Annotated in this window: 49 protein-coding genes (2 of these 49 cut by a window edge); 22 read left to right on the top strand and 27 right to left on the bottom strand. The window is 61.3% G+C overall.

The features are described 5' to 3' along the window. A protein-coding gene (locus P3C29_RS08805) for a methyl-accepting chemotaxis protein (RefSeq protein ID WP_275964325.1) crosses the window boundary here: on the top strand, nt 1–1,478 show its 3' portion. 106 nt of this gene lie to the left of the window's left edge; only the last 1,478 of its 1,584 coding nucleotides appear in the window; the start codon falls outside the window, past its left edge; its stop codon occupies nt 1,476–1,478. Nucleotides 1,479–1,603: 125 nt separating this feature from the next. Then, entirely contained in the window at nt 1,604–1,807 is a 204-nt protein-coding gene (locus P3C29_RS08810; RefSeq protein ID WP_201123480.1) for a hypothetical protein, read from the top strand. A gap of 5 nt (nt 1,808–1,812) precedes the next feature. Here the strand turns inward: P3C29_RS08810 and P3C29_RS08815 are convergent, their stop codons facing one another. From P3C29_RS08815 to P3C29_RS08825, 3 genes are all read right to left on the bottom strand, one after another. Continuing rightward, the gene (locus P3C29_RS08815; RefSeq protein WP_010173147.1) at nt 1,813–2,049 is read right to left on the bottom strand and encodes a DUF2789 domain-containing protein; all 237 of its coding nucleotides are present in this window, start codon (nt 2,047–2,049) and stop codon (nt 1,813–1,815) included. Between the two features lie 83 nt (nt 2,050–2,132). After that, nucleotides 2,133–2,363: a hypothetical protein gene (locus P3C29_RS08820; protein WP_201123482.1), complete on the bottom strand. Its 231-nt coding sequence runs from the start codon at nt 2,361–2,363 to the stop codon at nt 2,133–2,135. A gap of 143 nt (nt 2,364–2,506) precedes the next feature. After that, on the bottom strand, nt 2,507–2,710 hold the full coding sequence (locus tag P3C29_RS08825) for a hypothetical protein (protein WP_081480109.1): 204 nt from the start codon (nt 2,708–2,710) through the stop codon (nt 2,507–2,509). 466 nt (nt 2,711–3,176) lie between these two features. Between P3C29_RS08825 and P3C29_RS08830 the strand changes: the two genes are divergently transcribed. Then, on the top strand, nt 3,177–3,626 hold the full coding sequence (locus P3C29_RS08830; RefSeq protein WP_275964367.1) for a hypothetical protein: 450 nt from the start codon (nt 3,177–3,179) through the stop codon (nt 3,624–3,626). 120 nt (nt 3,627–3,746) lie between these two features. Further along, entirely contained in the window at nt 3,747–4,763 is a 1,017-nt protein-coding gene (locus P3C29_RS08835; RefSeq protein WP_275964326.1) for an ABC transporter substrate-binding protein, read from the top strand. Nucleotides 4,764–4,848: 85 nt separating this feature from the next. On the opposite strand, the gene P3C29_RS08840 is transcribed toward P3C29_RS08835, so the two are convergent. Further along, nucleotides 4,849–6,975, bottom strand: coding sequence for a TonB-dependent receptor (locus P3C29_RS08840; RefSeq protein WP_275964327.1), 2,127 nt, complete (start codon nt 6,973–6,975; stop codon nt 4,849–4,851). Between the two features lie 95 nt (nt 6,976–7,070). Beyond that, a complete protein-coding gene (locus P3C29_RS08845) occupies nt 7,071–7,460 on the bottom strand; it encodes a DUF2946 domain-containing protein (RefSeq protein ID WP_275964328.1) in 390 nt (129 codons plus the stop codon). Nucleotides 7,461–7,553: 93 nt separating this feature from the next. On the opposite strand from P3C29_RS08845, the gene P3C29_RS08850 reads away from it, so the two are divergent. Continuing rightward, complete coding sequence (locus tag P3C29_RS08850; RefSeq protein ID WP_169388104.1) at nt 7,554–7,991, top strand: DUF3995 domain-containing protein; 438 nt, start codon at nt 7,554–7,556, stop codon at nt 7,989–7,991. 354 nt (nt 7,992–8,345) lie between these two features. Here P3C29_RS08850 and P3C29_RS08855 read toward each other — a convergent pair whose 3' ends face one another. Continuing rightward, nucleotides 8,346–8,771, bottom strand: coding sequence for an Imm50 family immunity protein (locus tag P3C29_RS08855; RefSeq protein ID WP_201123490.1), 426 nt, complete (start codon nt 8,769–8,771; stop codon nt 8,346–8,348). Beyond that, nucleotides 8,768–13,432 carry an RHS repeat-associated core domain-containing protein gene (locus tag P3C29_RS08860; protein ID WP_275964368.1) on the bottom strand — a complete coding sequence of 1,555 codons (4,665 nt, stop codon included), beginning with the start codon at nt 13,430–13,432 and terminating at the stop codon, nt 8,768–8,770. Before P3C29_RS08860 ends, P3C29_RS08855 begins: the two co-directional genes overlap by 4 nt. Before the next feature lie 338 nt (nt 13,433–13,770). Between P3C29_RS08860 and P3C29_RS08865 the strand changes: the two genes are divergently transcribed. From P3C29_RS08865 to P3C29_RS08895, 7 genes are all read left to right on the top strand, one after another. Then, entirely contained in the window at nt 13,771–15,201 is a 1,431-nt protein-coding gene (locus P3C29_RS08865; RefSeq protein ID WP_275964329.1) for an amidase family protein, read from the top strand. A gap of 212 nt (nt 15,202–15,413) precedes the next feature. Beyond that, entirely contained in the window at nt 15,414–16,172 is a 759-nt protein-coding gene (locus P3C29_RS08870; protein ID WP_010173104.1) for a DeoR/GlpR family DNA-binding transcription regulator, read from the top strand. Beyond that, nucleotides 16,150–17,430, top strand: a complete 1,281-nt coding sequence (locus P3C29_RS08875) for a M20 family metallo-hydrolase (RefSeq protein WP_275964330.1) — start codon at nt 16,150–16,152, stop codon at nt 17,428–17,430. The genes P3C29_RS08870 and P3C29_RS08875 overlap by 23 nt, the downstream gene beginning before the upstream one ends. An 8-nt stretch (nt 17,431–17,438) precedes the next feature. Next, nucleotides 17,439–18,395 carry an aminoglycoside phosphotransferase family protein gene (locus P3C29_RS08880; protein ID WP_201123496.1) on the top strand — a complete coding sequence of 319 codons (957 nt, stop codon included), beginning with the start codon at nt 17,439–17,441 and terminating at the stop codon, nt 18,393–18,395. After that, a complete protein-coding gene (locus P3C29_RS08885; protein ID WP_010173097.1) occupies nt 18,392–19,327 on the top strand; it encodes a choline kinase family protein in 936 nt (311 codons plus the stop codon). The genes P3C29_RS08880 and P3C29_RS08885 overlap by 4 nt, the downstream gene beginning before the upstream one ends. Nucleotides 19,328–19,459: 132 nt before the next feature. Continuing rightward, nucleotides 19,460–19,714: a hypothetical protein gene (locus P3C29_RS08890; RefSeq protein WP_010173095.1), complete on the top strand. Its 255-nt coding sequence runs from the start codon at nt 19,460–19,462 to the stop codon at nt 19,712–19,714. Next, nucleotides 19,711–21,243, top strand: coding sequence for a sodium:solute symporter family protein (locus tag P3C29_RS08895; RefSeq protein WP_275964331.1), 1,533 nt, complete (start codon nt 19,711–19,713; stop codon nt 21,241–21,243). Before P3C29_RS08890 ends, P3C29_RS08895 begins: the two co-directional genes overlap by 4 nt. A gap of 122 nt (nt 21,244–21,365) precedes the next feature. Here the strand turns inward: P3C29_RS08895 and P3C29_RS08900 are convergent, their stop codons facing one another. Continuing rightward, nucleotides 21,366–23,210 (bottom strand): sigma-54-dependent Fis family transcriptional regulator, encoded by a 1,845-nt coding sequence (locus tag P3C29_RS08900; protein WP_275964332.1) that lies wholly within the window; start codon nt 23,208–23,210, stop codon nt 21,366–21,368. A 236-nt stretch (nt 23,211–23,446) separates the two neighbouring features. Here P3C29_RS08900 and P3C29_RS08905 point away from each other — a divergent pair, with 236 nt between their 5' ends. From P3C29_RS08905 to P3C29_RS08930, 6 genes are read left to right on the top strand one after another with little or no spacing between them, the layout of a single operon-like run. Beyond that, nucleotides 23,447–24,541, top strand: a complete 1,095-nt coding sequence (locus tag P3C29_RS08905; protein ID WP_010173089.1) for an ABC transporter ATP-binding protein — start codon at nt 23,447–23,449, stop codon at nt 24,539–24,541. Then, nucleotides 24,541–25,638, top strand: a complete 1,098-nt coding sequence (locus P3C29_RS08910; protein ID WP_169388111.1) for an ABC transporter ATP-binding protein — start codon at nt 24,541–24,543, stop codon at nt 25,636–25,638. Before P3C29_RS08905 ends, P3C29_RS08910 begins: the two co-directional genes overlap by 1 nt. Beyond that, nucleotides 25,635–26,501, top strand: a complete 867-nt coding sequence (locus tag P3C29_RS08915) for a sugar ABC transporter permease (RefSeq protein WP_010173085.1) — start codon at nt 25,635–25,637, stop codon at nt 26,499–26,501. Before P3C29_RS08910 ends, P3C29_RS08915 begins: the two co-directional genes overlap by 4 nt. Before the next feature lie 10 nt (nt 26,502–26,511). Further along, on the top strand, nt 26,512–27,312 hold the full coding sequence (locus tag P3C29_RS08920; RefSeq protein ID WP_275964333.1) for a carbohydrate ABC transporter permease: 801 nt from the start codon (nt 26,512–26,514) through the stop codon (nt 27,310–27,312). Between the two features lie 10 nt (nt 27,313–27,322). Then, nucleotides 27,323–27,595: a DUF2160 domain-containing protein gene (locus P3C29_RS08925; protein WP_010173082.1), complete on the top strand. Its 273-nt coding sequence runs from the start codon at nt 27,323–27,325 to the stop codon at nt 27,593–27,595. A gap of 35 nt (nt 27,596–27,630) precedes the next feature. Then, the gene (locus P3C29_RS08930) at nt 27,631–29,373 is read left to right on the top strand and encodes an ABC transporter substrate-binding protein (RefSeq protein ID WP_003218534.1); all 1,743 of its coding nucleotides are present in this window, start codon (nt 27,631–27,633) and stop codon (nt 29,371–29,373) included. A 171-nt stretch (nt 29,374–29,544) separates the two neighbouring features. Here the strand turns inward: P3C29_RS08930 and P3C29_RS08935 are convergent, their stop codons facing one another. The 7 genes from P3C29_RS08935 to P3C29_RS08965 form a co-directional block, all read right to left on the bottom strand. Then, nucleotides 29,545–31,185: a BatD family protein gene (locus tag P3C29_RS08935; protein WP_010173080.1), complete on the bottom strand. Its 1,641-nt coding sequence runs from the start codon at nt 31,183–31,185 to the stop codon at nt 29,545–29,547. After that, nucleotides 31,182–32,924: a tetratricopeptide repeat protein gene (locus P3C29_RS08940; protein ID WP_201123511.1), complete on the bottom strand. Its 1,743-nt coding sequence runs from the start codon at nt 32,922–32,924 to the stop codon at nt 31,182–31,184. The genes P3C29_RS08935 and P3C29_RS08940 overlap by 4 nt, the downstream gene beginning before the upstream one ends. Continuing rightward, nucleotides 32,921–34,009: a VWA domain-containing protein gene (locus tag P3C29_RS08945; RefSeq protein WP_010173076.1), complete on the bottom strand. Its 1,089-nt coding sequence runs from the start codon at nt 34,007–34,009 to the stop codon at nt 32,921–32,923. The genes P3C29_RS08940 and P3C29_RS08945 overlap by 4 nt, the downstream gene beginning before the upstream one ends. Beyond that, complete coding sequence (locus P3C29_RS08950) at nt 34,002–34,496, bottom strand: DUF4381 domain-containing protein (protein WP_010173073.1); 495 nt, start codon at nt 34,494–34,496, stop codon at nt 34,002–34,004. The genes P3C29_RS08945 and P3C29_RS08950 overlap by 8 nt, the downstream gene beginning before the upstream one ends. Continuing rightward, on the bottom strand, nt 34,493–35,425 hold the full coding sequence (locus P3C29_RS08955; protein ID WP_003218540.1) for a DUF58 domain-containing protein: 933 nt from the start codon (nt 35,423–35,425) through the stop codon (nt 34,493–34,495). The genes P3C29_RS08950 and P3C29_RS08955 overlap by 4 nt, the downstream gene beginning before the upstream one ends. A gap of 5 nt (nt 35,426–35,430) precedes the next feature. Next, nucleotides 35,431–36,390 (bottom strand): MoxR family ATPase, encoded by a 960-nt coding sequence (locus tag P3C29_RS08960; protein ID WP_003218556.1) that lies wholly within the window; start codon nt 36,388–36,390, stop codon nt 35,431–35,433. Between the two features lie 312 nt (nt 36,391–36,702). Continuing rightward, nucleotides 36,703–37,059, bottom strand: coding sequence for a hypothetical protein (locus P3C29_RS08965; RefSeq protein WP_169388113.1), 357 nt, complete (start codon nt 37,057–37,059; stop codon nt 36,703–36,705). Between the two features lie 468 nt (nt 37,060–37,527). Here P3C29_RS08965 and P3C29_RS08970 point away from each other — a divergent pair, with 468 nt between their 5' ends. Continuing rightward, entirely contained in the window at nt 37,528–42,387 is a 4,860-nt protein-coding gene (locus tag P3C29_RS08970; RefSeq protein ID WP_201123515.1) for an NAD-glutamate dehydrogenase, read from the top strand. An 82-nt stretch (nt 42,388–42,469) separates the two neighbouring features. On the opposite strand, the gene P3C29_RS08975 is transcribed toward P3C29_RS08970, so the two are convergent. The 3 genes from P3C29_RS08975 to P3C29_RS08985 all read right to left on the bottom strand — a co-directional run bounded on the left by P3C29_RS08975 (nt 42,470) and on the right by P3C29_RS08985 (nt 45,347). Continuing rightward, entirely contained in the window at nt 42,470–43,156 is a 687-nt protein-coding gene (locus P3C29_RS08975) for a GntR family transcriptional regulator (protein WP_201123518.1), read from the bottom strand. 17 nt (nt 43,157–43,173) lie between these two features. Further along, nucleotides 43,174–43,878 (bottom strand): FadR/GntR family transcriptional regulator, encoded by a 705-nt coding sequence (locus P3C29_RS08980; protein ID WP_169388116.1) that lies wholly within the window; start codon nt 43,876–43,878, stop codon nt 43,174–43,176. Nucleotides 43,879–44,036: 158 nt separating this feature from the next. Continuing rightward, on the bottom strand, nt 44,037–45,347 hold the full coding sequence (locus P3C29_RS08985; protein ID WP_201123520.1) for a C4-dicarboxylate transporter DctA: 1,311 nt from the start codon (nt 45,345–45,347) through the stop codon (nt 44,037–44,039). A gap of 232 nt (nt 45,348–45,579) precedes the next feature. Between P3C29_RS08985 and P3C29_RS08990 the strand changes: the two genes are divergently transcribed. Beyond that, on the top strand, nt 45,580–46,209 hold the full coding sequence (locus tag P3C29_RS08990; RefSeq protein WP_275964334.1) for a DNA-3-methyladenine glycosylase I: 630 nt from the start codon (nt 45,580–45,582) through the stop codon (nt 46,207–46,209). A gap of 73 nt (nt 46,210–46,282) precedes the next feature. Here P3C29_RS08990 and P3C29_RS08995 read toward each other — a convergent pair whose 3' ends face one another. Continuing rightward, nucleotides 46,283–46,684: a cupin domain-containing protein gene (locus P3C29_RS08995; RefSeq protein ID WP_275964335.1), complete on the bottom strand. Its 402-nt coding sequence runs from the start codon at nt 46,682–46,684 to the stop codon at nt 46,283–46,285. 84 nt (nt 46,685–46,768) lie between these two features. Next, on the bottom strand, nt 46,769–48,202 hold the full coding sequence (locus tag P3C29_RS09000) for a PLP-dependent aminotransferase family protein (protein WP_275964336.1): 1,434 nt from the start codon (nt 48,200–48,202) through the stop codon (nt 46,769–46,771). 162 nt (nt 48,203–48,364) lie between these two features. Between P3C29_RS09000 and P3C29_RS09005 the strand changes: the two genes are divergently transcribed. Beyond that, nucleotides 48,365–48,808 carry a carboxymuconolactone decarboxylase family protein gene (locus P3C29_RS09005; protein ID WP_275964337.1) on the top strand — a complete coding sequence of 148 codons (444 nt, stop codon included), beginning with the start codon at nt 48,365–48,367 and terminating at the stop codon, nt 48,806–48,808. On the opposite strand, the gene P3C29_RS09010 is transcribed toward P3C29_RS09005, so the two are convergent. From P3C29_RS09010 to P3C29_RS09040, 7 genes are all read right to left on the bottom strand, one after another. Further along, a complete protein-coding gene (locus P3C29_RS09010) occupies nt 48,809–49,576 on the bottom strand; it encodes an SDR family oxidoreductase (RefSeq protein WP_010173034.1) in 768 nt (255 codons plus the stop codon). 19 nt (nt 49,577–49,595) lie between these two features. Beyond that, the gene (locus P3C29_RS09015) at nt 49,596–50,663 is read right to left on the bottom strand and encodes a phosphotransferase family protein (RefSeq protein ID WP_275964338.1); all 1,068 of its coding nucleotides are present in this window, start codon (nt 50,661–50,663) and stop codon (nt 49,596–49,598) included. A gap of 130 nt (nt 50,664–50,793) precedes the next feature. Continuing rightward, complete coding sequence (locus tag P3C29_RS09020) at nt 50,794–52,650, bottom strand: pilus assembly protein TadG-related protein (protein ID WP_275964339.1); 1,857 nt, start codon at nt 52,648–52,650, stop codon at nt 50,794–50,796. Nucleotides 52,651–52,740: 90 nt separating this feature from the next. Then, the gene (locus tag P3C29_RS09025) at nt 52,741–53,691 is read right to left on the bottom strand and encodes a 2-hydroxyacid dehydrogenase (protein WP_201123532.1); all 951 of its coding nucleotides are present in this window, start codon (nt 53,689–53,691) and stop codon (nt 52,741–52,743) included. A 132-nt stretch (nt 53,692–53,823) separates the two neighbouring features. Next, nucleotides 53,824–54,360: a cysteine hydrolase family protein gene (locus P3C29_RS09030; protein ID WP_275964340.1), complete on the bottom strand. Its 537-nt coding sequence runs from the start codon at nt 54,358–54,360 to the stop codon at nt 53,824–53,826. A gap of 220 nt (nt 54,361–54,580) precedes the next feature. After that, a complete protein-coding gene (locus tag P3C29_RS09035; protein WP_275964341.1) occupies nt 54,581–55,177 on the bottom strand; it encodes a TetR/AcrR family transcriptional regulator in 597 nt (198 codons plus the stop codon). A gap of 52 nt (nt 55,178–55,229) precedes the next feature. Further along, nucleotides 55,230–55,613 carry a tautomerase family protein gene (locus P3C29_RS09040; protein WP_169388123.1) on the bottom strand — a complete coding sequence of 128 codons (384 nt, stop codon included), beginning with the start codon at nt 55,611–55,613 and terminating at the stop codon, nt 55,230–55,232. A 252-nt stretch (nt 55,614–55,865) separates the two neighbouring features. Here P3C29_RS09040 and P3C29_RS09045 point away from each other — a divergent pair, with 252 nt between their 5' ends. Beyond that, nucleotides 55,866–57,140: the 5' portion of a serine/threonine transporter gene (locus P3C29_RS09045; protein WP_169388124.1), read on the top strand. 3 nt of this gene lie beyond the right edge of the window; the window shows 1,275 of its 1,278 coding nt (coding positions 1–1,275); the start codon lies at nt 55,866–55,868; the stop codon falls past the right edge of the window.

The following is a 57,140-nucleotide window of genomic DNA, read 5'->3' on the forward strand; positions in this document are numbered from 1 at the left end:
TTGCCCAACTCTCGATTTACCTGTGCGTGCCGGTGGCCCTGTTGCTGATCTGGCTGCCCCGCCTGAAACATCGCACCCCCAGCGCTGCACCGTCCGAAGCCACCGATGGAATCGGCGAGCTGACCCGCGACCTGTCCTACACCACCAGTCATAACGCGCTGTCTGCGGCGGGCGTGGCCTATTCGGTCAAGCAACTGGCGGCCAGGCTGCAATCGCAATTGGGCGCGGCCAGGCAGATTGTCAGCAGTGCCGAAGTGATGATTGGCACCGAGAAGGTCACCTCGGCGCTAAGTCGCCAGGCGCTCGGCGCGGCCAGCCAGGCTCATCAGCGCAGCACCGAAGGGCGCGAAGTGCTGGCGCAATCCATCACCCGCATGCATCAGCTCAGCCAGCGCGCCAACGACAGCCGCCAGTTGATCGAGGCCTTGAGCCAGCGCAGCGAAGAAATCCAGCGCGTTACCCTGGTGATCCAGTCGATCGCCAGCCAGACCAACCTGTTGGCGCTGAACGCGGCGATTGAAGCCGCCCGGGCCGGTGAGCATGGTCGCGGCTTTGCGGTGGTCGCCGACGAAGTACGCGGCCTGGCCGGGCGAACCGCCACCGCGACGGATGAAGTCGGGGTGATGGTGGCGGATATCCAGCAGCGTACCGCCCAGGTGGTGGAGCAGATCCGGCAATTGTCGGCGGATTTGCAATCCGGTGTCGAACAGGTGGAGCACGCCGGCGAGCAACTGGACAGCATTGCTACCCTGGCAGCGGATGTGGAAGGCCAGGTCAATGAAATCGCCCAGGGCACCGACACCAACCGCGCCCAACTCGACAGCCTGTTCCATGCGGTGGAGCAGATGCGCAGCGATTTGACCGTCAGCGACCAGCAGACCCAACAACTGGCCGCCGCTGCGGTGCAAATGGAAGGGCAGGCCGAAACCATCAGCGAGCGCCTCGCCGAGGTCGGCCTGGACGACTACCACCAACGCATCTACGACCTCGCCCGCGAAGGCGCGAGCCGGATCGCCGCGCAGTTTGAAGCCGACGTGCTGCAAAACCGCATCAGCCTGGACGACCTGTTCGACCGCAGTTACACCCCGATTCCCAACACCCGGCCAAGCAAGTACCACACCCGTTTCGACAGCTACACCGACCAGGTGCTGCCGGCGATCCAGGAGGCCTTGTTGCCTCGGCACGAGGGCCTGGTGTTTGCAATTGCCTGCACGCCACAGGGTTATGTACCGACCCACAACAAGGCGTTTTCCCAGACATTGACCGGCGATGCCCAGGTGGACGCGCTACAGAACCGCACCAAACGCAAATTTGAAGACCGCACCGGGATCCGCTGTGGCAGCCACCAGCAGGCAGTGTTGCTGCAAACCTACACCCGCGATACCGGCGAGTTGATGCACGACCTTTCGGTGCCGATCACGGTGAATGGCAGGCACTGGGGTGGTTTGCGGCTGGGCTATAAACCCGAGGGACGTTAACCCAGCGGGTCGATTGTTGCAGGTTATGCAAGGGAGCTATTCCGGGGATAGCTTTTTCCAACTGGAGGAAAACCGTAGCATGGCGAACATTGTTAGCCAGCTAACTAATTCTCTGGAGGCTCCCCATGCAAACCAAAGTCGATGTCGCCGTGATGATTGGCAGTGGCGTACCGCCAACCCTGCGTGCGCTGGGGCGCAAGGCCTGTTGGGTGGTACTGCTTAACGGCGAGCAGCGTGGCACAGCCTTCGCCAGTCGCGATGAAGCTGAGGAGTGCAGGGCTGCCTGGGAGGCGCTGCTGCGCCTGGAACAGTCAGACAGCCTGCATTGAGGGAATCAGCGTGGCTGGTGCAGGCGCTGGTTCAGTTCGTCGACCGCGATGGCCCACACCGCGTCTTCACGCAGTTCATCTTTCAGGAACTGGGCTTGTTGCGGTGACCAGAAGTCCGCATCGATCAGCTTTACGTCATTGGCCAGGGTATGTTCGCCGATGAAGGCGTCAATCGCCTCGGGGGACGATTCCAGTCCAAGTTGTTCAAACAGGTCTTCGAGGGTGTAAGTCGGCGCTTCCATATCGTTCTCCATGCAGGCTGATCATCGTATGCATGGGAGGGTTGTAGCGGGGCAGAGTTCGATCGGATTGTCGCGCCGGGTAATCAGGAGGTCAGTGCGCCTGAGTCGACGGCGGCTTTAAGCGCTTTGGCGGCTTCCTTTGCTGCTGTGTGGGCGGCGTCTACGGTTTTGAACCAGCGGTCCTTTTCTACCTGATGGATCGTCACGGTGGTCAGGGGCGCCTTGGCCCGCATCACGATCACGGCTTGAAATTCACCGTCTACTTCCCTAGCTTCGCCATGGATGAAAAATTCGCCTATATCAAATTCCGTCACGTATAGCCTTCCCTTGGAGGTAATTGCGCTGATGAAACCTGAACCGCAAGGGGACAAATCTCAATGGACGGACCAGTATGGCAGTTGTTACGCGCGGGCGGCGCAGTAAAGTCAACCAGATGACGAAACGACAGCGCCGAGGTTCAGCCGTGGGGCGCTTGCAGGATGGCTTCAAGTTGTTTGGCCAGTTCGCACGCCTGGCGATGGCCGCTGCGAAAACCTTTGATCCGCCCGCTGGGCACTTCAAGGATATGAAAGAAGTTTCTTCCGGCGGGTACTACGCGATAGAGAACCGAATGCAGGCAACTGCCCTGGGTGTATAGGGAGTAGAATTGGCCGTCATCCATATAAGATGAACCTGTGTTCGAGGGTGTGGCAATCGGTTGAGGTCGTTGCATAATCAGCTCCTGTCGATCGATCCTGCGGACCCGCTTGCAATATTTCGGGTGGTTTTGACCCGTGTTGCTGTTTTAGTATTGTTGTCAGCATCCGGCGTCCGGTTCCATCCAAAGCATTAGTTTCTGTGTTGGATGTCGGAAAACTGCATTTTTTTAAGGGTTATTGTCTGAAGTAGGGCGGCCAGTATTCTCCGGCCATTAAACCTGTGATTTCCTGCAACGCTCGGCGACCTTGCGTAAGGTACGTCGGGCACGCCTGTACTAGTCTTATGGCTTTGCAGCGTGGGCCTTCTTCAGTTTTTTCAGTGGATTTGTCGTGTGATCGTGCCGTTTCGGCCGTTTTTTTGTGCTGCCCGCCTGGCGGTCAGCACCTTTTTGATGTGGGGGCGTTTCCTTGGCAGTCAGTAATCTGGATATGCACGCGTTGTTCGTGCTGGGTGATTTGCGCGCAAAGTTGGTCAAGCAGTTTCAGTCCCGTTTCGTCTACATCACTGAGCAGACACCTGAAGGTGTCTACATCGCCGAGATCGATACCGAAACGGCGCTGGTGGTGGATGACAAGCCGCGACTGGAACTCAAGGTCGGTGATCATTTCCGGGCCGCTGTATTGCCCAGTCGCGAAGGCGGCAAGTTCGAACTGAAGTTTCGCGATATCAAGTTGACGGTGTATGGACTGGGCGACTACGCCTTTGTTTCCTCGGCCGAAGGCCAGGGCATCGTGTTCAAGGAAGGCCACAGCGTGATGTTGGTATTCGCCGCCAATGAGCAACTGGTAGAGGGCCTGACCAAGACCCTGAAGGCCGTCACCGGCAAGGCCGCCAAATGGCGCAAGGGTGAACTCGTGACCTTCAAGGCCAGCGAGTAACGCCGTTACATGCCGTGTTCCCCGGAACCTCTACTACAGTTGAGTTGACTTAAGTATTCAGAGGCTTCGCGGTGTTACAGCAAAGCCGTTCGCTATTGCTGTAGGCATGAGGTGCAAAGCATGAAAGGAATTCGAGCACTGTTGGCCGCGTCACTGACGACCCTGAGTCTGTCGGTGGTGTCGCTGCCGGTATCGGCCGCCCAGGCGCCGATTCATTTTGCGGACCTGAACTGGGAAAGTGGCAGCCTGATCACCGAGGTGCTGCGGGTGATTGTCGAAAAGGGCTATGACTTGCCCACCGACACGTTGCCCGGCACCACCATTACCCTGGAAACCGCCCTGGCGAAAAACGATATCCAGGTGATCGGTGAAGAATGGGCCGGCCGCAGTCCGGTGTGGGTCAAGGCCGAGGCTGAGGGCAAAGTGGTGGGCCTGGGAGATATCGTCAAGGGTGCCACCGAAGGCTGGTGGGTGCCGGAATACGTGGTCAAGGGCGACCCCGCCAAAGGCATCAAGCCCCTGGCGCCGGAACTGCGCAGCGTGAAAGACCTGGCGCGCTACAAGGACGTGTTCAAGGACCCCGAAGCACCGGGCAAGGGCCGTTTCCTCAACAGCCCGATTGGCTGGACCTCGGAAGTGGTCAACAAGCAAAAACTCAAGGCGTATGGGCTTGACGACAGCTACGTGAATTTCCGCAGTGGCTCGGGTGCCGCGCTGGACGCCGAGATTGCCTCGTCGATCCGCCGGGGCAAGCCGGTGCTGTTCTATTACTGGTCACCCACCCCGCTGATGGGGCGCTACAAGCTGATCCAGCTCGAAGAGCCACCGTTTGACGCCGAGGCCTGGAAGACGCTGACCGATGCAGACAATCCTGACCCGAAACCCACGCGTTCCCTGGCCTCCAAGCTGAGCATCGGTGTGTCCACGCCGTTCCAGAAGGAGCATCCGCAGATCGCTGAGTTCTTTGGCAAGGTCGACTTTCCTATCGAGCCGTTGAACAAGGCGCTGGCCGAGATGAGCGAGAAGCACAGCTCGCCACGTGAAGTCGCCCAGGCGTTCCTCAAGGATCATCCGCAGATCTGGAAGGCATGGTTGACTGAGGATGTGGCGCAGAAGGTGGAGACTAGCCTGAAATAGAAGATACCTGTAGGAGCCCGGCTTGCCGGCGATGGCGCCCTTGAGGCTGCCATCGCCGGCAAGCCGGGCTCCTACAGGGTTTGTGTCAGAACTTCGTCTGCACCGCCAGCTCAAACGTCCTCGGCGACCCGAGGTAATACGCCGGCGACACATGGGCAAATTCGGCATACACCTCATTGGTCAGGTTGCGTACCCGACCCGTCACAGAGGTGTGCTGATCCACCTTGTAAGTCAAAAACGTGCCGAACAAGGTATACGCCGGCACCGTCAGGGTGTTGGCGTTATCGGCATACACCGACGCCACATACCGCGCATCCACGCCACCTTGCCAATCTTCGGCAAAGTCATAGGTCAGCCACAGATTACCCACCTGCCTGGGCACGTTGGTCGGCGTGTTGCCGTTGCGCGACACCACGGCCCCACTGGCGATTTTCTCATTGAAGTCCTCGTACTCGGCATCGACCCAGGCGTAGTTACCCTCCACCAATAATTTGGGCGTAACCCGCAACGAACTGGCCAACTCGATACCCTTGGACGACTGCGCGCCCACGGGAATGCTGTTGGTCGGGTCCTGCGGGTCGGTCACGGCGAAGTCCTTGCGCTCAATTTTATAGGCGGCGACGGTGGCCGAGCCACGACCGTCCAGGTAGTCGAACTTGCTGCCCACTTCCCACTGCTTGCCGGTAGACACGTCGAACACCTGGGTGGTGGTGCTCGGCTGTTCGGCGGCGGTGCTGTATTGCACGTAGACATTGGCTTGCGGAATGAACTGATACGTCAGGCCAATACGCCCGGTGACCGGCTCCCAGCTGCGCTTGACGTGCCGCGGATTGCTGGCGGTGATGTCTCGGTGATTGGTGACCTCAAGGTCGATCGCGTCATAGCGCAGGCCGGTGAGCAGTGACAGTTTGTCCGTCAGCCCCAGGCGGTTTTCGACGAACAATGCCTGGGTGGTGACGGCGTTGGTCTTGTCCGGATCGAAGCCGGGCCTGGTGCCGGGGATGTCATAGAAGTGCCCCGGATCGTAGTTGTTCGGATCCACCGTACTTTTACCCGCCACGTTAAGTGGGTTGTTGGTGGTGCTGTTGACCTTGTACTCAAAGCCACCCGACCACGTGGTGCTCAAGCCGAAGAATGTGTCGTCATGGCGCAGCTCGAACTGGTTGCCGTTCTGCTCGCCCTGATGGCGTACCTGATAGGCCGTGGAGCGATTCACCGCGCTGTTGTCGGCGTTGTACTGGTAGGTTTCCAGGTTGCGATAGTCGCGCTGGCTGTCGAGGTGATAGAGGGTGTTTTTCAGGGTAGTGCTGTCGTTGATCCGGTAGTCGATGATCGACCGGACCCAGATCGTGCGTTGCTCATAACGGCCGTCGGCCACGTTGTAGTTGTTGAAGCGGTTGTGCTTGTCGATCTTCAACTCGCCTGACTTCGGGTTGAGCACCGGCGTGCCCCAATAGGGGCTGTCTTCGTGCTCGTCCTGGTATTCCAGCGCCAGGGTGTGGGACAGGTTCGGCGTGAAATCACTCAACAGGGAAAATGCAACGCTCCAGGCATCGCGCTGTTGACGATCGATATAGGTGTGGTTGGTGTTGCGGCTCACGTCCAGGCGTGCGTAATGCTGCACCTCGGCACCCGGTTCGGTCAGCGCATGGTTGAGGCCGAAGGCCATCCCGGCGGTGTCGTAGCTGCCATACGTCAGTTGCCCTTCGGCGGCCTGTTCTTCGCGGGTGGCCAGTTTGGTCACGTAGTTCAGCGAACCGCCGACGGAACCGGCGCCGTTGATCAGCGAGGAGGGGCCGCCCACCAGTTCGACCCGATCATAGATCCACGCATCCACCGGCCGCGCCAGGCCGCCCGACACGGCGACGCCATTGAACATCTGGGTAATCTGGCTGCTGGTAAAACCCCGATAGGAAATAAATCCGCCAAACCCCGGCGGCGCGCTGGCGTTGACCCCGGGCAAGGTATTGGCCGCGTCCCGGAACGTCTTGGCGCCTCGACGTTCGATGTCGTTGCGATTGGCAATGGCGATGGACGCCGGGGTTTCCCGCACGCTCAGCCCGAGGCGCGAGGCCATGCCACTGGATTGGTCCAGAGCCAGGCCGGGCTCGCCGGTTTGTTCGCCATCAATGGTGGTCGGTGCCAGCTCAATCGCCCAGGTGCTGACAGGGAGGCAGCCGAACAGGCCCGCCAAAAGAGGTAGATGTTTCATGGTTGAATCCTGAAAAACATGGCTTGAAAACAACGCACAGCCACCCGTACTCCCGAGGGAGACGGCAACACGTGCCAATCAAAAAAGCGCAGGTATCAGGCGAAGGCGGGTGGGGCGCGCGGATTAGCCGCAGGCCAGGTGAAGCGGGCAGGAATGTCGGCGCTGGCAACGATGGCCGGCGGCGGCGCATGGGGTTGTGGCAGGACGACTACGTTGAGGCTGGAGCTGAGCGCCGGGCCCATGCCGCCGGTTGAGCACAGCGGGCAACCGAAGGCTTTCGAGAGCGTGGGCAGGGATTCATCGGTGGACGTGTAAGGCGCTGGCGCCTGGGTGCGCGGGTCCACCGTACAGAACTGGCCGCCGATGCCGTTGAGCTGCATCCCGACCATTTGCCCGTGGCCAATGCTGCAGGCGAACACATTGAACAGGACGCAGCAATAGAGCATCCAGGCAATGAGCGAGCGGTCGGTACGGGCGAGTTTCATGGGGCGGCACTTTACCATCAGCCGCCGACGAATTGCCTGCAAAAAATCTCAAGAGGTCTATCCTCTTTCGGACTTTTCCAAGGATATCCAGCCATGAGCTTTTTAGTCGCGCGATGGATCGTCGGGGTGTTTGGCTTTATCAGCCTGGTGCATTTGTACTGGGCGGCCGGTGGCAAATTGGGGGTTGCCGCGGCGATTCCGCAGCTGCCGGGTGAATTCGCCAGTGGGCCACGGCCGGCGTTCAAGCCTTCGGCGCTGGGCACGTTGCTGGTGGGCGTGGGATTGGTGGCGATTGCGGTGCTGGTGTGTTTGCGGGCCGGGCTGTATTTCGAGCCGGTGTCCAACCATGCCTTGCAATGGGGGATCAGTGCGGTGGCGCTGGTGATGTTTGCCCGGGCGATTGGGGATTCGGAGCTGGTGGGGTTTTTCAAGAAGGTCGGTGGGTCGCGGTTTGCGCGGCTGGATACGTTTTTTTACTCGCCGCTGTGTCTGGTGTTGGGGGCGGGGTTGTTGGTGGTGGCGTGGAGTTGAGGGGAGCGATTGCCGGAATAGAGTGAGGCTTGCGCTGTATAAACTACAAGCCCTCTTGGTGATAGAACGTAAGGTGGCCCTCAAAAATCAAGGGCTTAGGAAGTAGTTTGTGGGCATAAGCTCGGTAAATCGTCCCCATCCAGATTTTTAGTTTTGAATAACGAGTTAAGTAAATCAATTTGTGTTTTGTCTTTTTCTTGGAGAGTCAGTGAAAACTCACGTCAATTCACCTGCAAATCGTGATTCTCTGAATATATATTGGTTTTTTTATGATCACATTTTCTTCAGTTAAGGGGGGCGAGTATTTGTTCTCAGGAAATGTGGCCGATCTTTACGTAAATTGGATAATCCAAATTAGGTGTGCTTGGGATTAGCTAAAAATTTATCATCCTCAGGGCCGTTTATGTAAACCGAAGGACCATTCAGAGATATGAATTGTGCTTTGAATTCGATTGAGGATTTTTTTGCGGCGGCTTGGAATATAAGAATTCCGTTTTCTTCCGCGATAGTTGCGGAAAAAATTTCTTTGGTTGGGATGTTGGTGATTTTCAAATCGCTGATGTTCGAGCAGGTAAGCCCGAGTCTGCAAGTGTTGAACCCTTTGTTTTGCCATTTCTCTGGTAAGTTATCTGGGAATTCCGGTATGTCAAATCCCAGCCCTAGCGAGGGCTGGTCGTTCTCTATTTGTAATGAAAAAAGAGAAATTCGGCCAATTTCGATTGGGTGACTAAAAAGCTTACAGAAAAATATGCTTTCATCTAATTCATTCCAATATTTCATTTTTTCTCCTTGAAAAAGTAATGTTCCTTCGCGCCTGGTACGTTACCGTTCCTTGGTTTTTCTATGGGCCGTAAGTTGAAATGTGCGCCTTGGTCACCTGTTCCGCCTTTGCTGCCGAATCGGTGCCCGGCAGAATGGTCTTGAATCAGTACTTCAGAACCATCGCTCTTTGTATATTTATATACCCTGGTCTTTATCGGTTTGCCCGCGTCATTCAAAATACTTTCACCATTTTTGTCTGTCATTTTTACTATTTCATATTGTTTTACAGCTCCAGTCCTTGGGTCCACTACCATATCTGGGTCTTGGCGCATCGGTATCTTGGCAGCTCTTTTTGCTTGTCTGAAAGCTCCTTTGCGAGAGACCTCAGGAGCGTCGGGTTCAACCGGAACACCGCAGTTCGGGTTACTTCGTCCTCCGGGTGGGCAATTGGCGCTCAATCCTAACGGATCCACCCACCCCGTAGGGTTGGGCACGTACTGGTATCCGTTCAGCCCGCCCGCCAGTTTCACCGGATCTGGCGTTAGATAGCGGCCAACATCCGGATTGTAGTAGCGATGGCGGTTGTAGTGCAGCCCGCTTTCCGGGTCGAAGTATTGGCCCTGGAAGCGCAGTGGGTTGGTGACGGTATTGACGTCCAGTTTCGCGATTTGGCCGTAGGCGCGGTAGTGCGCGGACCAGACGGTTTCGCCGTCGGGTGCTGTGAGTTCTTGTGGGGTGCCGAGGTGGTCGAGTTGGTAGTGGAAGGGTTTTACGTCTTCCGGGCCGTAGCCTTTCAGCAGCGCTAACGGTCGGAAGCTGTTGGTTTCGTAGAGGTAGCTTTGGTGGTGATCGGCGCTGTGCTCGGCGACCAACATGTCGCCTTGCCAGAAAAACTCGGTGGTCTGGCTGTTGACGACTTTGGCGACGCGCCGCCCAAACGGATCGTAGCGATAGCTGGCCTGGCTGCCGTCGGGTTGGGTGACGCTGGTCAGGCGGTGTTGGCAGTCGTAGCGGTATTCGGTGACCAACTGCTGGGCACGGCCCCGGCGTTCGCGCAGGAGGTTGCCGAAGGCGTCATAGTCGTAATGGCGATCGCCTTGCATCAGCAGGCGGTTGCCTTTGATCACACTCGGCCCTACGCGGTCCTGCATCAGCAGGTTGCCGGCGGGGTCGTGGAAGAAGCGTTCCTGCAGGTCGTGCGAGTGGTTGGCGCGGGTCAGGCGGTCGAGTGGGTCGTAGTGGTAGTCGTGCTGGCCTTTGCGGGTATCGAGGATGCGGGTCAGGTTGCCGCGTTGGTCGTAGTCGTATTGGCGGCGTTGGTGGCGTTGTTCCTGTTGGGTGATGGCGTGGGCGTGCAGGCGGCCCTGGTCGTCGTAGTGGTAGTGGCTGAGGAGTTGTCCCTGCTGGCGCTGGTGCTCTCGGCCGGATTTGAACAGGTGTGAGGTGAGCGGGTTGCCATTCAGTTCGATGGTGGCGAGGTCGCCGCCTTTGTCGTGGTGGAAGGCCAGGCGGTTGTTGTCGGGCAGTCGCAGGTAGTTGAGTTGGCCGCATTCGTCGTAGCGGTAGCGCAAGGTGCCCCAGCCTTGATGTTCGGCGGTGAGGCGGTTTTGCAGGTCGTATTCGTAGTGGAGCGGCCAATTACCGTCGTCGACGCTGAGGAGATTGCCGAGGCGATCGTAGGTGTAATCGACAATGCTGCGGTCGGGCAGGGTTTTTCTTACCAGGCGACCGGCGCTGTCTCGCTGATAACCGGTAACCAGCTGACTGCCATCGTCGCCGTACTCGGTCTTTTCCAGCAGATGCCCGGCGAGGTCATAAACATAGGCGGTGCGGCGCCCATCAAAGCCGGTTTCCTGCTGGATAAATCCATTGGCGTGATAGTCGAGCCGATAGGTTTCCCCGACTTCGTTTTCAATCTCGGTCAGTAGCAACCGGACATTGTCGTAACGGTATTTGAGCTGTGTGCCGTCGGGATTAATCCGACGGCTGATCAGGTGCAGGCCGTCGGCATACTCGTAGCGAGTAACCCGCCCCAGTTCGTCGCGCTCGGCGGTGATTTTTCCGTACGGGTTGTAGCTGAATTCGCGAGAGGCACCGCCGGGCTGAGTCACCTTCAGCAAGCGTCCTACGGCGTCCCACTGATACTGGGTCAGCGCACCGTGCTCATCCTCGCAAACCACCTGTCGTCCGAGGTCGTCATAGCGATAGCGTCGCACGCCGCCATTCGCCAATTTCTCTTCGGTGAGCTGGCCACGCTCGTTCCAGATAAATCGCTGACTGCTGTTGTCCGGGTGCCAGACGCCGGAGAGTTTTCCGTGTTTGGTGTAGGTGTATTCGGTGTAGTTGCCGTCCGGATCAGTCTTGCGGGTGATATCGCCTTGATCGTTACGCTGGTATTTCCAGACCGCCTCACCACGGCGCACAACCCTTACGAAACCGTTGTCATGCTCGTAGGATGTGGGTGCATCGTCCCCGGGAAACAGCGCAATCAACCGACCGGCTTCGTCGTACTGATACGCCGTCACCGCCCCGAGTGGATCCTGCTCGACGGTCAGCCGACCTTTTTCATCGTAGGATTTGAAGTGCTCGGCGCCGTCCGGATCAATCCGTTGCACCAGTCGTGCGCGCTGGTCGTGGACGTAGACTTCGTGGCTGCCATCGGCGTTGTGCACGGTGACGCTGCCGTTGTCGTCCCAGGCGTACCGCGTGTCCATCTGGGAAAAACTGGCCCAGTGGCGGATACACCTTGCAGATTTACCGGACCGTTCCCACTCCCAGAAGAAACTCGCCCCACCGGCCAGTTGCCGCTCCAGGATCACCTGCTGATCGTCGTACCGATAACGCTCGCTTTCGCCGACAGCGTTGGTCGCCTCAACCAACCCCCACGCTTCGTCGTACCGGTAGGAAACAACGTTCTGCTCGGTAACCCAGTCCAGYTCCCGCTGCACCTGATAGTCGACGGCAACGATATGTCCACGGTCATACCGCAGCAGCAATCCTTGACCAACGCCGTTATCAATCCGCTGAATCCGCCCGGAGTAGYCTCGGGAAATACGCAGCCGGTTGTCATACGCGTCGCTGATCGACGTCAGCACACCGTCGCGGAAGTGATAGAAAAGGGAGGTTTGAGCCAGTACCCACTCATCAGGCAAAGCGCCCAGATAAATCGCCGCTTCCGCCAGGCTATTGGTGATGGCTGGCCGCGTAGCAGAGGGAAGGGGAAAGGTCGTACTGCGGTTTTCATGGTCGGTCCAGATCACCGACTCGCCGCTAACCACCAACCGCTGAGCCAGCGCATGACTCCAGCCAAGCCCCAACCCGCAATCCACTTCCACCGCACTGCTGCGATACAACCGCGTCCAGGCAAAGGGCAACACCCCATCCAACGAGCCGTCGGTGAGGGTCAGCAACTCCTCACCAGTAACCATCGACACCGGGCAGCCATTGGTTGCGGTCTTGTCTGCGGGAGCGGCCGCATCACCGCCGGGGTTCTTGGCAGAGGAGGGCACATCGTCGACAGGGTCTTGCCTGACCAACGCGGTCGTCGGCTGCCTCTTATCCCTGGCCAGCGGCATCGGATTTGGCACTTCATGCTGTCCGGCTTTCAACGGCACCGCCGCCGCCTTGGCCGTTACCGCCTGGCTCGCCAGCAACATCGGCTTGACCGCCTCGGCATGCCCATCCATCCGCAGGGTACCGCCCAACTTGGCCATCTGCTCCAGCCAGTCCCGCGCTCGGCCGGACCTGACCTTTCCCAGCACCTGCGCCCCCAAGCGCACCGCCACACCCATCCCGCCGGTGGCCCACAGCAACAACAGGTTGAGCAGCACCTCGAGCGTTATTTCTCCCAGCAGCTCGTTCATATCCGGCGGCGGAAGCAATTGCGCCCAACTGAACATCGCCGACAAATAGATGAACAACAGAGGTTCGTCACTCAGTATCAAAAGACCGTTGGCAATGGCCTCATTGCTAAGCTTCAACAGCTCTTCAAGTTCGCCTTGGGAGATGTAGTGCAGCAACTTTTCGCTATTGGGCTTGATGTCCGCCAGCAAGTCGTACAGGTTGGGAATTCCGTCCCAAAGGCTGTACAGCGTGTTCGCAATCCCTCGCACAAACGCTGCGTCCATCAACTTGCGACGGTCGAGGGGGCTGGCATTTGAATAATGGTTCCACTGCGCTTCGAACGTGTTCGTCCATTCGCTGCGCAAGCTGCTTTCCAGCGAGCTGATTACCGACTGATAGGAGGCGTAGAGCGCCTTGACGTGATCGTTGGAAACATTGGGATAAAAGCTGACCTGATACTGCTGGTCGCGGGTGCAGTCGGTGACTTCGAGAATGCCGCTGGGGCCGATGGTTTTATGGACAGGAGGACCGATCGGACTGCCGTCCTCGGCGATGGCCTGGAGCATGACCGGCGTGTTGCCGATCGGCACAAACCGCCTGCTCTCAAACAGATGCACCAAGGTGAGTGCGCCGTTCGATTTGCACATTGCAACCGTGGTACTTGGGGCTTTCGAGGAAACAGGTGCGATCAGCGCCACCTCATCCCCGACCTTGAACACTTGCTCGACTTCCAGTGCCGAAAAGCTCCAGAAGCTCTCAGCCCAATCGTCAAAGGTGTTAAGGCACTGCCTGAAGTTACGAAAGACCGCTTCGACGTCCTTCGTCTCCACATCCATGGGAGCCAGGGCCAATCTGCCAATGGCGGGATTCAAGAGGCAGCCCATTCGGGCATGGCATTAATCGGAAAAAGCATCGGCGTTCCCTCGCGCTGTGTGATCAGGCGAGGGACTTTGCAGCGGTTTGTGAGAGAAAGAAGTCAGAGCTATCCACTGCTACTGATAGGACGTTTCGCCAAATCCCCGGCTAAAGCGGCCCGTTTTCGTAAGCCAAATCTCCGACAAAAATAAAACCCACAAAACCCACATACACAACAAATCCAACTTGACAGCCGCCATTCCCTTGGCGTCTATTGACGTACCCGCTGGACCATTTCGCAGATGTCCCAGGATGCTCAATGAAGACTGATACCTCACTGACCGATATGCCCAGCGTCCTGCACGCAGCCGAAAGCATCCGCCAAGGCACACTCACCCCCGTGCAACTGGTGGAGCAAAGCCTCGAATCCATCAAAACCCACAATTCCACACTGAATGCGTTTGGCGACGTCTACACCGAGGCCGCGCTTGAGCAGGCGCATGCCATGACGGTGGCCGCCGAGGCCGGGCAGATAAAAGGCCCGCTCCACGGCATCCCCTTCGGCATCAAAGACCTGTTCTCCACCGCCAACCTGCGCACCACCCGCGGCTCGCTCACTGGGCTGGACAACGTCCCCACACAAGACGCGCCGATCATCCGCCGTCTCAAAGACGCCGGCGCGATCCTCCTCGGCAAGACCGCCACCACTGAATTCGGCTGGACCGGCGCCAGCACCTCCCGCGTCTTCGGCAATGGCCGCAACCCGTGGAACCCGCAACTCACCAGCGGCGGTTCCAGCTCCGGCTCGGCCATTGCGGTGGCGGCGCGGATGGTGCCGGCCACGCTGGGCTCCGACGGCGGCGGCTCGGTGCGTATCCCGGGCGCCTTCTGCGGTGCATTCGCCCTTAAAGGCTCCCTGGGGCGAATCCCCACCTGGCCGTGGTCCGCCACTGAGATGCTCAGCCACGCCGGCCCGATCACCCGCACCGTGCGCGACAGCGCGTTGTTGTTCGATATCCTCTCCGGCCCCGACCCGCTGGACCACCAGGCCTTGCCCGCGCCCACCGAATCCTACCTGGCGCGCTGCGACCGGCCGTTGGGCCCGTTGCGCGTGGCGTACTGCCCGACCTTGTTCGAAACGCCGGTGGACCCGGTCATCGCCGCCACCGTCGAAGCGGCGGTGCATTACCTCGCGGAAGAGCTGCCGGTCACCGTTACCACCCTGACCCTGGACTGGCAAGATCCGCTCTCCACCTTCGAAACCCTGTGGGTCGGCGGGCGCGGGATTGCCTACGGTAAATCCCTGGCCGATCGCCTCGACCAACTGGACCCCGGCTTCGCCGCGCTGATCAAGCGTTCCGCCGATTACGATCTGGCGGCTTACCTCAAGGCCGTGCAGCAACGTGCACTGTTCGCCAATCAGGTACACGCCTTGTTTAACGACTACGACGTGTTGCTGATGCCGACGATGCCGATCCTGCCGTTCGCCGCCGACCGCGTGGCCCCCGAGGGCTGGCCAGGCGAGGAGGGCGCAGTGCCATGGGCGCGCTGGACGCCGTTTACCTACCCGTTCAATATCACCGGCAACCCCGCGGCCAGCCTGCCCTGTGGCTTCAGCCCGAGCGGTTTGCCGATTGGCTTGCAGGTGATCGGCCCACGGTTTGCCGACGCCCAGGTGCTGCAGTTCTGCGCAGCCGTGGAAGCCATCGCCCCTTGGGATCAGCACCTTCCCCCGATGCTGATGCCCTGATTGATTGCACCCGGAGTGGGCTCGCCAGAAGTCCGCCCGTGATAAACGCTTTGTGTTGTCCTGCCCTTTCACACCCTGATGAGTGAGAGGTACCCGTGACCCTGTCCATGGCCGTATTACGCTCTATGCTCCCTGCTGGACTGGCTCGCGCCGCGTCTCGCCGTGGGCCGCGCAATACCGGCCGCCTGAACCTGCCCTGGAATACCTCTTTTATGCTGAATCAGCCACGTCTCGACGAAATCATGCTCCTGCTCACCCAACACCAGCGCGTCAAGGCCTCGGACCTGGCGCAGGCGTTGTTCGTCTCCGAAGAAACCATCCGCCGCGACTTCAAGTACCTGGAAGAAGCCGGCAAGCTGCGGCGCATCCACGGTGGCGCGATATTGCCTCGGCTCAACGAAGAACAGCCGCTGCAAGTGCGCAGCCGCATCAAGCCCCAGGCCAAGACACGCATTGCAGTGTGTGCGGCGAAGCTGGTGAGCGAAGGCATGGTGCTGTTTCTCGACACCGGTACCTCGACCCTGGCCCTGGCCCAGCAACTGATCGGGTTCAGCCAGTTGCGCATCATCACCAACTCCCTGGACATCGCCCGCCTGATCACCGAGCAAAGCGCCAATCAGGTGCTGGTGGTGCCCGGCGATGTACGCCGCAACGACAACGCGCTGATTGGCGCCCACACCCTGGAATTCGTCCGACAGTTCCATTACGACATTGCCTTCATGGGCATCGGCGCCGTCGACCTGGAACTGGGGTTCATGGACTACCAGGAGCCCGAGGCGCTGCTGCGCCGGGAACTGACCAAACACAGCCTGCGCAGCGTGATCCTGGCCGACGACGCCAAGTTCGGCCACCGCACGTTCATCAATACGCTGCCATTCAGCGCCATCACGACCCTGGTCACCAATCGTGCGCCGTCCGACGATTTTGCGACCCGCCTGGAGCAAGCCCATGTCGACATCCTTTACCCCTGAGTTGCTGGCGCCCAGTGACCAGGACCTTGAAACCTTCGAGGCGCTGTTCCGCGACTCTTCAGCCATCGGCGCGACCCGGGCCGGCGGGCTGCACCGCCTGGCAGCCTCGGCCGAGGATGGCGCCGTGCGCGACCTGTTCGCCGCCTGGCTGACCGAGCGCGGCTTTGAAGTGCGGGTGGATGCGGTGGGTAATCTGTTCGGGTTGATCACCTTTAACCCAGACGCCCCCTACGTGCTGTGCGGCTCGCACCTGGACAGCCAGCCCAGTGCCGGGCGTTTCGATGGTGTCTACGGCGTGCTGGCCGGCGCGGTCGCGGTGGCCAGCCTGGCCCGCCAACTGCGTGAACGTGGCGAAGTGCCGGCGTGCAATCTGGCGGTGGTGAACTGGACCAACGAGGAGGGCGCACGCTTCCAGCCCAGCCTGATCGGCAGCAGCGTATTCACCGGCGACCTTGCCCTGCAAGACGCCTGGGCGTGCCGCGATGGCGACGGCATCAGCCTCAAGCATGCGCTGCAACAGATTGGTTATCTGGGGGAGGGCCGGGTCGAACTGGACGTGGCCGGTTATGTGGAAATCCACGTTGAGCAAGGTGACGGCCTTGAGCGCGACGGCCTGGCCATCGGCGTCGTGCGTGACACTTGGGCCGCCCTCAAACAAAGGATTCGGTTCATCGGCGAACAGAACCACACTGGCCCCACGCCCATGGCCGCGCGCAAGGACGCCTTGCTGGCCGCCGCCCATGCGATCACCGCCGTGCGGGCTGAGGCCGACCTGCACGGCACGCAACTGCACAGCTCGGTGGGGCGCCTGGAGATCTACCCCAACTCTCCGAACGTGGTGCCCTCCAGCGTGACACTGCACGTCGAGTACCGTTCGCCAGACACCGAGTTGCTGGCCGCCGCCGGCGCGCGCCTGGACGCCACGCTCAAGGCCACCGCCGCTGCCACGGCGACGGACTACACCATCGAAAGCCGCGCCCTGCGTGAGCCGACTCACCTGCACCACGGCTTTTCCGAGTTGGCCTACAGCGTCGGCCAGCAACTGGGCTTGCCCATCGGCAACAGCGTCACCGTTTCAGGCCACGACGCCATCAGCCTGAGCCGGCATTACCCGGTGTGCCTGCTGTTTATTCCGAGCAGCAATGGCGTGTCCCATAACGAAGCGGAGTTCACCAGCGAGAAGGACATGCGCAACGGTTTGCACATGCTGACCGCGTTGCTGCACCGCGCCTGTTCCACCCCCAACGCCTACCGCTGAGGTCTGCCATGTCGAGTCGTTTGCAAGCTAAGTCGCGGCTGCTGGGCGCCCTTGAGGCCGCCGGCCTGTCCGCCCATGTGGTGGTCGAAGAGGGCACCGCCGGGATTGCCTCGCCGGTGCGGCTGGCCACCGAATGGACCGGTTATACCGTCACCGCGCCGTGGGGCCAGTGTTACGCCAAGGTCTTGCATGACGACATGCGCGCGCTGATCGACATCGAACGCACCGCCCGCGCCACCCAACTGGCGGCCGATTGCGACGTGACGCCGGGTGTGCGCCTGGTGGATGCAGCGGCGGGGGTGTTGCTGCTGGATGCGTTGCCCGCCAGTGAATGGCGCTGGGCCCGCCTCGACGAATTGATGCAGCCCCAGCGCTTGCAGGCGCTCTGGGCACTGAAGAAACAACTGCACGCCGGCACTTCCCCGGGTTTCACCCGCTCGCCGCTGCAAGACATCCAGCACGTGCGCGAGTTGTGCGTGCGCTACAGCGTGGCCTTGCCCCTCGACCACGCCTGGATCAGTACCTGCATTGACCTGGCCTGGACTTCCCTGCAACTGAACACCAGCGCGTCGGTGCCGCTGCACGGCGACGGCGTGGCCAGCAACGTGATGATTGGCCCGGAGGGCGCCTTGCAACTGATCGACTTCGACTACGGCGGCTGCGGTGACCCCTGGTACGACGTGGCCATCAGCCTTAACGAGTTGTATGTCTTCGAAAGCGACTGGCGTGAAGGCATCACTGCCTGGGCCGGCCAATGCCGCGAAAGCGACTACGCCCGCTGCCGTTTGTACGCCCTGATCAACGATTGGTACTGGACCCTTTGGGGCCTGTGGGTCGGCGCCACCTCGGCGCGGCCGCTGGAGTTCTCCAAAGTCGGGCAGTGGACGTTGCTGCGCTGCCGCCAGAGCCTGCAAGACCCACGGTTTGAAAGTTGGCTACGTCAGGTACAGGAGGGGCAGGCATGAAAGCGTTAGGTGAGGCGTGTACGCCACAAGAGTGTCAGCTGGAAGCGGCGGTTCGCGGGGTCGCCAGTTGGGGCGGCAGCGGAATTCGTTATGAGCCGGTCAGCGGCGGGATTTCCAACACAAACTGGCGGGTGGAAGTGGCCGGCATCGATACGGCTTATTTCTTCAAGGTGCCCGGTGTGGGCACCGAAATGTTTATCGACCGCCGCACCGCCCACGACGCCAGCCTCAAGGCGGCGCAAACCGGCTACGGCGCGCCGGTGTTTGCCTTCCTTGAGGAATTCGGCGTGGAAGTCTTCGAGTTCATGGAAGGTTGGCGCGCCTCGTCCAACCACGATTTTCTTGACCGCGACGTGCGCCACAACGCGTTGCACGCCCTCAAGGCCTTCAACGACCAGCCGCCGCTGGTGCAGACCAAAACCGTGTTCGACATGATCGCCGAGCACCAGCGCCAGGTGGAGCAACTCAACGGCTGCAAACCCGCCGACGACGCCTGGCTGCGCCGCCAATGCGATCGCGCGCGGGGTGTGCTGCAAGCTTCCGGTATCGACCTGGCGCCGTGCATGAACGACACCCTGGCGGGTAATTTCATGCTCAACGACCGTCGGCAGATTCGCCTGGTGGACTTCGAATACGCCTCCAACAACGACCGGCATTACGAGCTGGCGCTGTGGTTCGGCGAGATGTTTTTTACCGACGAGATGGAGCTGGCCCTGATCGAAGACTACTTCGGCCAAGTCACCCCGCAGAACCTGGCGCGCATCAAGTTGCACAAGGCCCTGGCGGACATCAAATGGTCGACCTGGGCGATGGTGCAGCACGCGGTGTCGCAGCTGGATTTCGACTTCTACAAATACGGCACGTGGAAGCACATGCGCGCCCGCAGCATCATCAACGATTCGCAATGGGAAACCTGGCTAAGACAGGCTTGAGCCTGCGCCATAACAATAACGACGACACCTCGAGTTCCGCCTTTGGCGCTGGTTTGCGCTGACGTTTCACTGCTTGATTTTTTGTTTGATCACATAACAAACCGATCCAGAAATTCAAGGAGCACCCGACTCATGAAATCCGATACCGCACCACCCGGACGCCTGAAGAGCCAACTCTTCGGCGTGTACTTCTTCCTGTTGCTGATGCTCGCTTTATTCCCGCCGTTCTATTTGAGCGTGAGCGGCAGTACCGCATTGGTACTGGGCATTCCGTTGCCGATCTTCTACTGGATCGCCATCGCGGTTCTCGCCGGCCTGGGCCTGTGGGCGCTGTATGTCGCCGAGCTGAAAGCCGGTGAAATTCCCGAAGAGGGGGATGCGCCATGATCAGCACCACCAGCGATGCCCACCTCTTTATCACCTTCGGCGTGATCGGCCTGTTCCTGGCCGGGATGATTGCCGTGCTGTACGCCACCAACCGCGAGAGCACGAGCTTTTCCGATTACGCCGTAGGCGGGCGTTCCTACGGGCCGTGGTACATCGCCATGTGTTACACCAACTCGTGGTGGCCGGGCTCGACCTTTACCGCGTTTTTTGCCCTGACCATTGGCGGCGCCCTGGGCTTCTACGGCATGGTCTACGCCACCCTGGGCGTGACCGCGATGTACCTGATGGCGCGCCGCGCCTGGACCTGGGGCCAGCGCTTCAACCTGCGCACCCAGCCAGACTTGCTCGGCATGCGCTTCAACAGCCCGGTGGTCAAGCGGGTGGCCTCGATCATCGGCATCATCTCGGTATTCCCGTGGGTGGTGATGGGCATCCAGGCCTTGGCGATGCTGTTCCAGTTCGCCAGTTTTGGCCGCTGGGGCGTCACCACCTGCCTGATTGCCGGCGTGGTAGTGGTGCTGGTGCGCCAGTACTGGACCGTGAGCATGGGCATGCGCGGGCTGATCATGACTGACATGTTCCAGGGCCTGATTGCCTACGTGTTGTGTGCGGCGCTGTGTGTGTTCCTGTTGTTTGGCGACCAGGCGTCGTTCTCCAACCTGTCGCATTTGCCGGCCAAGATGCTGCTGATCCCTGGCGCCAGCGGCACCGGTTATGGCCCGCTGTACATGTTCAGCCTGATTTTTACCGGGGTGATCGGCTCGATGTGCTGGCCCATGAGTTTTCAGCGCATCTACACCGCCAGCGGCGTCAAGGCGGTGAAGAAAGGCACGCTGTACACGATCCTGTTGGTGGGTGGTTTCTACGGCATCCTGATGCTGTTTGCCGCCGCTATCAGCCAGGACCCGAACGTCATCGCGCACCCGCAACAAGGCTGGTTCCTGTCGCTGTTCGACATCGGCGGGCCTTGGATGCTGGCGCTGGCGATCGTCATCGTGCTGGCGGCGAGCATCGGCCACGTGGACGGTTGCGTGCAGGTCTGCGGTACGCAGTTCGCCAATGACCTGGCCACCTGGAGCACCCCGCGTACCGATCGCCAACTGACGCTGCTGGCCAAGTCCGGGATGGTGGTGTTTATCGTCGCCGCCTCGGTGCTGGCGTACCTGACCTTCGATTACGCGCGGCTGCAATTGCTGGCGCAGATTTCCTACCAGGGGATTATCCAGTTGGCGGTGCCGCTGTTTTTCGGAATCTTCAGCCGTCGCGGCAACAAGGAAGGCGCGATTGCCGGGATGCTGGCCGGGATTGTGGTGGCGATTGTGCTGACGACGATGTATCCGGATGACATCCCCGGGCTGGGGTCGTTGACCAGCGGGATCGTCGGGTTGGTGGTCAATGCGGGGATTTTTGTGGTGTGTGCGTGGGCGATCAAGCCGAGTGCGGAAGAAAGTGCCCGGGTTGAGCAGCTGTTCGAGATGGCAGCACCGGGTCGCAAAGTGCCAATGGGGGCGACGCCGGTTCTGAACTGAGCCCAAATTTCAAACCCGACGTAGTTCAAGTGTGGGAGCTGGCTTGCCTGCGATAGCGGTGTATCAGTGACAGAGATGTTGACTGACACTCCGCCATCGCAGGCAAGCCAGCTCCCACAGGTTTAACCGTGTCCCTGACCAGAATCCCCGTTTTGCTTAAGGCGCTTGTACAGGGTATTGCGGCTAACCCCCAGTTCCCGCGCCAGGTGCGAGATATTGCCGCCCGCGGCTTTCAGCCGTTGGGCCAGGTCCATGCTGTCATCCAACCGTTCACTGCTTGGCTCCGGCACCATCCCATTCAAATCCACAAAAAAATCATCCGGCAAATGCTCCGCCCGGATTGGCTGCTCTTCCGCCATTGCCAGCGCCACCTGCAACACGCTGCTCACCTGGCGCAAATTCCCCGGCCATGGGTGCTGCTCAAACAGCGCCAGCACCTCGTTACTCAACCCGGCCCACTGCGTCGGTTCCCGATGCTGTTGCCACAGTTGCTTGAACAGCGCCTGTTTATCGGTGCGCTCCCGTAGCGGCGGCAGCTCCAGGGTCAGGCCACCGATGCGGTAATACAGGTCTTCGCGAAAACGTCCGAGCTGCACCTGTTCCCGCAGCGAGCGGTTGGTGGCGGAGATGATCCGCAAATCCACCGGGAACAACTCGCTGCTGCCCACCGGCTGCACACAGCGTTCCTGCAACACCCGCAGCAGCCGGGCCTGGGTCGGCAGCGGCATGTCGCCGATCTCGTCGAGGAACAAGGTGCCTTTGTCTGCCTTGCGGATCAGCCCGATGCTGCCTTTCTGGTTGGCGCCGGTAAACGCGCCTTTTTCGTAGCCGAACAGTTCCGATTCCACCAGTTCGGCGGGGATCGCCGCGCAGTTGACTGCGATAAACGCCTGTTGGCTGCGGGAGCTGGCCTGGTGCAGGGCTTTGACGAAGACTTCCTTGCCCACACCGGTTTCACCATGGATCAGCAATGGGATGTCCTTTTCCAGCAAGCGCTCGGCCTGGCGTACTGCCTTTTCCACCCGGGCGTCGCCAAAGTGCAGGGTCTTGAGGTTGATGGCCGTGGGCGCAGGCTCGCTGGGTTTCTTTGTCTCGACAAACACGCGAGCCTGCACAGGCGCCTGCTTCGGGCGTTTCAACAGGCATTGGAAACGGTTGCGCCCGGCGGCTTGCAGCGAGAAGGGCAGGCCTTCGGGCTGGTTGAGCAATTCCAGCAGCGAGACCTTGAACAGGCTGTCGATCAGCACCCGCGACAGGCTGATGCCCAGCAGGTTGTCTGCCCGGCGGTTGGCCGACAGCACCTGGCCACTTTCATCAAAAATCAGTAACCCGGCCCACTGGCTATCAAGGTTGTTCAACCCGGTGTTGAACGTCAGCTGGAAATGTTCGCCGCGAAACAGGTTGAGGATCAGCCGGTTCTCTACCGTCTGGCTCATCATCTTGACCATGCCGAGGGTGTGGGAGGGCGGCAGGTAGCTGTCGCTGGACACATCCAGCACCGCGATGATTTCCCGCTGGGCATCGAAGATCGGCGCCGCCGAGCCGGTCATGAAACGGTTGGCCTTGAGGAAGTGCTCGTCGTGCTCGATGTGCACCGCCTGGGCACAGGCCAGGGCTGTGCCGATGGCGTTGGTGCCGCTTGCGCGCTCCATCCAGCTGGCGCCGGCGCTGAAGCCACGGGCCAATGTCGGTTCGATAAAACGCTGGGTGCCCCAGGAGGTCAGCACCTGGCCCTGGTTGTCGGCGAGCATGATCAGGCAGTTGGAATTGCTCAGGATGTTTTCGTAGTAGGGCAGCACTTCCTGGTGGGTGGTTTGCACGAGGGAATGCTGGCTCTCCAGCAATTGGCGCACGCCGTCTGCAGGCAGTTGATCGAAACTCGGCGTGCTCTGGTGATCCAGGCCATAGGCACGGCAGCGGCGCCAGGAGTCCTGGATGATGGCATCGTGCGCCAGCGGTGTGCTCATGGCGGTGACCCTTGTTTTATTGTTGTTCTGGGTTCGAAAGGCTCATTCAGTGTTGTTCAGAACTGTTCATTGTCAACCCGCCAGGTGTTCAGTTGTTCAGGCCGGTCTGTTCATTTCTGTTCAGAGGTGAACGGCCGTTTTGCCTAACCCGTTGACCGGCCTGGATTTTGGGTTTTTGGCACGGAACTCGCTCTGTGTGCTTGCCAGAACCATTCCAATAATAAAAAGGTCGTGTCATGTCATTGACCCTGGAGCACGTCACTCGCGTTGTTGAAGGCCAGACCTGGATCGACGACGCCAACCTGCGTTTCGAAGCCGGTTCCTTCAATGTGTTGCTGGGCCGCACGCTGTCCGGCAAGACCAGCCTGATGCGCCTGATGGCCGGCCTGGACAAGCCCGACAGCGGGCGCATCCTGATGAACGGCGTCGACGTCACCCACAAGCCGGTGCGTTTGCGCAACGTGTCGATGGTCTATCAGCAGTTCATCAATTACCCGACCATGACCGTGTTCGAGAACATCGCCTCGCCGCTGCGCCAGGCCGGTGTGTCGGCCGAGCAGATCCAGAGCAAGGTCCTCGAAACCGCGAAAATGCTGCGCATCGAGAAATTCCTCCAGCGTCACCCGCTGGAGCTTTCCGGCGGCCAGCAGCAGCGCACCGCCATGGCCCGGGCGCTGGTCAAGGACGCCGAGCTGATCCTGTTCGACGAGCCCCTGGTGAACCTGGACTACAAGCTGCGCGAAGAACTGCGTCAGGAAATGCGCGAGCTGTTCAAGGCCCGCCACACCATCGCCATCTACGCCACCACCGAACCCAACGAAGCCCTGGCCCTGGGCGGCACCACTACCATTCTCCATGAGGGCCGGGTGATCCAGAGCGGCAAGGCCGCCGAGGTCTATCACCAGCCGCAAACCGTGCTGGCGGCCGAGCTGTTTTCCGAGCCGCCGATCAACCTGATGCCCGGACGCATCAGCGGCAATGAAGTGAGCTTTGCCAACTTTGTGCACTTCCCGCTGAACGTCGACCTGCGGCCCATCGGCGAAGGCGAGTTCCGCTTTGGCGTGCGGCCCAGCCATATCAGCCTGGTGCCCAGCAACGATGACGACCTGGAGCTGGCGGTGACCGTGGAAGTCGCCGAAATCAGCGGCTCGGAAACCTTCCTGCACGTGCGCAGCGAGCACTTCCTGCTGGTGTTGCATTTGCCCGGCGTGCATGAGTACGACGTCGACGCGCCGATCCGCATCTATATCCCTACCCACAAATTGTTTGTGTTCGATGGCCAGGGACGTCTGGTCCAGGCCCCGGGCCGACGTGTCGCGAGGGTTGCCTGATGGCCGAGATCCATTTGCAGAACCTGGCCCACAGCTACAGCGCAAAGCCCGCCGGCCCCGAGGACTACGCGATTCGCGAAATGAACCACGTCTGGGAGCAGGGCGGCGCCTACGCGTTGCTTGGCCCCTCGGGCTGCGGCAAGTCGACGTTGCTGAATATCATCTCCGGCCTGCTCAGCCCTTCCGAAGGCCAGGTGTTGTTCGACACCAAGGTGGTCAACGAGCTGACCCCGGAAAAACGCAACATCGCCCAGGTGTTCCAGTTCCCGGTGGTGTACGACACCATGACGGTGTTCGATAACCTGGCGTTTCCACTGCGAAACCAGGGCATGGCCGAGGCGAAGATTCACAGCAAGGTGCAGGAAATTGCCGAGGTGCTCGACCTGCAAAACCTGCTGGACAAAAAAGCCCGCAACCTCACCGCCGACGAAAAACAGAAAGTCTCCATGGGCCGCGGGCTGGTGCGTGACGACGTGTCGGCGATCCTGTTCGACGAACCGTTGACGGTGATCGACCCGCACCTGAAGTGGAAGCTGCGGCGCAAGCTCAAGCAGATCCACGAGCAGTTCAACATCACCATGGTCTACGTCACCCACGATCAACTGGAGGCCTCGACCTTCGCCGACAAGATCGCGGTGATGTACGGCGGGCAGATCGTGCAGTTCGGCACGCCACGGGAATTGTTCGAGCGGCCTAGCCATACCTTTGTCGGCTATTTCATCGGCAGCCCGGGGATGAATCTGATTGAAGTGCAGGCCGAGGCGGGCGGTGTGCGTTTTGCCGGCACGCATCTGGCGTTGCCCGAGGCGTTGCAGCAGCGCATTGGCGAAACGCCCTACAAGAAACTGCAGGTGGGTATCCGCCCGGAATTTATCCATGTGTGGGATGAGCACAATCCTGACGCGCTACAGGCCCAAGTCACTCATGTGGAAGACCTCGGCACCTACAAGATCATGACCCTCAACCTCGACGGCGCCCTGTTGAAGGTGCGCCTGGCCGAAGACAAACCGGTGCCCGAGGGTCACGCGTCCATCAGCTTTCCGGGCCAATGGCTGATGGTGTATGCCGACGACTACCTGCTGGAGGCGCAGCCATGAACAAGGTGCAGAACAACAAGGCATGGTGGCTGGTGTTGCCGGTGTTCCTGCTGGTGGCCTTCAGTGCGGTGATCCCGATGATGACCGTGGTCAACTATTCGGTGCAGGACATCTTCGATCAGTCCAGCCGCTATTTTGTCGGCGCCGATTGGTACAAGCAGGTGCTGCTGGACCCGCGCCTGCACGACTCGCTGTTGCGTCAGTTCATCTATTCGGCGTGCGTGCTGCTGATCGAAATTCCCCTGGGTATCGCCATCGCCCTGACGATGCCCACCAAGGGCCGCTGGTCCTCGTTGGTGTTGATCGTGATGGCGATTCCGCTGCTGATTCCGTGGAACGTGGTGGGCACCATCTGGCAGATTTTTGGCCGCGCCGACATCGGCCTGCTGGGTTCAACGCTCAACGCGATGGGTATCAGCTACAACTATGCGGCCAACACCATGGACGCCTGGGTCACCGTGCTGGTGATGGACGTATGGCACTGGACGTCCCTGGTGGCACTCCTGTGTTTCTCGGGGCTGCGGGCGATCCCGGATGTGTACTACCAGGCGGCGCGGATTGATCGCGCTTCCAGTTGGGCGGTATTCCGACATATCCAGCTGCCGAAGCTGAAAAGCGTGCTGTTGATCGCGGTGATGCTGCGGTTCATGGACAGTTTCATGATCTACACCGAGCCGTTTGTACTGACGGGGGGCGGGCCGGGAAATGCCACCACCTTCCTCAGTCAGACCCTTACTCAAATGGCCGTAGGCCAATTCGACCTGGGCCCGGCGGCGGCATTTTCCCTGGTGTACTTCCTGATCATCCTGTTGGTGTCCTGGCTGTTCTACACCGCCATGACCCACTCCGACGCCAACCGCTGAGGCCGCCAACATGAGCAAGCGCAAGGTTATCCCGCTGCTGGTCTACATCCTGTTCCTGCTGGTGCCGATCTACTGGCTGCTGAACATGTCGTTCAAGAGCAACACCGAAATCCTCGGTGGCCTGACCCTGTTTCCCCAGGACTTTACCTTCGCCAACTACAAGGTGATTTTCACCGACCCGAGCTGGTACACCGGCTACCTCAACTCGCTGTACTACGTCAGCCTCAATACGGTGATTTCCCTGAGTGTGGCGCTGCCTGCGGCCTACGCGTTCTCGCGCTACCGCTTCCTCGGCGACAAGCACCTGTTCTTCTGGCTGCTGACCAACCGCATGGCGCCGCCAGCGGTGTTTTTACTGCCGTTTTTCCAGCTGTATTCGTCCATTGGCCTGTTCGATACGCATATCGCGGTGGCCCTGGCCCACTGCCTGTTCAACGTGCCGTTGGCGGTGTGGATTCTCGAAGGCTTCATGTCGGGTGTGCCCAAGGAAATCGACGAAACCGCCTACATCGACGGGTACAGCTTCCCCAAGTTTTTCGTGAAGATTTTCATCCCGCTGATTGGCTCGGGGATCGGCGTCACGGCGTTTTTCTGCTTCATGTTTTCCTGGGTCGAACTCCTGCTGGCACGCACGTTGACGTCGGTGAACGCCAAGCCCATCGCTGCAGTGATGACTCGCACGGTGTCGGCGTCCGGCATCGACTGGGGCGTGCTGGCGGCGGCGGGGGTGTTGACCATCCTGCCGGGCATGCTGGTGATCTGGTTTGTTCGCAACCACGTGGTCAAGGGCTTTGCCCTGGGCCGGGTCTGAGGAGTCGATGATGGAATGGATGGCCTGGACCACCCCGACTGCACTGTTCTTCGCCGCGATCGGCCTGCTGCTGGTGGGCATGACGACCTGGGAATTGCGCTCGCCGAGTATCCCCCGGCGCGGCTTGTTACCGATCAGCACCACCCGTGGTGATCGCTTGTTTATCGGTCTTCTCGGCAGCGCCTACCTGCATTTGTTGGTGATCGGCGTAACCGGCTGGAGCATCTGGGTGGCGTCCGCGCTGTCTCTGGTGTGGCTGTTGTCTGTGATGCGCTGGGGCTAGTTGCCCCTTTTGAACCCCAAAACCAGGAGGTCTCTATGTTCGATAAAAACAATAAGCTGCGACATAGCATTTCATTGGCGGCCGTGCTGGCGCTCAGCGGGCTCAGTGCTGCGGCCTGGGCGGATGCCTATGAAGACGCTGCAAAAAAATGGATCGGCAGTGAGTTCAAACCGTCGACCCTTACCGAAGCCCAACAGCTCGAAGAACTGAAGTGGTTTATCAAGGCCGCGGAGCCGTTTCGCGGGATGAAGATCAACGTGGTGTCGGAAACCCTCACCACCCACGAGTATGAGTCCAAGGTGCTGGCCAAGGCCTTCAGCGAAATCACCGGGATCAAGCTGACCCACGACCTGCTGCAGGAAGGCGACGTGGTGGAAAAGCTGCAAACCCAGATGCAGTCCGACAAGAATATCTATGACGGCTGGGTCAACGATTCCGACTTGATCGGTACGCACTTTCGCTATGGCAAGACCGAATCCATCACCGACCTGATGGCCAACGAAGGCAAGAACTTCACGTCGCCCACCCTGGACATCAAGGACTTCATCGGGATCTCGTTCACCACCGCACCGGACGGCAAGATCTACCAGTTGCCCGACCAGCAGTTTGCCAACCTGTACTGGTTCCGCGCCGACTGGTTCGAACGGGCGGACCTGAAAGCCAAGTTCAAAGAGAAGTACGGTTATGAACTGGGCGTGCCGGTGAACTGGTCAGCCTATGAAGACATCGCCAAATTCTTCAGCGAAGACGTCAAGGAAATCGACGGCAAACGCGTCTACGGGCACATGGACTACGGCAAGAAAGACCCCTCCCTGGGCTGGCGTTTCACCGATGCCTGGTTCTCCATGGCCGGTGGCGGCGACAAGGGCCTGCCCAACGGCTTGCCGGTGGACGAGTGGGGCATTCGCGTGGAGGACTGCCACCCGGTGGGCTCCAGTGTGACCCGTGGTGGCGACACCAACGGCCCGGCGGCGGTGTATGCCACGCAGAAGTACGTGGACTGGATGAAAGCCTACGCGCCACCGGAAGCGGCGGGCATGACCTTCTCCGAATCCGGCCCGGTGCCGTCCCAGGGCAACATCGCCCAGCAGATCTTCTGGTACACCGCGTTTACCGCCGACATGACCAAGCCGGGCCTGCCGGTGGTGAACGCCGACGGCACGCCAAAGTGGCGCATGGCCCCATCGCCGGTCGGGCCGTATTGGGAAAAGGGCATGAAGAAGGGCTATCAGGACGTGGGTTCCTGGACCTTCCTCAAGTCGACGCCCGAGAAGCAGAAACTGGCGGCCTGGCTGTACGCGCAGTTCGTGACCTCGAAAACCGTGTCGCTGAAGAAAACCATCGTGGGCCTGACGCCGATTCGTGAATCCGACATCAACTCCCAGGCCATGACCGACCTGGCGCCGAAACTTGGTGGCCTGGTGGAGTTCTACCGCAGCCCGGCCCGGGTGGAATGGACCCCGACCGGCACCAACGTGCCGGACTATCCACGGTTGGCGCAGTTGTGGTGGAGCCATATTTCGGAAGCGGCCAGCGGCGAGAAAACCCCGCAACAGGCGCTGGATGGGTTGGCCAAGGACCAGGATGCGATCATGACGCGCCTGGAACGCTCCAAGGTGCAGCCGATTTGCGGGCCGAAGATGAACGAGGAAAGGGACGCGCAGTACTGGTTTGACCAGCCGGGTGCGCCGAAGCCGAAGCTGGCGAATGAGAAGCCGCAGGGTGAGACGGTCAGCTATAACGAGCTGCTGAAGTCGTGGGAGGCGGCGCGCAAGTAATCCAGACGCAGCAGATCAAAATGTGGGAGCCAGGTTTGTGTGGGAGCCGGGCTTGCCCGCGATGCAGGCACCTCGGTCTGTCAGTCAGACCGCGGTGATGCCATCGCAGGCAAGCCAGCTCCCACATAAGCCCGGTTCCCACATTTGCTTCGTGGTGTTTCTGAGAGGGGGCTACTTGGGATACAACGGCGGCAAGCTGGTGCTATCCCCCGCAGGGTCCTGCTCGCGCTCCGCCATCGGAATCGCCTTCACCGCCCGCCACAATTCTTCACCCTGCCAATACTGGCCACTTTCGCTGTACAGCGCGCCATTCAACCCGTCCAACGCATCCGACAACGGCACAAACCGCGCCGCCATATCCGCCAGGGTCTCCGGCTGTTGCCGCGCCCAGGCATCCAGTGCCTGGCGTGTGGCTTGCGGGTCATTGGCCTGGCTCGCCCGCTTGAGGTCGTCCAGCAAGGTACGCGGGCTCGGGCCGGTTTGCGCGGCACGCAGGATCGCCGGCTGCCAGCGCGCACGCCACCACAGACCAAAGCCCAGCAGGGTGGTGCAGGCCAGGATCAGGCTGGTCAGTTGCCAGATCCACAGGCTGTCGTTGTCCGGTGCAGTGATCACGGTGGGGCTGGCCGGCGTGTCCACGATCAGGCTCGGGTTGGTCGCCACTTGCAGGGTGCGGGCCGGCAGGCTGGTGCGTTCCAGGTGGTCTTCGTGGGTGTTCCACCACACCACTTCCACCGGTGGCAGTTCGAGTGCGCCAACGCGGTTGGGCACCAGGGCTTCGCGGTCTTCACGGCTGCCGATCAGGCCGCGGTCGTTGTTCTGGTTGCTCAGCACCGGTTGGTCCGGGTAGCGGCGCAGGCCAGGGATGTCGCTCAGCGCCAGGGGCGGCAGTTGTGCGGCGGCCAGGCCTTCGGCTTTCAGGGTCAGGCTGCGGGTCAGGGAGTCGCCGACCTGCACGTGATCCGGCTCGGGGTTCCAGCTTTCAGTCAGGGTCAGGCTGCGCGCCGGTAGCCAGGGGGCGTCTGCCGGGTACACCGCCGGCTTGGCCTTGACGGCCAGCGACAGCTCCGGCGAGCTGACGTGGATCAGCTTGCCGGGTTTGGAGCCTTGGGGGTTATTGTCCTGGGCGGGCCGAGGCTCCACCAGGGTGGCGCTGAAAATCTGCGCCGGGATGGTCAAGCTGCCGCTGTGCTGCGGGTAAATCGCATACCGCGTCTCGATCACACCATGGCGGATGCCGTTGATGACTTTTTCGTAGGTGCGTGATTCACCCAGTTGCTCGATGCGCGTATCGGCGATCTGCAATGGCGTCAGGCTGCTGTCGTCGTACAGCGACACCGAGTGGTAGACGCGCACGGTCAGCAGCGCCTGGGCCTGGACGTAGACGCTGTCCTGGTCGAGGTTGGTTTCGATAAATACCGGCGCCAACTGGGTCTCGGTGTTCTGGCTGACGGTTTCCACCACTTGCAGGGTGATCGGTTGGGTCTTGAGTTCGCCGATCTGCAATGGCGGAATCACAACCGTGCCGGTCTCTTTGGGCAGCAGGGTGATGATCCAGCGGGTGGTGGCGTGGTTGTCGCCTGCCAGCGTGGTGAGCTGGTTGATCTGGCGGGTGCCGCTCACTTCAAACAGCGGGTCCAGTGGCGCCAGGTCCGGTTTGCCGAACAGCGTGACGTCGTTGGACTCCACCGTCAGTTCCACCGTCTCCCCGGAATTGATGCGGCTGCGGTCGACACTGGCCACCAGGCCGGCGGCCTGGGCCTGGCTGGCCCACAACGCGAGGGTGAGAAGAAGGGCGGTGCAGCGGTTCATCGAGTCTTGTCCTGATGTTGTTGCTGTTCGTACCAGAATTTGCGTCGCAGCAGCTCGCCGGGGTTGTCCGGGATCTGCCGCAGCCATTGTTCCAGGGCCTGGCGCTGTTCGCCTTCGATCGTGCCGCTGGCGGGGCGCAGGGGCGGCGTGGTGGTTTGCTCGTCACCCAACTCGCTGCCGGGCACCTCGTTGCTGCCGGCGTGGGGCGTGGCGCCGGTTTGTGTATCGGTTGCACCGGGTTGGCCCTGGCCCTGGGACGTCTGCTCGCCACCGGTGGCGGTCTGGCTGCTGGCGCCCGGTTGCGCAGTCTGGCCGGGTTGCGTGGTTTCGTCATCCTCGTTTTTTGCAGGCTTGGCCGGCTCGGTTTTTTCCGGTTCCTGCTGCATCAGGCTTTCCACCAGGGCTTTGTTCTTCAGCGCCGGCTGCAAGTCGGGCTGCGCTTCCAGGGCTTGCTCGTAGGCGTCGATCGCCGCTTCCAGCTCGCCGCTTTTGGCCAGGGCGTTGCCTCGATTGTAGTGGGAATAGGCGTCGCTGCCTTCGGCAAAACGCTTGGCCGCTTCGGCGTAGTTGCCGGCTTCATACAGCGCGACGCCTTGCCATTGCGGGTCTTCAAAATGTTCGGCAGCCTCGGCCGGGCGTTTTTTCTTCAGCAGCAATTGGCCTTGTTGGTCCGGGCGCAGCCACAGGTCCTGGAAGTCAAAGGCATAGCTGGGCTGCGGCGCGCCCAACAGCAGTAACGGCAGGAAGAACAGCCAGCCGCGGCGCCCGGCGCAGGCGGCCAGCAGCAACAGCGGCAAGAGCAGCCAATAACCCTGGTCGGCCCAGGTGTCGAGGTGCAGCAGTTGGCCGTCATTGCGCAGGCTTTGCGGGCCGTCCAGCAGGCCGAGGTGGCGCAGGTCCTTGTCGTCCAGGCGGGCCTGGCGGTAACGGCCGCCCATTTCGCTGGCGAAAGCCTTGAGGGTCGGACTGTCGAGGCGCGGCACGAGGATCGCGCCCTGGGCGTCCTTGAGGAATTCGCCGCTCTCCTGGGTCACTGGCGTGCCTTCGCGGCTGCCGATGCCGAGGATCGACAGGCTCGGCGCCTGGCTACCTTGTAACTGCAGGCGGATGCCCTGGCGTTCCTGCTTGGACAGCGACGAGCCAATCAGCAGCAGTCGGCCCTGGCCGAGGCCGCCATGCTTGAGCAGGCTCAGGGCTTTTTCCACGGCCAGGTCGGCGCGATGGCCGGGCTCGGGCATGATCGAGGGGCGCAGGGCCTCCAGCAGGTTATGGCTGGTGGCCAGATCGTCCGAGAGCGGCACCAGGGTGTGGGCGCTGCCGGCGTAGACCACGATGGCGGTCTGCGCATCGCTGCGGGCCTGGAGCAGGTCGAACAGCTTGCGCCGCGCCTGTTCGAGGCGGCTGGGCGGGCTGTCGGTGGCGAGCATTTCCGGGGTCAGTTCCAGCAGCACCACCAGCGGGTCGGCGGGTTTCTGACTGGACTGTTCCACGCGCTCCCAGCTTGGGCCGAGCAACGCCAGCACGGCCAGCAGCCAGGCAATCCCGAGCACCACCCACGGCGATTTGCTTTCGCGGCCACTGCCGCCGCTGAGCAACGCGGCATGGAAGGCTGGCGGCAGAATCATCTGCCAGCGCCCGGCGCGTTTCTGGCGGTGCCACAACTGCCACAGCAACCAGCCGAGCAGCGGCAGCAGCAACAGCCACCAGGGACGGAACCAGTGCGGCCACAGGGCGATCATCGACGCCTCCGCAAACGCAGGCGTTTCAGGCGCTCGCGCCATTCCGGATTGGGTTGCAGGAAACGGCCCTTGCTCGAGAGTTTGTTGAACAGCCGTTGCAAGGCGTTATCCGGCCAGCGTTCCTGGATCACCAGCAGCATGCTGAGGATCAGTGCCAGCGCCAGCGGCGCGCTGTACAGCGCCTGGGCGGGGCGGGCCTGGGTCGGTTGCTGGGCCACGGGTTCGAGCTGGTCGAGGGTTTCCTTGATCTTCAGCAGTTCGTTGCCGTCGCGGGCGCGGAAGTAGCGGCCGCCGGTGGCCTCGGCGATGGCCTTGAGCGCCGGTTCGTCGAGGTCCAGGCTCGGGTTGACCCCGAGTATGCCCAGGGAGCCGGTTTGCTCGGGGTCGGCACCGATGCCGATCGGGTAGATTTTCACGCCTTCTTCGGCGGCCAGGCGGGCGGCGGTCAGCGGGTCGATTTCGCCGGCATTGTTGGCGCCGTCGGTGACCAGGATCAGCACCCGGCTTTGCGCAGGGCGCTGACGCAGGCGCTTGAGGGCCAGGCCGATGGCGTCGCCAATCGCGGTGTTCTTCCCGGCAATGCCGATTTTTGCTTCATCGAGCCAGGTGCGCACGGTGCGCCGGTCGAAGGTCAGCGGCGCTTGCAGATAAGCCTGGCTGCCGAACAGGATCAAGCCTACGCGATCACCTTCGCGGCTTTCCAGGAAGTCCCCCAGCAGGTGCTTGACCAGGCTCAGGCGGCTGACGTCCTCGTCCTGCCACTGCATGTCGGGGAAGTCCATCGAGCCGGAGACGTCCACCGCCACCAGCAAATCGCGGCCACTGGCAGCAATGGGCAGCGGCTCGCCGAGCCATTCCGGGCGGGCGGCAGCGGTGAGCAGCAACAACCACAGGAACACGAACGGCGCTTGCTGGCGCCAGCCCGGCAGGTTGACCCGCGCGCGACGGCGGGCCAGGCCTTCGAGATCGCTGAGGAAACTGACTTTCAGTGCCGGCTCGCCGCTGTCGGCCACCGGCAAGATGAGCCGCAGCAACCACGGCAATGGCAACAGGGCAAAGATCCACGGCCAGGCGAACTCAAACATGTTTGCGAATCCAGGTGTCGACGGCCTGGGTCAGACCGGCGATGGCCTTGTCGTCGAGTTTGCATTCGGGCTTGTAGGCGCCTTCCACCAGCACCATCCAGCGGGTCAGGCCGGCGGCGGGGCAGCGGTTGTCGAGGAACGCCAGCCATTTGCGGCCGTTGAGGGTGTGGCTCTGGCTGTAGGGGTAGTCGTTGCGGCACAGGCGTTTGAGCAGGCCGTTGAGTTGTTGCAGCCAGGCACCGGCCGGCGCGCCGTCGTAGGGTTTGGGCATCAGGGCCAGCTCGGCGAGGGCGGCGATGCGCAGCGGGTCCAGGGGTTGTTCGGCGCGGGCCAGCGGGCGCTTGGCCGGCAGGAAACGCCGCAGCGACCACAAGCCCCAGCCCGCCAGCGGGAGAATCAGCAGCAACAGCCACCAGCCCGGCGCCGGCGGCCAGAAGCCGATCACCGGCGGGGCGATCAAGGGTTGCAGTTGGTCGAGGCTGCTCATTGCTTTTTAACCGGGCGTTGCGGGTTCAGGTATTCGCGCAGTTGCTCGACCATTTCACCCTGTGTGCTCAAGGGCATCAACAGCACTCGCAGCTTTTGCGCGAGCAGTTCCCAGCGGGCGCTGCGGGCTTCGGCCTGGGCCTTGTAGGCCTGGCGCAGGTCGAAATTCAGGGTGTCCAGTTCCAGCTGTGCGCCGCGCTCGGCGAAGCGCAGCAGCCCGGCGGCGGGCAGGGCGTGGTCCAGCGGGTCGGAGACCGGCAACAGCAGCAGGTCGCAATGCCGCGACAGCAGGCTCAGCTGTTGCTCGGCGCCTTCGGTCAACGCGCGTTCGTCGCAGATCACAATCACCAGGCTGCCCGGGCGCAGGACTTCCCGGGCCCGGCGCAAGGCCATGCCGAGGGCGTCGGCTTCCGGGCGACGCTCGGTGTTGAGGCTCTGGTTGACCCGCACCAGACGGTTGAGCAATTGCAGCAGGCTTTGTTTGCTGCGCCGGGGTTTGATTTCATAGTGCTCACTGTCGCCGAACACCAGGCCGCCGACGCGGTCGTTGTGACCCAGTGCTGCCCAACCGATCAGGCTCGCCGCCTGGGCTGCCAGCACCGACTTGAACATCTGGCCCGAGCCGAAAAACAGCCGGCAGCTTTGTTCCACCATGATGAAGATCGGCCGTTCGCGCTCTTCATGGAACAGCTTGGTATGGGGTTCCTGGGTGCGTGCGGTGACGCGCCAGTCGATGGTGCGTACGTCGTCGCCGGCCTGGTAAACCCGCACCTGGTCGAAGTCGACCCCGCGCCCGCGCAGTTTCGAGTGGTGCAGGCCGATCAGCGGGCTGCGCTGGCTTGGCGTGGAAAACAGCTGCACTTCCCGCACGCGATGGCGCATCTCGATCAATTCGCTCAGGGTGACACGGGTTCCATCGCCAGCGTTCATGGGCGTCAAGCGACGGCAACGACGTCGAGAATGCGCTGCACCACGCGGTCCTGGTCGATGCCCGCTGCTTCAGCCTCGAACGACAGAATGATGCGGTGGCGCAGCACGTCGAACAGCACCGCCTGGATGTCTTCCGGGCTGACGAAGTCGCGACCGGCCAGCCAGGCGTGGGCCCGGGCGCAGCGGTCCAGCGCAATCGAGCCACGGGGGCTGGCGCCGTAGGCAATCCACTCGGCCATTTCCGGGTCGAACTTGGCCGGGGTGCGGGTGGCCATGACCAGTTGCACCAGGTATTCCTCCACCGCGTCGGCCATGTACAGGCCTAGGATTTCCTTGCGTGCGGCGAAGATCGCCTGCTGGCTGACCCGGCGCTCGGGCTTGGTTTCGCCATTGAGGGCTTCGCCACGGGCCTGCTGCAGGATGCGGCGCTCGACGGCGGCATCGGGGAAGCCGATTTTCACGTGCATCAGGAAGCGGTCGAGCTGGGCTTCGGGCAACGGGTAGGTGCCTTCCTGCTCGATCGGGTTTTGCGTGGCCATTACCAGAAACAGTGGCGACAGCTCATAGGTACTGCGCCCCACGCTGACCTGGCGCTCGGCCATGGCTTCAAGCAAGGCCGACTGCACCTTGGCCGGGGCACGGTTGATTTCGTCCGCCAGCACCAGGTTGTGGAAGATCGGGCCTTGCTGGAACACGAAGCTGCCGGTTTCCGGACGATAGATCTCGGTGCCGGTGATGTCGGCGGGCAGCAGGTCGGGAGTGAACTGGATGCGATGGAACTGTGCTTCGATCCCTTCGGCAAGCTCCTTGATGGCCTTGGTCTTGGCCAGCCCGGGAGCGCCTTCAACCAGCATATGACCATCGGCGAGCAGGGCAATGAGCAAGCGCTCGATGAGTTTTTCCTGGCCGAGAATCTGCGTTGAAAGAAAGGTTCGCAGCGCAAGCAGCGCTTCACGATGTTCCATCGATGACGGTTCCTGGAGAGGTGAGCCCCGGGCGTTGTTAAAAACGCCAGGGCCTGGGGGGCTTACTTTAATGCATCAGAGGGTGCGGCGACTAACGGCGCAGGGGGTATTTTTTGGGAATTGTGGGAAATGTCCGAGGTTTTTTCCGGCTGGCACCTACCTTTGTGGCGAGGGAGCTTGCTCCCGCTGGGTTGCGCAGCAGCCCCAATAAGGCGGCCGAGTTTTTCCAGGCAGAGCGCAGTTGACTGGTTTGGGGCCGCTTCGCAGCCCAGCGGGAGCAAGCTCCCTCGCCACATTGAGCCGTCTTGGCTTCTAGATCCGGATATAGGTCCCGGTGCCCTTGAGAATGTTCTGCAAGGTTTCTTCCACTTCGGCCAGATCCGACTCCGCCGTGCCGTGGGTGATTTCCAGATGATCACTGCCGCCCAAGGCATCGGCGTCCGCTGCGCCAATCTCTACCAACAACGTCGTGGCACTCAGCGTGATCTTCAGCCCGTCCAGGGTCGACGGCTCGTAATCCCAGGTGATTTCCACCTCGTCCTCATCCGGATAACGAGTGACCATGAACATCTCGCCCTTGTCGCCGTGGCAGCAGAGCATGGCCATGTTGTCTTCTTCGTCATCGCACGGATTGACGATCAGGTGGGCGGTGGTCAGTTGCAGTGGCATGGTTAATCCTGTCTGGGGGAGGGCGAAGCAGGGCAATTGTGCCATTGCGGCGAATTTTGTGCTGCATCGTGTGTCAGACCTTGTGGCATGACCTGACGGGCTATATCAGTCATTTCCGGTACTCGGCGCCTCGGGATTTCTCCGAAAACACCCGGTTGCCCAAGTCGCAACCCGCCAGCAGCGTGCCGATGACCGAATATGTCGCAGCGTCGCAAGCAGCACGCTTCCTACACTCGTTAAGCTGCGCAACGGATGTGCCTCGCCAGGAGTCTGACCTGCCCGTCGTACCGTCGCCTGGCTGGCAGCACATCTTATGGAAGTTGAATGTGACCTCATTGTCTTGTCCAGCTTCACCCACCTGTCACTCTGAATTCGTTACTGTAGACCGCGAACAGAGCTGACGGTCTCCCCGCAAGGGGATAACACGCGACGCTTCCATCAATAACAAGCCCAAGCGGAGTACCACAGATGGCGTTCTTCACCGCAGCCAGCAAAGCCGACTTCCAGCACCAACTGCAAGCGGCACTGGCGCAGCACATCAGTGAACAGGCACTGCCACAAGTGGCGCTGTTCGCTGAACAATTCTTCGGCATCATTTCCCTGGATGAACTGACCCAGCGTCGCTTGTCCGACCTGGCCGGTTGCACCCTGTCTGCCTGGCGCCTGCTTGAGCGCTTTGATCACACCCAACCGCAAGTGCGGGTCTACAACCCCGATTACGAACGTCACGGCTGGCAATCGACCCACACGGCGGTCGAAGTGCTGCACCACGACCTGCCCTTCCTGGTGGACTCGGTGCGTACCGAGCTGAATCGCCGTGGCTACAGCATCCACACCCTGCAAACCACTGTGCTCAGCGTGCGTCGTGGCAAGAAGGGCGAGCTGCTGGAAATCCTGCCCAAAGGCACCCAGGGCGAAGACGTTCAGCAAGAATCGCTGATGTACCTGGAAATCGACCGCTGCGCCAACGCCGCCGAGCTGAATGTCCTGAGCAAGGAACTTGAGCAGGTACTGGGCGAAGTGCGCGTTGCTGTCGCCGATTTCGAACCGATGAAAGCCAAGGTCCAGGAACTGCTGGCCGGTATCGACGCCAGCTCCTACGTGATCGACGGCGAAGAAAAAGCCGAGATCAAGAGCTTCCTGGAATGGCTGGTGGGCAACCACTTCACCTTCCTGGGCTATGAAGAGTTTGTGGTACGTGACGAGGCGGATGGCGGTCATATCGAATATGACGCCAACTCGTTCCTCGGTCTGACCAAACTGCTGCGCCCAGGCCTCACCGCCGACGACCTGCGCATCGAGGATTACGCGGTGAACTACCTGCGTGAACCGGCCGTGCTGTCGTTCGCCAAGGCCGCTCACCCAAGCCGCGTGCACCGCCCGGCCTACCCGGACTACGTGTCGATCCGCCAGATCGATGCCGACGGCAAGGTCATCAAGGAATGCCGCTTCATGGGCCTCTACACCTCTTCGGTGTACGGCGAAAGCGTGCGGGTGATCCCGTATATCCGCCGCAAGGTCACGGAAATCGAGCGTCGCTCGGGCTTCCAGGCCAAGGCGCATTTGGGCAAGGAACTGGCCCAGGTGGTCGAGGTTCTGCCCCGTGACGATCTGTTCCAGACCCCGGTGGACGAGCTGTTCAGCACCGTGATGTCGATCGTGCAGATCCAGGAACGCAACAAGATCCGCGTGTTCCTGCGCAAAGACCCGTACGGCCGCTTCTGCTACTGCCTGGCCTACGTGCCACGCGACATCTATTCCACCGAAGTGCGCCAGAAGATCCAGCAAGTGCTGATGGATCGCCTGAAAGCCTCGGACTGCGAGTTCTGGACCTTCTTCTCCGAATCCGTACTGGCTCGCGTCCAGCTGATTCTGCGGGTAGACCCGAAGAACCGCCTGGACATCGACCCGCTGCAACTGGAAAAAGAAGTGGTGCAGGCCTGCCGCAGCTGGCAGGACGACTACTCCAGCCTGGTGGTGGAAAGCTTTGGCGAGGCCCATGGCACCAACGTGCTGGCGGATTTCCCGAAAGGCTTCCCGGCCGGCTACCGCGAGCGCTTCGCCGCGCATTCGGCTGTGGTCGACATGCAGCACTTGCTCAGCCTGACCGAAGCCAACCCGCTGGTGATGAGCTTCTACCAGCCGCTGGGCCAGGTTTCCGGCCAGCGCGAGCTGCACTGCAAGCTGTATCACGCCGACACCCCGCTGGCACTGTCCGACGTGCTGCCGATCCTGGAAAACCTCGGCCTGCGTGTACTGGGTGAATTCCCGTACCGCCTGCGTCATGCCAATGGCCGCGAGTTCTGGATTCACGATTTCGCGTTCACCGCCGCCGAAGGCCTGAACCTCGACATCCAGCAGCTCAACGACACCCTGCAGGACGCGTTCGTGCACATCGTCAACGGCGATGCCGAGAACGATGCGTTCAACCGCCTGGTACTGACCGCCGGCCTGCCATGGCGCGACGTGGCGTTGCTGCGTGCCTACGCTCGCTACCTGAAGCAGATTCGCCTGGGCTTCGACCTGGGTTACATCGCCAGCACCCTGAACAACCACACCGACATCGCCCGCGAGTTGACCCGGTTGTTCAAGACCCGTTTCTACCTGGCGCGCAAGCTGACCGCCGAAGACCTGGAAGACAAGCAGCAACGCCTGGAACAGGCCATTCTGACGGCCCTGGACGACGTTCAGGTGCTCAACGAAGACCGCATCCTGCGTCGCTACCTGGACCTGATCAAGGCCACCCTGCGGACCAACTTCTACCAGGCGGATGCCAACGGTCAGAACAAGTCGTACTTCAGCTTCAAGTTCAACCCGCACGCGATTCCTGAATTGCCGAAGCCGGTGCCGAAGTTTGAAATCTTCGTCTACTCGCCACGGGTTGAAGGCGTGCACCTGCGCTTTGGTAACGTCGCTCGCGGCGGCCTGCGCTGGTCCGATCGTGAAGAAGACTTCCGTACCGAAGTGCTGGGCCTGGTAAAAGCCCAGCAGGTGAAGAACTCGGTCATCGTGCCGGTGGGCGCCAAGGGCGGCTTCCTGCCGCGTCGCCTGCCATTGGGCGGCAGCCGGGACGAGATCGCGGCCGAGGGCATCGCCTGCTACCGCATCTTCATTTCCGGCCTGCTGGACATCACCGACAACCTGAAAGACGGCGCCCTGGTGCCACCGTTGAACGTGGTGCGCCACGACAACGATGACCCGTACCTGGTGGTGGCCGCGGACAAGGGCACTGCGACCTTCTCCGACATCGCCAACGGCATCGCCATCGACTACGGCTTCTGGCTGGGTGACGCGTTTGCGTCCGGTGGTTCTGCCGGTTACGACCACAAGAAAATGGGCATCACCGCCAAGGGCGCGTGGGTGGGCGTGCAGCGTCACTTCCGTGAGCGCGGCATCAACGTCCAGCAAGACAGCATCACCGTGGTGGGCGTGGGCGACATGGCCGGCGACGTGTTCGGCAACGGCCTGTTGATGTCCGACAAGCTGCAACTGGTCGCGGCCTTCAACCACCTGCACATCTTCATCGATCCAAACCCGACCCCGGCCAACAGCTTCGCTGAGCGTCAGCGCCTGTTCGACCTGCCGCGCTCGGCCTGGACCGACTACGACACCAGCATCATGTCGGAAGGCGGCGGTATCTTCTCGCGCAGCGCGAAGAGCATTGCCATCTCGCCACAGATGAAAGAACGCTTTGACATCCAGGCCGACAAGCTGACCCCGACCGAACTGCTGAACGCCTTGCTCAAGGCGCCGGTGGACCTGTTGTGGAACGGCGGTATCGGTACCTACGTCAAGGCCAGCACCGAGAGCCACGCCGACGTGGGCGACAAGGCCAACGACGCCCTGCGCGTGAATGGCAACGAGCTGCGCTGCAAGGTGGTGGGCGAGGGCGGTAACCTCGGCATGACCCAATTGGGTCGTGTGGAATTCGGCCTCAATGGCGGCGGTTCGAACACCGACTTCATCGACAACGCCGGCGGTGTGGACTGCTCCGACCACGAAGTGAACATCAAGATCCTGCTCAACGAAGTGGTGCAGGCCGGTGACATGACCGACAAGCAGCGCAACCAGTTGCTGGCGAGCATGACCGACGAAGTCGGCAGCCTGGTGTTGGGCAACAACTACAAGCAAACCCAGGCCCTGTCCCTGGCTGCCCGCAAAGCGTTTGAGCGAGCAGCCGAGTACAAGCGCCTGATGAGCGACCTGGAAGGCCGTGGCAAGCTGGACCGCGCCATCGAGTACCTGCCTTCGGAAGATCAACTGACCGAGCGTGCCGCCACCGGTAAGGGCCTGACCCGGCCGGAACTGTCGGTACTGATCTCCTACAGCAAGATCGACCTCAAGGAAGCGCTGCTCAAGTCCCTGGTACCGGATGACGACTACCTGACCCGTGACATGGAGACCGCGTTCCCGCCGAGCCTGGTGGCCAAGTTCTCCGAAGCCATGCGTCGCCACCGTCTGAAGCGCGAGATCGTCAGCACCCAGATCGCCAACGACCTGGTCAACCACATGGGCATCACCTTCGTTCAGCGACTCAAAGAGTCCACCGGCATGAGCCCGGCGAACGTGGCCGGTGCCTACGTGATCGTGCGTGACATCTTCCACCTCCCGCACTGGTTCCGTCAGATCGAAGCCCTGGATCACCAGGTCTCGGCTGAAGTGCAGCTGGCATTGATGGACGAACTGATGCGCCTGGGCCGCCGTGCCACACGCTGGTTCCTGCGCAGCCGTCGCAACGAGCAGGATGCTGCCCGTGACGTCGCGCACTTCGGTCCGCACCTGGCGGCGTTGGGCCTCAAGCTCGACGAACTGCTGGAAGGCCCGACCCGTGAAGGCTGGCAGAACCGTTATCAGGCGTATGTCGAAGCCGGTGTACCGGAGCTGTTGGCGCGCATGGTGGCGGGCACCACGCACCTGTACACCTTGCTGCCGATCATCGAAGCGGCTGACGTCACCGGTCAGAGCGCTGCTGATGTGGCCAAGGCGTACTTCGCCGTCGGTAGCGCCCTGGACTTGCCGTGGTACCTGCAGCAGATCAGCGATCTGCCGGTGGGCAACAACTGGCAGGCCCAGGCGCGTGAAGCCTTCCGCGATGACGTGGACTGGCAGCAACGGGCGATCACCATCAAGGTTCTGCAAATGGCCGATGCGCCAGAAAACATGGAAGCCCGCGTGGCCCTGTGGCTTGAGCAGAACGCGAGCATGGTGGAGCGCTGGCGCGCGATGATGGTGGAGATTCGTGCTGCGGTGGGCACGGACTACGCCATGTACGCGGTGGCCAACCGTGAGTTGCTGGATTTGGCGTTGAGCGGTCAGTCGGTGCTGTAACGGGACTGATTGAGCGGTAAAACAAAAAGCCCGGTATCGAAAGATGCCGGGCTTTTTTGTGCTTGATCATCGAGTGGTTGGCTCAATTGCTGTGTAGCAACTTGGCTTCCAGATGGTCCAGATGTCGGGTCATCAAGGTGACGGCGGTACCGGCGTCGCCTTGCTCTACCGCATCCACAATTGCCATGTGCTCCTGCCACGCGCAATACGTGCAGGCCTTGGCCTCAAACTGCGCAATCGCCAACGAGGTCAACGGCACCAGGCTGTTGAGAAACTGCGCCAGCGGTGCGTTACCTGCAATCGCCGCCAGTTGCAGGTGAAACTCTCCGGAAAGCCGAATCGCCGGCCCGCGTTGGTCCCGCTCGATGCATTCCCGCTCCCGCGCAATCAACTCACGTAACTGCCGCACCTGTGCTGGTTTCGCATTGGCACATGCCAACTGCACCACGGTGATTTCCGTCAGGCGTCGGGCCTCAAGAATTTGCCGGGTTTGTTGTGCGTCCGGCGCTGCCACCTGCGCCCGATGATTGGGCCGCAGGATGATCACTTGCTGATGCGACAGCCGCGCCAGCACCCGGCGAATAACGCTGCGGCTGACACCAAAACTCTGGCCGAGGCTCTCCTCGGTAAAACGGCTGGCGGGGGCGATGCGTTGCTCGAGAATGGCGTCGAACAGGGCCGGGTAGATGTCGTCCACCGAGAGCTTCGGCTTGCCCACCAGGCGCAACGGCGTGAATGGGAACGGGGTGTGCAGGGCGTGAGCGGTCATGGGCGGTCTCCAAAAAGTCAGCTACCCAGATGGTCGTCCGGGATGTTCAAGCGAATGCCCATGCGCAAGCCTTCCTGCAGGATGTGCCGGCGCATTTCGGCGCTGGCCAGGGCGCTGTTCTTGTTGCGGATCGCGCGCACCACGGCGTCGTTTTCCTGCAGGCGTTCCGCCAGGTGTTCGGGGGAATTACGAAGTACCTGGGCACTTTGCTTGAGGGCGTTGCTGGTCTGTTGCACCACGTTCTGGAAGATCGGGTTGGAGGTCAGGGCGAACAGTTCTTCGTGGAACGCGATGTAGGCGTTCATCCCGGCTTCGCTGTCGCCGGCATCGAGGGCTTCGCGCATGTCCATCAGGGTCAGGCGCAGTTGCCCGACTTCCTTGCTGCTGATGGATTGGGCCACCAGGCCGACGATAAAGGGTTCGAGGGTGTAGCGCAGTTGCAGGATGTCTTCGAGGCTGGCCTCGGCCACGCCGCTGTCCTGGGCCTGGGATTCGTTGAGGGTGGTTTCCAGCACCACCACGCCCTTGCCGGGCATGGAGCGCACCAGGCCGAGGGTTTCGAGCACGATCACCGCTTCGCGCAGGCTCGGGCGGCTGATGCCCAGTTGCTCCGCCAGTTCACGCTGGCCGGGCAGCATCTCGCCGCGCCGCCACTGACCCCTCGCCAGGGCGGCGCGCAGTTTTTCTACCACTGAATTGACGACGGTTGAGGTGCTGATCACGTCTACGTCTCCTTGAAGTTGCAAATACGGTAGTGAATCCGGCGAAGATCTATTGTGGGAGCTGGCTTGCCTGCGATGGCGATGTGTCAGCCAACCCATCATCTACTGATACACCGCCATCGCAGGCAAGCCAGCTCCCACATTGGATGTGTGTTGTCCTAGAACTCCTGGTGCGCCGGCAGCACCGGTTTCTTGGCCTGAAATGCATACCCGTGTTGCCCTTCCAGCACCTTGTTGGCGCGCTGGATATCGATGTCTTTTTCCCAACGGGCGATGGCCACGGTGGCGACGCAGTTGCCAATCAGGTTGGTCAGCGCCCGGCCAATCCCCATGAACCAGTCCACTGCCAACACCAGTACCAGGCCCACCACCGGAATCGCCGGGATCGCGGTCAGTGTCGCCGCCAGGATCACCAGCGCCGAGCCGGGAATCCCGTGGGCGCCCTTGGAGGTGATCAGCGACACCAGCAGGATGGTCAGCAGGTCGGTCATCGACAGTGGCGTGCCGGTGGCGTTGGCGATAAACACGATGGCCAGGGTCAGGTAGATGGAGAAACCGTCGAGGTTGAACGAGTACCCCGTCGGAATCACCAGCCCCACGGTCGAGCTGCCGATGCCGAGGTGCTCCAGTTTACGCATGATCTGTGGCAACACCGCATCGGAGGACGCCGTGCCCATCACGATCAACAGTTCTTCGCGCAGGTACTTGAGCAGCGGCAGCATCCGCAGGCCCGACAGGCGCATCACCAGGCCGAGAATCACCGCGACGAACAGGAAGCAGGTGAGGTAGAACAGGCCCACCAGGCTGCCCAGGTGTTGCAGGGAGTCCAGGCCGTAGGTGCTGGTGGTGAAGGCGATCGCGCCGAACACGCCGATGGGCGCCAGGCGCACGATCATGCCCATGATGCGAAAGATCACGTGGCTCAGCTCGTTGATCAACCGCGAGATGCCGGAGGCGGCTTCGCCGACCAGGTTCAGGGCGCTGCCGAACAACACGGAGAACAACAGCACTTGCAGCACGTTGTTGTCAGCGAAGGCGCCGATCACCGAGTTGGGGATCAGGTCCATCAGGAACTGGCTGGTGCCCTTGATGTGCTGGCCTTTGTCGGCCAGTTCATTCAGACCGGCGGAGGAGAGCTGTTCCAGATGGATATTGGCGCCAGTGCCGATCCCGGTGCTGAAGGCCATGATCAGGCCAATCACCAGGGCCACGGTGGTCAGCGCTTCGAAGTAGATCACCGACTTGAGGCCGATGCGCCCGACTTTCTTCAAGTCGCCGGCGCCGGAAATACCGCTGACCACCACGCAGAACACGATCAGGCCAATCAGCATCTTGATCAGCTTGATAAAGCCGTCACCCAGGGGTTTGAGTTGCGAGGAGAATTCGGGAAGGGCGAGGCCGCAGATTATGCCGATCACCAGGCCAATCACGACTTGCAGGAAAATCGAACGCGAGCACCATCTGAGCATGGGAAGGATCTCTATTCGGTGCCCTGGTGGGTCCAGGGCTTAATTGTTGTGGTCTGACCGGTATGTCCAGTGCGGGGCCAGTCTACGCTCGGTTTTTTCCCAGCTGCAAGTAAATATTACCGGGATGGTGGGTCCCGGTCTGACCAGTTGGTTCGCAAGGTCGGAGCTTGAGCGGTTGGCGGCCCGGAATTTTTTTCGCTTATCATCCCGGGCTCGGTTCACAAGGTGAGTTATGGATATTCCAGGATTGATTACGGACGCGGCGGGTATCACGAGCTGCACGTGGCGCACGGCGGCGCCGGAGTACCCGCATTACCACGACCACGAGTGGGGCGTGCCGGTGGCCGACGACATGGCGCTGTACGAGAAGATTTGCCTGGAAGGCTTTCAGGCGGGCATGGCGTGGATCACCATCCTGCGCAAGCGCGAGGCGTTTCGCCGGGCGTTCGAGGGCTTTGATTTTCGCCGGGTGGCGCAGTACACCGAGCAGGACATCGAGCGACTGATGGCTGACCCGGGCATCGTGCGCAATCGCGCCAAAATTGTGTCCACCATCAACAACGCCCGGCGCGCTTGTGAGCTGGTGGATGAAACCGGCTCGCTGGCGGCGTGGCTGTGGTCATTTGAACCGGGCGCCGATGAACGTCCGGCGCGGGTCGACCTCGCGTACTGGACGGCCAACCCCACGTCAGCCGCGTCAACGCGTTTGTCCAAGGCCCTGAAGAAACGCGGCTGGAGCTACGTGGGCCCGACCACGATGTATGCGTTCATGCAGGCGATGGGCATGGTCAACGACCACCTTGAAGGGTGCGTCTGCCGGCCTCGAATCGAACACCTGCGCCACCACTTCAAACGACCCTGAGCCACTGACTGTGCGCGGTTAAAACTGTGGGAGCAGGCAAGCCAGCTCCCACAGGAGCGCGCGGTGGCGCGGGTTAGTGGGGCAGCGGCGTGAGCACGTCGGCCTTGTCATCCATCACCATCACCACCAGCAATTTCGCCGGTTGGGTCTGGCTGGCATTGCTGGATTCAAAGTGCCGCGAGCCGGCGGGTTCATAGAACGACTGGCCGACCGTGTAGGTGATCGCCTTTTCATCGTTGACCCGCGAGGTGATTGCACCTTCCAGCACATAGGCCACGGCCGTGCCGGTGTGGCTATGGGGCACGGTGGCCTGGCCCGGGGCGTAGTCCACGGTGAGCATGATGGTTTTCTTGCCCGGAACGTTGGTCAGGGCGTGCTCTTGCAAGACGTTGATTTTCTCCTGGTTGTACACCGGGTCGTGGGCAAAGGCGCTTAACGAGGCCAGCAGCAGGGTGGTGCCGAGCAGTACTTTCATGGCGATGTTTCCGGGAAGTGTTAGACCTCTTCACCCTACGCGCAGGCCATGCAGCGACCAATAACCAATCCGCCGGAAAATCCCTCAGCCAATCTCTTGCAGGATGTCGCGCACCTTGTCCAGCGCCGGGTCGATATCCAGGGTTTCAATGGCGCCGAAACCAATGATCAACCCGTCGCGCACCGGGGCGTCATGGAAGAACACACTCAACGGGTACAGGCCGACTTCGACCTTGCGGGCCAACTCCATCAGCAGCGGGATATTCACCGGCACCTTGCACAGCGCGGCCATATGGAACCCGGCCACGGTGGGCACCGCTTCGAACCACGGCGACAGGTCACCGGCCAGGCGCTTGAGAATGCGCTCCCGGCGCCCCGCGTACACGGTATGGCAGCGACGAATATGCTTGAGCAGATAACCTTCGCTGATGAACTTGGCCAGTGCCCATTGCGGCAGGGTGGAGCTGTGTTGGTCGGTGAGTTGCTTGGCCTTGAGCACCGCGCCAAAAATCGCCGGAGGCAGCACGGCGTAGCCCAGGCGCAGTTCCGGCAACAGGGTTTTCGAGAAGGTCCCGACGTAGGTGACCACCCCCCGGGTGTCCATGCTTTGCAGCGAGTCGGTAGGGCGGCCCTCGTAGCGGAATTCGCTGTCGTAGTCGTCTTCGATGATGATCGCGCCCAGCTCGAACGCCCGCGCCAGCAACGCCTCGCGACGCGCCAGGCTCATGGGCATGCCGAGGGGAAACTGGTGGGACGGCGTCACATAGATCAGCCGGGTACCGTCGGGAATCCGTTCAACCTGGATGCCCTGTTCGTCGACCGGCACGCCGACTACCGTGGCGCCCACGGCGTTGAACATCAGCCGCGCCGGGGTGTAGCCGGGATCTTCCATGGCTACGATGCTTCCCGGTTCGAGTACCACGCGGGCGATCAGGTCCAGCGCCTGCTGGGCGCCGTTTGTGACCACGATGTCGGCATCCCGGCATTTGACCCCGCGGGAAAACGCAATATGCCCGGCGATCGCATTGCGCAAGGCCGGCAAACCCTCAGGCTGGCTGTAGTAACCGCTGTTCTGGGCGATGCGGCGCAAGGCGTCCTGGGTGCAGCGGCGCCATTCTTCCTGGGGGAACTGGCTGCGGGTGGTGGCGCCCCCGATAAACTCGCAACGCAAGGTGCCGTCCCGGGTCGGGTGGCGCATGGGGGAGGGCAGTGATTGCCACTTGGCGAGGTTGGCGGCGCAGGCCAGGTCTGTAGCGGTTTGCAAACGCTCGGAGCGCGGCGCTCGGGCGTTGACGAAGGTGCCACGGCCGATCTTGCCCACCAGCAGGCCTTCGTAGGTCAGCGTGGCGTAGGTGTCGGACACCGTCTTGCGCGACACGCCCAATTGCTCGGCCAACAGCCGGCTGGGTGGCAGCTGCGCGCCGGCCGCCAGTTGTCCCGACTCAATGGCCGCGCGCAGTTGCTGGTAAAGCTGTTCGGCCAGATCCTTGCGGCCGTTGATGACGACGTGCAGTTCCATGTTTCATCCAGAGGCGATCGATCCCTGGCAAGGTTACCCGTAACCGTCGCGGCCCGGTATCGCCAAAATGGTCCCCTCATAAACCGGTCATTTGGCTATAGGCCTTATGCCGCGCGGCCTTTAGGCTGGGCCGTCATTGCATTTGCCACTGGGGCCCTACCGATGGAAGCTCGCCTGGATTACTACACCGCCTCGCCACAAGCGCTCAAGGGCATGCTGATGCTGGAAGCGGCGACCTTTGGCTTGTCCATCGAAAAGCCCTTGCTGGAGCTGATCAGGATCCGGGTTTCGCAGCTCAATCAATGCGGATTCTGCACGGACATGCACTCGATGGCGGCTCGCCAGCGCGGGGAGAGCGAGCGGCGGCTGTTCGCCTTGTGCGTGTGGCGAGACTCGCCGTTTTTTAACCCGAGGGAGAAGGCTGCCCTGGCCTGGAGCGAGTCGGTGGCTACGCTGCCGACCTCCAGTGTGCCGGATGAATTATTCGCGGCGATGCGCGTGGAATTCAGCGAGCAGGAGCTGGTGGACCTGACCATGGCGGTGTCCAGTATCAGTGCCTGGAACCGCCTGGCCGTAGGGTTTCGCCAGCAACCGCCGAACGATTGATCAGGACAGGAAACCACCGTCCACGTTCAGCGAAATGCCCGTGGTGTAGCTTGATGCGTCACTGGCCAGGTACAGCACCGCGCCAGCCATTTCGCTCGGATCGGCCACGCGCTTGAGGGGAATCTGGGCCAGGGCCATTTTCAGGATCGAGTCGTTTTTCACCAGCGCCGAGGCGAACTTGGTGTCGGTCAGGCCCGGCAGCAGCGCGTTGCAACGAATGCCGAACGGCGCGCATTCCTTGGCGAAGACCTTGGTCATGTTGATCACGGCGGCTTTGGTCACCGAGTAGATGCCCTGGAACACGCCCGGCGAAATCCCGTTGATCGACGCCACGTTGATGATGCTGCCGCCGCCGTTCTCGCGCATCAGCTTGCCGGCTTCCACCGACATGAAGAAGTAGCCGCGAATGTTCACGTCGACGGTCTTCTGGAACGCGCCGAGGTCGGTGTCCAGTACATTGCAGAACTGCGGGTTGGTGGCGGCGTTGTTGACCAGGATATCCAGGCGGCCGAACTGTTCGCGGATCGCGGCAAACACGCTGGTGATCTGCTCCATTTCACCAATGTGGCACGCAATGGCCGTGGCCTTGCCGCCGTCGGCGATGATCGCGTCGGCCACGTGCTGGCAGCCATCGATCTTGCGGCTCGACACGATCACGTGGGCGCCTTGCTGGGCCAGCAACTTGGCGATGGCCTCACCGATACCGCGGCTGGCGCCGGAAACGAAAGCGATCTTGCCGTCGAGGTCGAACAGTTGAGTCTTGGACATGGTTTTTCCTTGAAGAGGGTCAGAGGGAAGACTGTTTGATGACGTTCAGGCTCATCTGCTCCAGCAGCTTGTTCATGTGAATGAACTGTGCAAAGCGTTTGTCCTGGGTCTGGCCATGGAAGAAGCGGAAGTAGATCTGCTGCACGATGCCGGCCAGGCGGAACAGGCCGTAGGTGTAGTAGAAGTCGAAGTTGTCGATCCGGATCCCGGAGCGCTCGGCGTAGTAGTCGACGAACTGGCGGCGGGTGAGCATGCCGGGGGCGTTGCTCGGCTGGCGACGCATCAGTTGTACCGGCGCCGGGTCGGCCGCTTCGATCCAATAGGCGAGGGTGTTGCCCAGGTCCATCAGCGGGTCGCCGAGGGTGGTCAGTTCCCAGTCCAGCACACCGATGATCTGCATCGGGTTATGCGGGTCGAGGATCACGTTGTCGAAGCGGTAGTCGTTGTGGACGATGCTCGACGTGGGGTGGTCGGCCGGCATCTTGTCGTTGAGCCAGGCACGTACCGCTTCCCAGCTTGGCGCGTCGGGGGTAAGGGCTTTTTCGTATCGGTCGCTCCAGCCGCGAATCTGCCGCTCCACGTAGCCTTCAGGCTTGCCCAGGTCGGCCAGGCCGCAGGCGGTGTAGTCCACCTGGTGCAGCTCGACGAACTTGTCGATAAAGCTTTTGCACAGGGCTTCGGTTTTCGTCGCATCCAGGCCCAGCTCCGGCGGCAGGTCAGAGCGCAGGATGATGCCGTTGACGCGCTCCATCACGTAGAACTCGGCACCAATCACCGACTCGTCGGTGCAGTGCACGTAGGCCTTGGGGCAGTACGGGAAACCGTCCTTGAGCTGGTTGAGAATCCGGTATTCGCGGCCCATGTCGTGGGCGGACTTGGCCTTGTGGCCAAAGGGTGGGCGACGCAGCACGAATTCCTGGCCGGGGTATTCCAGCAGGTACGTGAGGTTGGAGGCGCCTCCCGGGAACTGGCTGATCTTGACGCTGCCGCTCAAGCCCGGAATATGGGCCTTGAGGTAGGGATCGATGAGGCTGGCATCAAGTTCTTCGCCGGGGCGAATCTGGGTCGATTGGTCATTAAGCGCCATGCTTATCCCTTCTGCTTATTCTTAAGGCCTTGGACTATTGGCTAATCTAATGCGCGCAGCTGCCATGCCACAAGGTTGGGGCGGCTTAATAGGTTAGCGTGTTGGCCGATGATCAGCGGGCTTGATGTGCTCAGATCACCAGAATTGCACGCCCGCTGGGGTTGCAGGACAGGTTGGCACCGATCTCGACTTTTGCCAGGTCGATGCCCAGGCCGGCGAGTAGGTTGTTGACCAGCGGGTCGAGGAGTGGGCTGAGCACGCCGGAGATAATGCCGGTGAGGAGATTGAGTACGCCCGTCACCAGGCCGACCACCAGGTTCAGTACCAACCCCAAAAGCCCGCCCTGCGTGGGTGGATGGTTGATCAGCTGGATGCCACTGAGGGTGTTGCTCAAGCTGCCGACCACGTTGCTGGAACTGAAACTGAAGTAGGTGGGGGGCTGCTTCACTTCGGGTGGCGACGCGTAGGTGTGGTTGCGGGTGGTCTTGGCCACGCTGCTGTCGACTCTCAGGCTGATGCCGCCGACGGCATAGGGTTGCCGAGGGTCGCAGACGCCCTTGCTGCAGGTTTGTATGCCCAGGTCGAGCAATGGAAACTCGTCGACGCTTAGCGGGACGCTGGAGGAGAACAGGTTTTTCGGGTCGATCTGGCCGACCATCAAACGAACGGCAGACGTAGTGCCCACCACCGACAACGATTTGTCCGCAGGCCCATTGCAGCGATAGCCAGTCACCTCGCTGCTGCCGCTGGCTGCTTCCAGGGCCACGTCGAGCTTGGTACCGATTTTTGCGTCCAGGGAGCTGCCCAATAACAGCCCCAGCAGGCCTGTCACCCCGCCTACCACATCGTTCAGCACGCCGACCACGGGCAAGTTCACCGAGATCAACGTCCTGACTTGCGCGGTCCTGACGTAAATCGGCTGGGTGGCGATCAGCTTCGGGTTGCCAATGGCGGAGACCTGCGCCGGTTCAATCACCTTGGTCTTGACCGTGATGTTCAGCAGTCCCAGCACATCCACCGGCAGCTCCACCGCCACGGCGTTGTACTTGTTCGACAGTTGCACAAACCCCTGGATCAGATTGAACAGTTGCAGGTTGACGTCCAGGGCGCTCTTGTCGGTGCCGTTCTGGATGGTCAGCAGGTCGCCCAGGTGCAGGATCTTCGTGCCGGGGGCAATCAGCTTGATCGCTTCCAGGTTATTGATCACCACCTTGACCGCATCGCCCCCCAGCTTGAGCACATCAATCGCAGCTTGAATCAGGTCGCCGACGCTGGCGTCGGTCTTGAGCAGTTCGTCGTAGTTGCCCGCGCTGACGTTAAGCCGAATCGCCAGGGCGTCCAGGTAACCGAGCAGGTTGATATTGGCCTTGATCAAACCCTCCCAGCCCAATGCATCGAGCTGCAACTTGCCCCCCAGCAGCCCACCGATCAAGGCGTTGAGCGCTGCGGACTTGGTGCTGTCCACGGTCAATAGCGTGCTGCGGATGGTCAGCACGGCCACCGGTGGCGCGGGTACTGCGGCCACGGCCACGGCGCGCAACTGGATCGTCGGGTCGAACGCCCCCGGGGAGAACAACATGAAGAGGCCGTTGGCGATACTGGTGGCCACACGATGGGTGGCGATCACCTGGATCGCATCGGCCTTGGAGGGGTTGGGGCTGAAGGCACGCATGAAGTCAGCCCCGGTCACCAGGGTGCCACAGACGGTGCTGAGGGAACGGTTGTTGTCGATCGGGAAGTCATTGCGGGCCGCGCTTTGTATGGCGAATTGTGCGGCTTTGGTATTCGGGGTGATGCAAGCGCCGCCGCGAGTCACCACCTCGAGCGCCGCGGTGTCGGCCACGCGTTGCAACTTGCGCTTTTCCAGGTACAGCCGGCCGCTGTCGACCACCAGCAACAAGAATAACAGCGCGATCCCGAGGGTCATCGCGCCCATCAGTCCTATCGCGCCGCGTTGGCGCGCCGGGCCGGGTCCATGGCAAACCATCCTGCGTTCCTTCGCCGGTCCAGTACCGGCGTCCTGAGCATCCCCGCAGGCAGTGTAGTCAGGATTCGGAAAATTGCTGGCTAATGGCCATTATTTTTTCGGCGGCAATATCACGGGCGTCAGCACGGGGCGGCCAGCAAAGTATTCCAGCAGGTTGTCCGCTACGCGCTGCACAGTGTCATGGGCCGCCTCCGGTGACAGGCCGGCGACATGGGGCGTGAGCACGGTATTGCTAAGGTGCTTGAGGGCGTCCGGTACTTTGGGTTCATCGTCGAACACATCCAGTGCCGCGCCGCCGATACGGCGTTGCTCCAACGCGGTAATCAAGTCGGCGGTAACCACCACGCTGCCGCGGCCAATGTTCACCAGGAAGCCGTTGGGCCCCAGCGCGTCGAGGGCCTGGCGGTCGATCAAATGGCGCGTGCTGGCGCCGCCCGGCGTGGCCAGGATCAGAAAGTCCGAGGCCCGCGCCAGTTCTACGGCGGTGGCGCAGTAGGTGTAGTCCACATCATCGCGGGGCTGGCGGTTGTGATAACTCACCTCCATGCCAAACCCCAGGGCCGCACGTTTGGCGATCTCCAGGCCCACGGCGCCCAGCCCGAGAATGCCCAACTGTTTGCCGGCCAGGGAAGGGCGCATCACCTTGGGCCATTCGCTGCGCCGTATCGCCGCGTCTGCCCGGGGAATGTCACGCACCAGCGAGAGCAACAGGGCCATGGCATGGTCGGCCACCGACGGCGCATTCACGCCGGCGCCATTGGTGACCACAATGCCTCGGTTGCTGGCGGCTTGCAGGTCTACGTGTTCATAACCGGCGCCGATCACACAGATGATCTCCAGCACCGGCAGCGCGGCGATTTCCTCGGCGTACAGGCCCAATGGGCCACGGGTCAGCACGGCCTGGATCTGCCCGCCGTGGGTCTTGATCGCCTTGGCGCGTTCGGCCGGAGTTGGCGCGAGGATCACGTGAAAGCCGTTGCCTTCGATGATCGGCAGGTAGTCGTTGATGGTTTCAACCAGGACCAGAACGGTAACGGGCATGCGAGGGCTCTTCCTGAAGGGTTTGAGGGATTCAGTATGCGACATTTTGCCGGTATGAATCCTGCGTCAGGTGAAGAAAAATCCGACGCCCGCCGGGGATTAGTGCTCCGGCGGGGCGCTACAGAGGGGACGTTAGAAGCAGATATCTGCCGCCTTCACACGCTTCACAAACGCCCCGGCCAACGTGGCGTTGTGATGCTCAATAATCGCCTCGGCCGGTAACGCCGGCGTGTCCATGCACGTGTGGCCATCCTCCGGCAGTACCACCGAGAACCCCAGTTCGACGGCAACCCGGCATGTTGTGTCGATGCAGTACTGGGTTTTCATCCCGACGATCACCAGCTCATTCACCTGTGCCGCCGCCAGTTGTTGCGCCAACCCGGTGTCGAGGAAACAACTGGGCCTGGATTTATCGAACACCGTGTCGCGGGCTTCATCGACCTCCAGTGCCGGCCATAGCTGCCAGAAGGGGCTGCCCGACTCGATGGGTGAACCCGCCGGGCCGGTGTGACGCGCGGCGAAAATCGGTACACCGCCGAGGCGGGCTCGCTGAATCAATGAGTTGATGGTGTCGAGTACGCGTTGGCGCTCGTAGGGTTTTTCCGGGCCATCGTACAGACCTGTCTGCATGTCGATGACCAGCAGGGCGGGGCGCTTGGCTTCAGGCATGGTGTTGCTCCTTGTAGTTGCCAGACGGGCGGAGCAATAAAAAGGCCCCGTCCATTGCTGGCGGGGCCTTGGGTAAATCCGGGTGGCTTAGTTTGCGCGCCACTCACAGCTACCACACGACCCGCCATAAGCGGTCGTGGTGGTGGTGGTGCGGGTGAGGGCCTGCTGAATAAGGTTCATGGGCCGATCATGCTGGCGTTGGCGTTTGGCTGTCAACGCGTCAGCCGAGGTTTTTTTCCGGGACCAGGAGATTTCTTGCAGCATCCAGGAATTCATCAGACAGGCTGTTGCCTTTGGTCGCACGGGCCAGGGTCAGGGCGCCGACCATCATCGTGTACTGGGCAATGGCAGCCTGCCGGTCACCTTCGGGTGTTCCGGTCGCCTGGGTCGCGGCCAGGATCCCCATGGACGCTTCAAAGCCCTGGATAAAGCTGCGCTGCAGCGCGCTGTCGGGCGCCTCGTGGCACATTTCCCCGGCAAACGCTGCCACCGGGCAACTGGACCCGGGGTTGTCACGGTTGGTAGTCGTGAGATACGGATCGATCAGCGCCAGGCGCGCAGTCTCGGGGTCAGGGCTTTGCTCGACCCTGGCCTGCCAGCGCAGGCTCGATTGTTCGAACGCCCGGCTGCAGGCTTCCGTGGCCAGCGCCTCGCGGGACTCGAAGTGCCCGTAGAAACCGCCATGGGTCAGGCCGGCCGCTGCCATCACGTCCGATACGCTGATGCCATGGATGCCCCGTTCACGAAACAGCCGCGTGGCAGCCTCGACGATGATTTCGCGATTGAGTTCGGCTTGTTTGCGGGACACGCGTGGCATCGGAGGCTCTCTGGATCAGGTTGTGGCAGGAATGGGCGGCATCATAAAACGTTTAGCTGGCGTACTGCGCAATCCCGTTGCCGAACGACCAGTTTTCCTTCTTGACCTCCACCAGGCTGATAAATACGTCTTCCAGGCGTACCGCCAGTTCACGGTTCAGACTGTCGGCGATGGTCTTGTACAGCAGTTTTTTCTGCTCGGTGCTGCGGCCTTCGTTCAGGGTGATCTGGATGATCACCAGGTTGTCGGTGCGCTGGATGCCCAGGTACTCAGGGTCATAGATGAAGTGGTGTTCATCGTGCTCGGTGAGGATCTGGAAGTTATCGTGTTCAGGCACGCCGATCGCCGTGTGCATGGCGTTGTAGATCAGCACACCGACGCGTTTGGCGTAGGTGACGTCGGGGTTTTTCCGCAGGTCGATGCGCACGATTGGCATGGCAGTGATTCCAGTGAGAGGCGTGGCTTAAAAATACATGACGTCAGGCATTTATAAAATAGATTTCTTATGAAATGTAAAAATCAAGGCGTAAAAATCACCTTCAACCCTCTGCACCGCACAACCATTCCTCAGCTAAGTCTTTGCTTATTCAAGCGAATCCCGGACAATCGCGCCCCTGTTTCGGTCTGGGCGCTGCCTGTCAGGTTTTTCTGACTCGTCCCGACCGAGTGAATGCGGAGATCCGAACGGATGAATGATCAGGCCAATAGCGTCGACGAACGCTACGCAACGACACCTGCAACCCTCACAAGCTGGAGCCGCCAGGACACCACCTGGATGCTCGGCCTGTTCGGTACGGCCATCGGCGCCGGCACCTTGTTCCTGCCTATCAACGCGGGCCTTGGCGGTTTCTGGCCGCTGCTGATCCTGGCGGTGCTGGCGTTCCCGATGACGTTTTTCGCTCACCGTGGCCTGACCCGCTTTGTACTCTCGGGCCGTGAAGGTTCGGACATCACCGACGTGGTCGAGGAACATTTCGGCCTCAAGGCCGGTGCCGCGATCACCTTGCTGTACTTCTTCGCGATCTTCCCGATCCTGCTGATCTACAGCGTGGCGCTGACCAACACCGTCGGCAGCTTCATGGAGCATCAACTGCACATTGCGCCGCCGCCCCGGGCGATCCTGTCGCTGGTGCTGATCCTCGGCCTGCTGGCCGTGGTGCGTTGCGGCGAGCAGGTGATCGTCAAGGCCATGAGCCTGATGGTGTATCCGTTTATCGTTGCCTTGCTGTTCCTCGCCGTGTACCTGGTGCCGCACTGGAACGGTGGCATCCTCAGCACCGCCAGTACCGTGCCGGCGCCTTCGGCACTGCTGCACACCCTGTGGCTGGCGATTCCGGTGATGGTGTTCTCGTTCAACCACTCGCCGATCATCTCGGCCTTTGCGGTGGACCAGAAGCGCCAGTACGGCGAACACGCCGAGGAGCGCAGCTCGCAGATCCTGTCCCGGGCGCACATCCTGATGGTGGTGATGGTGCTGTTCTTCGTGTTCAGCTGCGTGTTGACCCTGTCGCCCGCACAATTGGCCGAAGCCAAGGCGCAGAACCTGTCGATCCTGTCGTACCTGGCCAACCACTTCAGCAACCCGACCATCGCGTTCGCCGCGCCGCTGATCGCCTTTGTCGCGATTGCCAAGTCGTTCCTGGGCCATTACATCGGCGCCAGTGAAGGCCTCAAGGGCCTGGTGCTCAAAAGTGGCCGTCGCCCGGCGGCCAAGACCCTGGACCGCATGACCGCCGCGTTCATGCTGGTGGTGTGCTGGATCGTCGCTACCCTGAACCCGAGCATCCTCGGCATGATCGAGACCCTGGGCGGGCCGATCATTGCGTCGATCCTGTTCCTGATGCCGATGTATGCGATCCGCAAGGTACCGGCCATGGCCAAATACCGTGGCCAGGCGTCCAACGTGTTTGTGACGGCGGTGGGCCTGGTGGCGATTACCGCGCTGATTTACTCGTTGGTGTCC

It is taken from the genome of Pseudomonas sp. 1912-s (assembly GCF_029269205.1).
In the GTDB taxonomy this organism is placed as follows: Bacteria; Pseudomonadota; Gammaproteobacteria; order Pseudomonadales; family Pseudomonadaceae; genus Aquipseudomonas.

Excerpts from the sequence above, each read along its gene's own strand:
- P3C29_RS08855 (WP_201123490.1), bottom strand. The coding sequence starts at position 8,771 with ATGAAATATTGGAATGAATTAGATGAAAGCATATTTTTCTGTAAGCTT.
- P3C29_RS08815 (WP_010173147.1), bottom strand. The coding sequence starts at position 2,049 with ATGGAAGCGCCGACTTACACCCTCGAAGACCTGTTTGAACAACTTGGA.
- P3C29_RS09025 (WP_201123532.1), bottom strand. The coding sequence starts at position 53,691 with ATGCCCGTTACCGTTCTGGTCCTGGTTGAAACCATCAACGACTACCTG.
- P3C29_RS09035 (WP_275964341.1), bottom strand. The coding sequence starts at position 55,177 with ATGCCACGCGTGTCCCGCAAACAAGCCGAACTCAATCGCGAAATCATC.
- P3C29_RS08825 (WP_081480109.1), bottom strand. The coding sequence starts at position 2,710 with ATGGATGACGGCCAATTCTACTCCCTATACACCCAGGGCAGTTGCCTG.
- P3C29_RS08845 (WP_275964328.1), bottom strand. The coding sequence starts at position 7,460 with ATGAAACTCGCCCGTACCGACCGCTCGCTCATTGCCTGGATGCTCTAT.
- P3C29_RS08885 (WP_010173097.1), top strand. The coding sequence starts at position 18,392 with ATGAAAGCGTTAGGTGAGGCGTGTACGCCACAAGAGTGTCAGCTGGAA.
- P3C29_RS08910 (WP_169388111.1), top strand. The coding sequence starts at position 24,541 with ATGGCCGAGATCCATTTGCAGAACCTGGCCCACAGCTACAGCGCAAAG.
- P3C29_RS08905 (WP_010173089.1), top strand. The coding sequence starts at position 23,447 with ATGTCATTGACCCTGGAGCACGTCACTCGCGTTGTTGAAGGCCAGACC.
- P3C29_RS08875 (WP_275964330.1), top strand. The coding sequence starts at position 16,150 with ATGTCGACATCCTTTACCCCTGAGTTGCTGGCGCCCAGTGACCAGGAC.
- P3C29_RS09015 (WP_275964338.1), bottom strand. The coding sequence starts at position 50,663 with ATGGCGCTTAATGACCAATCGACCCAGATTCGCCCCGGCGAAGAACTT.
- P3C29_RS08950 (WP_010173073.1), bottom strand. The coding sequence starts at position 34,496 with ATGAGCAGCCTCGACCAACTGCAACCCTTGATCGCCCCGCCGGTGATC.
- P3C29_RS08930 (WP_003218534.1), top strand. The coding sequence starts at position 27,631 with ATGTTCGATAAAAACAATAAGCTGCGACATAGCATTTCATTGGCGGCC.
- P3C29_RS09030 (WP_275964340.1), bottom strand. The coding sequence starts at position 54,360 with ATGCCTGAAGCCAAGCGCCCCGCCCTGCTGGTCATCGACATGCAGACA.
- P3C29_RS08810 (WP_201123480.1), top strand. The coding sequence starts at position 1,604 with ATGCAAACCAAAGTCGATGTCGCCGTGATGATTGGCAGTGGCGTACCG.
- P3C29_RS08870 (WP_010173104.1), top strand. The coding sequence starts at position 15,414 with ATGCTGAATCAGCCACGTCTCGACGAAATCATGCTCCTGCTCACCCAA.
- P3C29_RS09010 (WP_010173034.1), bottom strand. The coding sequence starts at position 49,576 with ATGTCCAAGACTCAACTGTTCGACCTCGACGGCAAGATCGCTTTCGTT.
- P3C29_RS08920 (WP_275964333.1), top strand. The coding sequence starts at position 26,512 with ATGAGCAAGCGCAAGGTTATCCCGCTGCTGGTCTACATCCTGTTCCTG.
- P3C29_RS08965 (WP_169388113.1), bottom strand. The coding sequence starts at position 37,059 with ATGCCACTGCAACTGACCACCGCCCACCTGATCGTCAATCCGTGCGAT.
- P3C29_RS08830 (WP_275964367.1), top strand. The coding sequence starts at position 3,177 with ATGCACGCGTTGTTCGTGCTGGGTGATTTGCGCGCAAAGTTGGTCAAG.
- P3C29_RS08935 (WP_010173080.1), bottom strand. The coding sequence starts at position 31,185 with ATGAACCGCTGCACCGCCCTTCTTCTCACCCTCGCGTTGTGGGCCAGC.
- P3C29_RS08945 (WP_010173076.1), bottom strand. The coding sequence starts at position 34,009 with ATGTTTGAGTTCGCCTGGCCGTGGATCTTTGCCCTGTTGCCATTGCCG.
- P3C29_RS08990 (WP_275964334.1), top strand. The coding sequence starts at position 45,580 with ATGGATATTCCAGGATTGATTACGGACGCGGCGGGTATCACGAGCTGC.
- P3C29_RS08970 (WP_201123515.1), top strand. The coding sequence starts at position 37,528 with ATGGCGTTCTTCACCGCAGCCAGCAAAGCCGACTTCCAGCACCAACTG.
- P3C29_RS08890 (WP_010173095.1), top strand. The coding sequence starts at position 19,460 with ATGAAATCCGATACCGCACCACCCGGACGCCTGAAGAGCCAACTCTTC.
- P3C29_RS08925 (WP_010173082.1), top strand. The coding sequence starts at position 27,323 with ATGGAATGGATGGCCTGGACCACCCCGACTGCACTGTTCTTCGCCGCG.
- P3C29_RS08940 (WP_201123511.1), bottom strand. The coding sequence starts at position 32,924 with ATGATCGCCCTGTGGCCGCACTGGTTCCGTCCCTGGTGGCTGTTGCTG.
- P3C29_RS09005 (WP_275964337.1), top strand. The coding sequence starts at position 48,365 with ATGGAAGCTCGCCTGGATTACTACACCGCCTCGCCACAAGCGCTCAAG.
- P3C29_RS08840 (WP_275964327.1), bottom strand. The coding sequence starts at position 6,975 with ATGAAACATCTACCTCTTTTGGCGGGCCTGTTCGGCTGCCTCCCTGTC.
- P3C29_RS08900 (WP_275964332.1), bottom strand. The coding sequence starts at position 23,210 with ATGAGCACACCGCTGGCGCACGATGCCATCATCCAGGACTCCTGGCGC.
- P3C29_RS09000 (WP_275964336.1), bottom strand. The coding sequence starts at position 48,202 with ATGGAACTGCACGTCGTCATCAACGGCCGCAAGGATCTGGCCGAACAG.
- P3C29_RS08880 (WP_201123496.1), top strand. The coding sequence starts at position 17,439 with ATGTCGAGTCGTTTGCAAGCTAAGTCGCGGCTGCTGGGCGCCCTTGAG.
- P3C29_RS08850 (WP_169388104.1), top strand. The coding sequence starts at position 7,554 with ATGAGCTTTTTAGTCGCGCGATGGATCGTCGGGGTGTTTGGCTTTATC.
- P3C29_RS08915 (WP_010173085.1), top strand. The coding sequence starts at position 25,635 with ATGAACAAGGTGCAGAACAACAAGGCATGGTGGCTGGTGTTGCCGGTG.
- P3C29_RS08975 (WP_201123518.1), bottom strand. The coding sequence starts at position 43,156 with ATGACCGCTCACGCCCTGCACACCCCGTTCCCATTCACGCCGTTGCGC.
- P3C29_RS08995 (WP_275964335.1), bottom strand. The coding sequence starts at position 46,684 with ATGAAAGTACTGCTCGGCACCACCCTGCTGCTGGCCTCGTTAAGCGCC.
- P3C29_RS08835 (WP_275964326.1), top strand. The coding sequence starts at position 3,747 with ATGAAAGGAATTCGAGCACTGTTGGCCGCGTCACTGACGACCCTGAGT.
- P3C29_RS08985 (WP_201123520.1), bottom strand. The coding sequence starts at position 45,347 with ATGCTCAGATGGTGCTCGCGTTCGATTTTCCTGCAAGTCGTGATTGGC.
- P3C29_RS08865 (WP_275964329.1), top strand. The coding sequence starts at position 13,771 with ATGAAGACTGATACCTCACTGACCGATATGCCCAGCGTCCTGCACGCA.
- P3C29_RS09020 (WP_275964339.1), bottom strand. The coding sequence starts at position 52,650 with ATGGTTTGCCATGGACCCGGCCCGGCGCGCCAACGCGGCGCGATAGGA.
- P3C29_RS08895 (WP_275964331.1), top strand. The coding sequence starts at position 19,711 with ATGATCAGCACCACCAGCGATGCCCACCTCTTTATCACCTTCGGCGTG.
- P3C29_RS08960 (WP_003218556.1), bottom strand. The coding sequence starts at position 36,390 with ATGGAACATCGTGAAGCGCTGCTTGCGCTGCGAACCTTTCTTTCAACG.
- P3C29_RS08955 (WP_003218540.1), bottom strand. The coding sequence starts at position 35,425 with ATGAACGCTGGCGATGGAACCCGTGTCACCCTGAGCGAATTGATCGAG.
- P3C29_RS09040 (WP_169388123.1), bottom strand. The coding sequence starts at position 55,613 with ATGCCAATCGTGCGCATCGACCTGCGGAAAAACCCCGACGTCACCTAC.